Source organism: Streptomyces sp. NBC_00510 (assembly GCA_036013505.1).
Lineage (GTDB): Bacteria > Actinomycetota > Actinomycetes > Streptomycetales > Streptomycetaceae > Actinacidiphila.
Genome location: CP107851.1, coordinates 4,666,946 through 4,722,409, shown reverse-complemented (window position 1 = coordinate 4,722,409; position 55,464 = coordinate 4,666,946). Strand labels below are relative to the sequence as shown.

General features: G+C 72.7%; 56 protein-coding genes and 1 tRNA gene (1 of these 57 running past the window's edge). 35 read left to right on the top strand and 22 right to left on the bottom strand.

The window, feature by feature from the left end; all coding sequences use genetic code 11:
- The gene (locus tag OG937_21135) at positions 1-1,302 is read right to left on the bottom strand and encodes an MFS transporter (GenBank protein WUD74014.1); all 1,302 of its coding nucleotides are present in this window, start codon (positions 1,300-1,302) and stop codon (positions 1-3) included.
- A gap of 115 nt (positions 1,303-1,417) precedes the next feature.
- On the opposite strand from OG937_21135, the gene OG937_21130 reads away from it, so the two are divergent.
- The 3 genes from OG937_21130 to OG937_21120 all read left to right on the top strand — a co-directional run bounded on the left by OG937_21130 (position 1,418) and on the right by OG937_21120 (position 2,918).
- Positions 1,418-2,179: a phosphoglyceromutase gene (locus tag OG937_21130; GenBank protein WUD74013.1), complete on the top strand. Its 762-nt coding sequence runs from the start codon at positions 1,418-1,420 to the stop codon at positions 2,177-2,179.
- Between the two features lie 116 nt (positions 2,180-2,295).
- Positions 2,296-2,508 (top strand): hypothetical protein, encoded by a 213-nt coding sequence (locus OG937_21125; GenBank protein WUD74012.1) that lies wholly within the window; start codon positions 2,296-2,298, stop codon positions 2,506-2,508.
- 74 nt (positions 2,509-2,582) lie between these two features.
- Complete coding sequence (locus OG937_21120; GenBank protein WUD74011.1) at positions 2,583-2,918, top strand: DUF6087 family protein; 336 nt, start codon at positions 2,583-2,585, stop codon at positions 2,916-2,918.
- A gap of 26 nt (positions 2,919-2,944) precedes the next feature.
- On the opposite strand, the gene OG937_21115 is transcribed toward OG937_21120, so the two are convergent.
- Positions 2,945-3,148: a hypothetical protein gene (locus OG937_21115; GenBank protein ID WUD74010.1), complete on the bottom strand. Its 204-nt coding sequence runs from the start codon at positions 3,146-3,148 to the stop codon at positions 2,945-2,947.
- A 103-nt stretch (positions 3,149-3,251) separates the two neighbouring features.
- Between OG937_21115 and OG937_21110 the strand changes: the two genes are divergently transcribed.
- Positions 3,252-4,160, top strand: coding sequence for a hypothetical protein (locus OG937_21110; protein ID WUD74009.1), 909 nt, complete (start codon positions 3,252-3,254; stop codon positions 4,158-4,160).
- A gap of 19 nt (positions 4,161-4,179) precedes the next feature.
- Positions 4,180-4,890, top strand: a complete 711-nt coding sequence (locus OG937_21105) for a class I SAM-dependent methyltransferase (protein WUD74008.1) — start codon at positions 4,180-4,182, stop codon at positions 4,888-4,890.
- Here the strand turns inward: OG937_21105 and OG937_21100 are convergent.
- Positions 4,838-5,605 (bottom strand): CDP-alcohol phosphatidyltransferase family protein, encoded by a 768-nt coding sequence (locus tag OG937_21100; GenBank protein WUD74007.1) that lies wholly within the window; start codon positions 5,603-5,605, stop codon positions 4,838-4,840. The two genes, OG937_21105 and OG937_21100, sit on opposite strands and share 53 nt — an antisense overlap.
- Before the next feature lie 181 nt (positions 5,606-5,786).
- Between OG937_21100 and OG937_21095 the strand changes: the two genes are divergently transcribed.
- Positions 5,787-6,266 carry a VOC family protein gene (locus OG937_21095; protein ID WUD74006.1) on the top strand — a complete coding sequence of 160 codons (480 nt, stop codon included), beginning with the start codon at positions 5,787-5,789 and terminating at the stop codon, positions 6,264-6,266.
- Between the two features lie 89 nt (positions 6,267-6,355).
- On the opposite strand, the gene OG937_21090 is transcribed toward OG937_21095, so the two are convergent.
- On the bottom strand, positions 6,356-6,526 hold the full coding sequence (locus OG937_21090; protein WUD74005.1) for a hypothetical protein: 171 nt from the start codon (positions 6,524-6,526) through the stop codon (positions 6,356-6,358).
- A gap of 167 nt (positions 6,527-6,693) precedes the next feature.
- On the bottom strand, positions 6,694-7,374 hold the full coding sequence (gene phoU / locus OG937_21085) for a phosphate signaling complex protein PhoU (protein WUD74004.1): 681 nt from the start codon (positions 7,372-7,374) through the stop codon (positions 6,694-6,696).
- Between the two features lie 207 nt (positions 7,375-7,581).
- Between phoU and OG937_21080 the strand changes: the two genes are divergently transcribed.
- Both OG937_21080 and OG937_21075 read left to right on the top strand, forming a co-directional pair.
- A complete protein-coding gene (locus tag OG937_21080) occupies positions 7,582-8,862 on the top strand; it encodes an ATP-binding protein (protein WUD74003.1) in 1,281 nt (426 codons plus the stop codon).
- Entirely contained in the window at positions 8,859-9,539 is a 681-nt protein-coding gene (locus tag OG937_21075) for a response regulator transcription factor (GenBank protein ID WUD74002.1), read from the top strand. Before OG937_21080 ends, OG937_21075 begins: the two co-directional genes overlap by 4 nt.
- Positions 9,540-10,141: 602 nt before the next feature.
- Here the strand turns inward: OG937_21075 and OG937_21070 are convergent.
- The gene (locus OG937_21070) at positions 10,142-10,729 is read right to left on the bottom strand and encodes a DUF461 domain-containing protein (GenBank protein WUD74001.1); all 588 of its coding nucleotides are present in this window, start codon (positions 10,727-10,729) and stop codon (positions 10,142-10,144) included.
- Between the two features lie 607 nt (positions 10,730-11,336).
- Here OG937_21070 and OG937_21065 point away from each other — a divergent pair.
- The 6 genes from OG937_21065 (at position 11,337) to OG937_21040 (ending at position 17,672) form a co-directional block, all read left to right on the top strand.
- On the top strand, positions 11,337-11,819 hold the full coding sequence (locus OG937_21065; protein ID WUD74000.1) for a CarD family transcriptional regulator: 483 nt from the start codon (positions 11,337-11,339) through the stop codon (positions 11,817-11,819).
- Positions 11,820-12,047: 228 nt separating this feature from the next.
- Entirely contained in the window at positions 12,048-12,773 is a 726-nt protein-coding gene (ispD, locus tag OG937_21060; GenBank protein WUD78833.1) for a 2-C-methyl-D-erythritol 4-phosphate cytidylyltransferase, read from the top strand.
- Positions 12,763-13,287 (top strand): 2-C-methyl-D-erythritol 2,4-cyclodiphosphate synthase, encoded by a 525-nt coding sequence (gene ispF, locus OG937_21055; GenBank protein WUD73999.1) that lies wholly within the window; start codon positions 12,763-12,765, stop codon positions 13,285-13,287. Before ispD ends, ispF begins: the two co-directional genes overlap by 11 nt.
- A gap of 177 nt (positions 13,288-13,464) precedes the next feature.
- Positions 13,465-14,859: a cysteine--tRNA ligase gene (cysS, locus tag OG937_21050; GenBank protein ID WUD73998.1), complete on the top strand. Its 1,395-nt coding sequence runs from the start codon at positions 13,465-13,467 to the stop codon at positions 14,857-14,859.
- Positions 14,860-14,935: 76 nt separating this feature from the next.
- Positions 14,936-15,892 carry a 23S rRNA (guanosine(2251)-2'-O)-methyltransferase RlmB gene (gene rlmB / locus OG937_21045; protein ID WUD73997.1) on the top strand — a complete coding sequence of 319 codons (957 nt, stop codon included), beginning with the start codon at positions 14,936-14,938 and terminating at the stop codon, positions 15,890-15,892.
- 106 nt (positions 15,893-15,998) lie between these two features.
- Positions 15,999-17,672, top strand: coding sequence for a DoxX family membrane protein (locus OG937_21040; protein WUD73996.1), 1,674 nt, complete (start codon positions 15,999-16,001; stop codon positions 17,670-17,672).
- Positions 17,673-17,789: 117 nt separating this feature from the next.
- On the opposite strand, the gene OG937_21035 is transcribed toward OG937_21040, so the two are convergent.
- From OG937_21035 to ugpC, 3 genes are all read right to left on the bottom strand, one after another.
- The gene (locus tag OG937_21035; protein ID WUD73995.1) at positions 17,790-18,527 is read right to left on the bottom strand and encodes a nucleotidyltransferase family protein; all 738 of its coding nucleotides are present in this window, start codon (positions 18,525-18,527) and stop codon (positions 17,790-17,792) included.
- Between the two features lie 30 nt (positions 18,528-18,557).
- Entirely contained in the window at positions 18,558-18,971 is a 414-nt protein-coding gene (locus OG937_21030; GenBank protein ID WUD73994.1) for a hypothetical protein, read from the bottom strand.
- A gap of 254 nt (positions 18,972-19,225) precedes the next feature.
- Positions 19,226-20,344: a sn-glycerol-3-phosphate ABC transporter ATP-binding protein UgpC gene (ugpC, locus tag OG937_21025; GenBank protein ID WUD73993.1), complete on the bottom strand. Its 1,119-nt coding sequence runs from the start codon at positions 20,342-20,344 to the stop codon at positions 19,226-19,228.
- Between the two features lie 222 nt (positions 20,345-20,566).
- On the opposite strand from ugpC, the gene OG937_21020 reads away from it, so the two are divergent.
- From OG937_21020 to OG937_21010, 3 genes are all read left to right on the top strand, one after another.
- A tRNA-Thr gene (locus OG937_21020) sits at positions 20,567-20,642 on the top strand.
- 694 nt (positions 20,643-21,336) lie between these two features.
- Positions 21,337-21,903 (top strand): SigE family RNA polymerase sigma factor, encoded by a 567-nt coding sequence (locus OG937_21015; protein ID WUD73992.1) that lies wholly within the window; start codon positions 21,337-21,339, stop codon positions 21,901-21,903.
- Complete coding sequence (locus OG937_21010; protein ID WUD73991.1) at positions 21,900-23,102, top strand: WD40 repeat domain-containing protein; 1,203 nt, start codon at positions 21,900-21,902, stop codon at positions 23,100-23,102. Before OG937_21015 ends, OG937_21010 begins: the two co-directional genes overlap by 4 nt.
- Before the next feature lie 896 nt (positions 23,103-23,998).
- Here OG937_21010 and OG937_21005 read toward each other — a convergent pair.
- Positions 23,999-24,268, bottom strand: a complete 270-nt coding sequence (locus OG937_21005) for a hypothetical protein (protein WUD73990.1) — start codon at positions 24,266-24,268, stop codon at positions 23,999-24,001.
- Positions 24,269-24,322: 54 nt separating this feature from the next.
- Between OG937_21005 and OG937_21000 the strand changes: the two genes are divergently transcribed.
- Positions 24,323-25,060, top strand: a complete 738-nt coding sequence (locus OG937_21000) for a MerR family DNA-binding transcriptional regulator (protein ID WUD73989.1) — start codon at positions 24,323-24,325, stop codon at positions 25,058-25,060.
- Positions 25,061-25,160: 100 nt separating this feature from the next.
- Here OG937_21000 and OG937_20995 read toward each other — a convergent pair whose 3' ends face one another.
- The 4 genes from OG937_20995 to OG937_20980 all read right to left on the bottom strand — a co-directional run bounded on the left by OG937_20995 (position 25,161) and on the right by OG937_20980 (position 32,092).
- The gene (locus OG937_20995; GenBank protein ID WUD73988.1) at positions 25,161-28,613 is read right to left on the bottom strand and encodes a phosphodiester glycosidase family protein; all 3,453 of its coding nucleotides are present in this window, start codon (positions 28,611-28,613) and stop codon (positions 25,161-25,163) included.
- A 266-nt stretch (positions 28,614-28,879) separates the two neighbouring features.
- Complete coding sequence (locus OG937_20990; GenBank protein ID WUD73987.1) at positions 28,880-30,925, bottom strand: right-handed parallel beta-helix repeat-containing protein; 2,046 nt, start codon at positions 30,923-30,925, stop codon at positions 28,880-28,882.
- A 245-nt stretch (positions 30,926-31,170) separates the two neighbouring features.
- Positions 31,171-31,641: a hypothetical protein gene (locus tag OG937_20985; protein WUD73986.1), complete on the bottom strand. Its 471-nt coding sequence runs from the start codon at positions 31,639-31,641 to the stop codon at positions 31,171-31,173.
- Between the two features lie 82 nt (positions 31,642-31,723).
- A complete protein-coding gene (locus OG937_20980; GenBank protein ID WUD73985.1) occupies positions 31,724-32,092 on the bottom strand; it encodes a helix-turn-helix transcriptional regulator in 369 nt (122 codons plus the stop codon).
- A gap of 64 nt (positions 32,093-32,156) precedes the next feature.
- Here OG937_20980 and OG937_20975 point away from each other — a divergent pair, with 64 nt between their 5' ends.
- Both OG937_20975 and OG937_20970 read left to right on the top strand, forming a co-directional pair.
- Positions 32,157-33,044, top strand: a complete 888-nt coding sequence (locus OG937_20975) for an LLM class flavin-dependent oxidoreductase (GenBank protein ID WUD73984.1) — start codon at positions 32,157-32,159, stop codon at positions 33,042-33,044.
- The gene (locus OG937_20970) at positions 33,041-34,378 is read left to right on the top strand and encodes an FAD-binding oxidoreductase (protein WUD73983.1); all 1,338 of its coding nucleotides are present in this window, start codon (positions 33,041-33,043) and stop codon (positions 34,376-34,378) included. Before OG937_20975 ends, OG937_20970 begins: the two co-directional genes overlap by 4 nt.
- Here OG937_20970 and OG937_20965 read toward each other — a convergent pair.
- The 6 genes from OG937_20965 to OG937_20940 form a co-directional block, all read right to left on the bottom strand.
- Complete coding sequence (locus OG937_20965) at positions 34,365-35,579, bottom strand: GDSL-type esterase/lipase family protein (protein WUD73982.1); 1,215 nt, start codon at positions 35,577-35,579, stop codon at positions 34,365-34,367. The two genes, OG937_20970 and OG937_20965, sit on opposite strands and share 14 nt — an antisense overlap.
- A gap of 165 nt (positions 35,580-35,744) precedes the next feature.
- Positions 35,745-36,719 (bottom strand): zinc-binding dehydrogenase, encoded by a 975-nt coding sequence (locus tag OG937_20960; protein ID WUD73981.1) that lies wholly within the window; start codon positions 36,717-36,719, stop codon positions 35,745-35,747.
- A gap of 82 nt (positions 36,720-36,801) precedes the next feature.
- Positions 36,802-37,203, bottom strand: coding sequence for an SHOCT domain-containing protein (locus OG937_20955; protein ID WUD73980.1), 402 nt, complete (start codon positions 37,201-37,203; stop codon positions 36,802-36,804).
- 55 nt (positions 37,204-37,258) lie between these two features.
- The gene (locus OG937_20950) at positions 37,259-37,753 is read right to left on the bottom strand and encodes a hypothetical protein (GenBank protein WUD73979.1); all 495 of its coding nucleotides are present in this window, start codon (positions 37,751-37,753) and stop codon (positions 37,259-37,261) included.
- Positions 37,750-38,298, bottom strand: a complete 549-nt coding sequence (locus OG937_20945) for a GNAT family N-acetyltransferase (GenBank protein WUD73978.1) — start codon at positions 38,296-38,298, stop codon at positions 37,750-37,752. The genes OG937_20950 and OG937_20945 overlap by 4 nt, the downstream gene beginning before the upstream one ends.
- A 70-nt stretch (positions 38,299-38,368) precedes the next feature.
- Entirely contained in the window at positions 38,369-38,944 is a 576-nt protein-coding gene (locus tag OG937_20940) for a TerD family protein (GenBank protein WUD73977.1), read from the bottom strand.
- A 159-nt stretch (positions 38,945-39,103) separates the two neighbouring features.
- Between OG937_20940 and arfB the strand changes: the two genes are divergently transcribed.
- Positions 39,104-39,547 (top strand): alternative ribosome rescue aminoacyl-tRNA hydrolase ArfB, encoded by a 444-nt coding sequence (arfB, locus tag OG937_20935; GenBank protein ID WUD78832.1) that lies wholly within the window; start codon positions 39,104-39,106, stop codon positions 39,545-39,547.
- A 40-nt stretch (positions 39,548-39,587) separates the two neighbouring features.
- On the opposite strand, the gene OG937_20930 is transcribed toward arfB, so the two are convergent.
- A complete protein-coding gene (locus tag OG937_20930) occupies positions 39,588-40,061 on the bottom strand; it encodes a flavin reductase family protein (GenBank protein WUD78831.1) in 474 nt (157 codons plus the stop codon).
- A 436-nt stretch (positions 40,062-40,497) separates the two neighbouring features.
- On the opposite strand from OG937_20930, the gene cdgB reads away from it, so the two are divergent.
- The 3 genes from cdgB (at position 40,498) to OG937_20915 (ending at position 44,208) form a co-directional block, all read left to right on the top strand.
- The gene (cdgB, locus tag OG937_20925) at positions 40,498-42,144 is read left to right on the top strand and encodes a diguanylate cyclase CdgB (GenBank protein ID WUD73976.1); all 1,647 of its coding nucleotides are present in this window, start codon (positions 40,498-40,500) and stop codon (positions 42,142-42,144) included.
- A 134-nt stretch (positions 42,145-42,278) separates the two neighbouring features.
- On the top strand, positions 42,279-43,472 hold the full coding sequence (locus OG937_20920; GenBank protein WUD73975.1) for a sensor histidine kinase: 1,194 nt from the start codon (positions 42,279-42,281) through the stop codon (positions 43,470-43,472).
- A 43-nt stretch (positions 43,473-43,515) separates the two neighbouring features.
- A complete protein-coding gene (locus OG937_20915; protein WUD73974.1) occupies positions 43,516-44,208 on the top strand; it encodes a response regulator transcription factor in 693 nt (230 codons plus the stop codon).
- A gap of 475 nt (positions 44,209-44,683) precedes the next feature.
- On the opposite strand, the gene OG937_20910 is transcribed toward OG937_20915, so the two are convergent.
- A complete protein-coding gene (locus OG937_20910; protein WUD73973.1) occupies positions 44,684-45,817 on the bottom strand; it encodes a beta-eliminating lyase-related protein in 1,134 nt (377 codons plus the stop codon).
- A gap of 102 nt (positions 45,818-45,919) precedes the next feature.
- Between OG937_20910 and OG937_20905 the strand changes: the two genes are divergently transcribed.
- The 11 genes from OG937_20905 to OG937_20855 all read left to right on the top strand — a co-directional run.
- A complete protein-coding gene (locus tag OG937_20905) occupies positions 45,920-46,855 on the top strand; it encodes a DUF2520 domain-containing protein (GenBank protein ID WUD73972.1) in 936 nt (311 codons plus the stop codon).
- Complete coding sequence (panC, locus tag OG937_20900) at positions 46,852-47,706, top strand: pantoate--beta-alanine ligase (GenBank protein ID WUD73971.1); 855 nt, start codon at positions 46,852-46,854, stop codon at positions 47,704-47,706. The genes OG937_20905 and panC overlap by 4 nt, the downstream gene beginning before the upstream one ends.
- Entirely contained in the window at positions 47,703-49,433 is a 1,731-nt protein-coding gene (locus OG937_20895; GenBank protein ID WUD73970.1) for an L-aspartate oxidase, read from the top strand. Before panC ends, OG937_20895 begins: the two co-directional genes overlap by 4 nt.
- A complete protein-coding gene (gene nadC / locus OG937_20890) occupies positions 49,430-50,440 on the top strand; it encodes a carboxylating nicotinate-nucleotide diphosphorylase (protein ID WUD73969.1) in 1,011 nt (336 codons plus the stop codon). Before OG937_20895 ends, nadC begins: the two co-directional genes overlap by 4 nt.
- Positions 50,440-51,237 carry a type III pantothenate kinase gene (locus OG937_20885; GenBank protein WUD73968.1) on the top strand — a complete coding sequence of 266 codons (798 nt, stop codon included), beginning with the start codon at positions 50,440-50,442 and terminating at the stop codon, positions 51,235-51,237. The genes nadC and OG937_20885 overlap by 1 nt, the downstream gene beginning before the upstream one ends.
- 90 nt (positions 51,238-51,327) lie before the next feature.
- Positions 51,328-52,002, top strand: coding sequence for a hypothetical protein (locus OG937_20880; protein WUD73967.1), 675 nt, complete (start codon positions 51,328-51,330; stop codon positions 52,000-52,002).
- Between the two features lie 111 nt (positions 52,003-52,113).
- A complete protein-coding gene (locus OG937_20875) occupies positions 52,114-53,829 on the top strand; it encodes a hypothetical protein (protein WUD73966.1) in 1,716 nt (571 codons plus the stop codon).
- Between the two features lie 137 nt (positions 53,830-53,966).
- Positions 53,967-54,155, top strand: a complete 189-nt coding sequence (locus tag OG937_20870) for a hypothetical protein (protein WUD73965.1) — start codon at positions 53,967-53,969, stop codon at positions 54,153-54,155.
- Between the two features lie 55 nt (positions 54,156-54,210).
- Entirely contained in the window at positions 54,211-54,615 is a 405-nt protein-coding gene (locus OG937_20865) for a BlaI/MecI/CopY family transcriptional regulator (protein WUD73964.1), read from the top strand.
- Positions 54,616-54,624: 9 nt separating this feature from the next.
- The gene (locus OG937_20860) at positions 54,625-55,143 is read left to right on the top strand and encodes an amino-acid N-acetyltransferase (protein WUD73963.1); all 519 of its coding nucleotides are present in this window, start codon (positions 54,625-54,627) and stop codon (positions 55,141-55,143) included.
- A gap of 165 nt (positions 55,144-55,308) precedes the next feature.
- Positions 55,309-55,464: the start of an Lsr2 family protein gene (locus tag OG937_20855; GenBank protein ID WUD73962.1), read on the top strand. It continues 186 nt past the right edge of the window; the window shows 156 of its 342 coding nt (coding positions 1-156); the start codon lies at positions 55,309-55,311; the stop codon falls past the right edge of the window.

The window sequence follows — 55,464 nt, the reverse complement described above, 5'->3', positions numbered from 1 at the left end:
CTAGCAGTCCGCCGTCGGCTCCGGCTCCGGTATCCGTACCGGGGCCGGCGGCACCGCCTCCACCGGCTCGGCCTGCACCCCGCGCTCCCGCAGCAGCAGCCAGTAGCCGGCGCCGGCGACCGTGCCGACCACCGCGCATGCACCCCACACCACGCCGCCGCCCCACCGGTCCAGCGCCACGCCGCCCAGCAGCGGCCCGGCGAAGGACGCCGCGGGCCAGGCGAGCGAGTACATGCCCTGGTAGCGCCCCCGGGCGTGGGCCGGCGCCAGGTCGGCGACCAGCGACATCGAGGCCGGCGCGTGCAGGATCTCGCCGATCGTCCACACGGCCACCGTCAGCGCGTAGAAGGGGACCGAACCGGCGAAGGCGGTGAGCCCGAAGCCCCAGCCCATCAGCAGCGTGCCGGCGGTGAGCAGCGCCGCCACGCTCCGTTGCTCGACGAGCCGGGTGAGCGGGATCTGCAGGAGCACGATCAGCAGGCCGTTGAGCCCGATGATCAGGCCGTACTGGCTCGCGGAGAAGCCCTGGCGGCCCATGTCGACCGAGAGCGTCGTCGAACCCTGCTGGGTGACCGTGCCCAGCAGGAACGTCAGCGCGACGAACCACATGAAGCGCTGGTCGCGCAGGACGACCCCGAGGCCGACCCGCGACTTCCTGTCCCCGGCCGCTCCGGACGCCCCGGCGGACCGCCCCGGGCTCGCGGGCTCCCGGCCCGGCATGGACTCCGGCACCTTGGCGTAGATCACCAACGCGCAGAGCACCGTCATGAACGCGTCGCCGAGGAAGAGCCAGAGGTAGCCCTGCGAGGCGATGAGGCCGGCCGCCGCCGAGGAGACGGCGAAGCCGATGTTGATCGCCCAGTAGTTGAGCGAGAACGCCCGCACCCGGTCCGCGGCGGGCACCACGTCCGCCATCATCGCCTGCACCGCGGGCCGCGAGGCGCTGCTCGCCACGCCGATCACGGTGGCCACCCCCGCGATCTCCGCCTGCCCGTCCACGAAGGCCAGCGTCGCCGTGCCGGCCGCGGCCGCGACCTGCGCCAGCAGCATCGTCGAGCGCCGCCCCAGCCGGTCGGTCAGCACCCCGCCGACGACCGCGCCGACGGCGCCACCGAGGCCGTACAGGGACGCGACGAGACCGGCGTAGGTGGCGGAGTAGCCCCGGTCGAGGGTCAGGTAGAGCGCGAGGAAGGTGACGACGAAGCCGCCGAGCCGGTTGACCAGTGTGCTGGTCCACAGCCACCAGAAGGTCCGGGGGAGTCCCGAGACGGTCTCCCGTACGGCACGTCTGACATCGGGCACGGCGGCTGCTCCTCGCGGCGTCGGGGCGTCGTAGGCGTAATGGGCCAGGATGGCCCGCGCAGCTTACATCCGCCCTCCGGAGGGCACCAAAGGGTTTTCTCTTAGACTCCTTGCCATGGCTGAAGCTCCGTACAAGCTGATCCTCCTCCGCCACGGCGAGAGCGAGTGGAACGCTAAGAACCTCTTCACTGGCTGGGTTGACGTCAACCTGAACGAAAAGGGCGAGAAGGAGGCGGTCCGGGGCGGCGAGCTGCTGAAGGACGCCGGACTCCTCCCCGACGTCGTCCACACCTCCCTCCAGAAGCGCGCGATCCGCACCGCGCAGCTGGCCCTCGAGGCCGCCGACCGGCACTGGATCCCCGTCCACCGCAGCTGGCGCCTCAACGAGCGCCACTACGGCGCCCTCCAGGGCAAGGACAAGGCGCAGACCCTCGCCGAGTTCGGCGAGGAGCAGTTCATGCTCTGGCGCCGCTCCTACGACACCCCGCCGCCGCCGATCGAGGACGGCAGCGAGTTCTCCCAGAGCGACGACCCGCGCTACGCCTCCATCCCGCCGGAGCTGCGCCCGCGCACCGAGTGCCTGAAGGACGTCGTCGACCGCATGCTGCCGTACTGGTACGACGGCATCGTCCCCGACCTCCTCACCGGCCGCACCGTCCTGGTCGCCGCCCACGGCAACAGCCTGCGCGCCCTCGTCAAGCACCTCGACGGCATCTCCGACGCCGACATCGCGGGCCTGAACATCCCCACCGGCATCCCGCTCGCCTACGAGCTCGACGCCGACTTCCGCCCCGTCACCCCGGGCGGCCGCTACCTCGACCCCGAGGCGGCCGCGGCGGCGATCGAGGCCGTGAAGAACCAGGGCAAGAAGAAGTAGCCCTTACCGATCAAGCCCCCTGCCTGCGGATTCTCCGCGGGGAGGGGGCTTGTTGCTGCTCCGGGGCCGACGGGATGTGGCTACGATCCCGGTCACATCGAGGGAGGGATGTCACCATGGCGATGGGGCTTGCAGGGTTGCCCGGCAGAGAGTGGATGATCCGGGACGCGAAGGGGCGGAAGTACAGCTACGACTCCGAGGAAGAGGCGTTCCAGGAGCTTCACGAGTACGGGGACGGCGCGAGCGTGTGGACGCGCGACGTCTACCGGGTGTTCTTCGTGACCCGGTCCGTCGAGGGCTGGAAGCAGGTTCCCGCTCCGCGCGGTTAGGGGAGGCCGAACGCCGGGGGGTTCGGTTCCGCGCGGCTGTGGTGTCCCGGGGCCTGCCGGGACATGCTGTGCGCATGGACGACGAGCCCCTGGAGCAATGGGTGGAGCGCCGCGAGGAACGGCAGGCACGCAGGAAGGGCCGGCTTCGTGCCGGCACCCTTGCGTCGGGGCCGCCGCGGGGCGCTCACGTGGATCCGGACGCCCCACGTCTCATCTCGCAATGGGACGGCTACGCATGGCAACCGGTCGCCGTGGTCTCCGGCCTGGCGGAAGCCCGGGCCCTGCTGAACGCGGCCCGGCGCGGTCGGCAGGCCGGACCCCCGGACGGGGGGAAGCGCGCGGTCCCGCCCCCTCCCGCTGCGGCCGCCGACCGGCGGAAGGCACGGCTGCGGGCACTGCTGGACGAATAGCCGGGCCTCGGCACGCGCACCGCCGCTCAGGAGTAGAAGCCCCGGCCGAACTCCTCGGGCCCGAAGCCGAAGTCGTCCGGGCGCTCCCGGCGCAGTTCCTCGTGCCGGACGGCGACCACGTCGATGGCTTCGTGAATCGAGCAGCCCAGGGTTTCCCGGATCGTCCGCACCGCGAACATGATCCGGTGATCGAGGATGTCGCGGTCCACGCTCGCCGGCAGTGCGGTCACGGTCTCTCCGAAAGTCGCTGTCCCCGCAGCAGGGTAGAGCGGCCGCGCCGAGCGGTGTCGGTGGCCGCCGCTAGCATCGGCGGCAGCCTTCGGGGAGGGAGCCATGGGGTACACCGGCGATTTCGTACTGGCGCGGAGTGACGCGCCGTTGGAGCGGACGCGCGGGTTCGAGGAGTCCGCCGACGACCTGAACGTGTGCCTGCCGCGTCCCGGGGGTTGGCAGACGCTGCAATTCGACCGTTCGCTTCCGGACAACGGCGACGACCGATGGCTGGAGGGGCTGGTGGCCGCGACCGGTTCGCCCGTCCTGATCGCGAGCGTCTTCGACAGCGACGTCTGCCTCGTACGCGGCCTCACGCCCTCCGGGGCGGGCTGGTCCGCCTTCCTCGACCCGGAGATGGCCGCCGACTACGAGATCGCCGGGTCGCCGCCGGCCGTGGACGACGCGCCTCCGGGGGAGAGCGAGAAGGAGCGGAACGTCCGCTGGATGCTCGCGGAGGTGCCGGGGACCGCGGAGGAGATCGCCGGCTGGGCCGCCGAGGCCGGTTTCACCGCGGACCGTGACACGCTGCGCGAGGTGCTCGCCAAACGGGCGGACCCGTTCGTGGAGGACCTGTTCTTCGAACTGATCGACGCCTGCGGACTGCCACCCGTCCGACCGGAAGGAGAAGACCCCGTGGACACCGACCCCCTCGCGCACCCCGGTCACCGCCCCGATGACGGCAGCCCCCGCGGCGCCGAGCTGGAGAAGGCGGTGCTGAACCTCCCGCGTGACGGGCACCTGGTCATGGAGTGCGCCGCGGACCAGCAGTGCTACGCCCAGGTGTGGCACCGCCCCGACGGCACGTACCAGCTCGAGTACCGCGACCGCGCCCCCGCCGAGCACTACCGGACGCGAACGGCGTCCGCGGAGAAGGTCGTCGCCGCCCTTCAGGGCTGGACGGCGGGCGGGGTCGCCTGGCGGGACGCCTTCCAGTGGGAGTCGATCGGTGCCTGGTTTGCCGATTCCTGAGGGTCCGGGGTCGAGCCCCGTGACCGACCCCTCCTCCCATCCCGTCTCGACGGCCGGCGCGTACGACGCCGTCGCCGTCCTCTACGCGGAACTGTTCCGCGACTCGCTCGGCTCGCTCCCGCTGGACCGCGCGATGATCGCGGCCTTCGCCGACTCCGTGCGGGCGGTCGGCGGGAGGACCGTCGCCGACCTCGGCTGCGGCCCGGGGTACCTCACCGCGCACCTGCGGGACCTGGGGCTGGAGGCCTTCGGCGTCGACCTGTCGCCGGTGATGATCGGCCTCGCCCGCGAGGCGCATCCGGAACTGCGCTTCGACGTGGGCTCGATGGACGCCCTGGACGACGTCGCCGACGGCGAGCTGGACGGCATCGTGTCCTGGTACTCCGTCATCCACACGCCGCCGGGCGAACTGCCCCCGTACTTCGACGAGTTCCGCCGGACCCTGGCCCCGGGCGGCCATCTCCTGCTGGGCTTCTTCGAATCCGGCGGCGGCCCCCTCGAGGCGTTCGACCACAAGGTGACGACGGCCTACCGGTGGCCGATCGACGACCTCGCCGCCCTGGCGGCGGCCGCCGGCTTCACCGAAACCGGCCGCATGCTCCGGGAGCCCGGAACGGACGAGCGCTTCCGCAGGGGCCACCTGCTGATGACCAGGGCCCGGCCGGCCGAACCCGGCGTCAGCGCAGCCGCGAGGACGACAGGATCGATGCCAGGTGGGCCACCACCATGAGCCACGTGATCACCGCCAGCGCGGCGAGCGTCCAAGCGGTGGGGGCGGGACTGCCGGTCAGGGTGTCCGCGACGGCCGCGGCGAGGAGGACGAGGGAGGCCTCGATGCCGTTGGTGAGGCGGTGGATCTTGAGGGCGGAGGCGAGCCGGCGGACGGTGGCGACGCCCTCGGAACGGGGCCTGGCCGCCTCGTCGTCGGCGACGGACAGGCCCCGGCGGGCGCGGGCGACGTCGACGAGGTCGGTGGACGCCTTCAGCAGCACGATGCCCAGGGCCGTCGCGAGGCCGACCGAAGCCCAGTACGCGGACCCGCCGTGGGCCACCCGGAAACCGGCCCCGGTCAGCAGTGCCGCGTCGGCCAGGTAGGCGCCGAGACGGTCGACGTAGATGCCGGTCGCGCTGTTCTGCCCCTTCCAGCGGGCGACCTCGCCGTCCACGCAGTCGAAGAGCAGGAAGAGCTGGAAGAGCACGGCGGCCAGCACGGCCCCGGTGAGCCCGGGGATGAGAAGGGCGGCGCCCGCGCCGACACCGCACACGACCATCGTCCACGTCAGCGTGTCGGGGGAGATACGGGTCCGTACCAGTTGCCGGGTCATGCGGAGCGAAACGCGCCGCATGTAGAGGCGGCCCGCCCAGTGCTCGCCGTTGCGGCTCCGCAGCTTCGCCTGCGGCTGGCAGACCTCGCGCAGCTCCGCCAGTGCCGGGGCAGCAACCATGACGATCTCCTCCCAACTGATCACCGCACACCGAGGTGATCGGCACAGGTTAGGGGACGCCTCCGCCACGCCCGTCGGGGGCCCCGGGACGGCGACCCGGCACATGGCCGTACGCCGATGAGTTTCCGGCGCCGGGACCGTCTTTAGGACGTACGCGCCCATGCGCCAGGAGGAGGCAGCGATGACCACCGACGGATTCACCACGTGCCTGTGGTTCGACGGGAAGGCCGAGGAGGCGGCGAACCACTACGTCTCGATCTTCAAGAACTCCGCGATCGGCACGATCGGCCGCTACAACGAGGCCGGGCCCGGCCCCGCGGGGTCCGTGCTGGCCGTTGAGTTCACGGCCAACGGGCAGAAGTTCGTGGCGCTGAACGGCGGTCCGCACTTCACCTTCAACGAGGCGGTCTCGTTCCAGATCCGCTGCGCCGACCAGGCCGAGGTCGACTACTACTGGGAGAAGCTCACCGACGGCGGTGAGGAGGGCCCCTGCGGGTGGTTGAAGGACCGGTACGGGGTGTCCTGGCAGGTGTTCCCCGAGGTGCTGCTGGAGATGGTCGGGGACGCCGACCCGGAGAAGGCCAGGCGGGCCACGGAGGCGATGCTGTCCATGAAGAAGATGGACCTCGCCGCGCTGCGGCGCGCGTACGACGGCGGGTGACCCGGGGGGACACGGCGTCGGGGGCCCGTCCGGAGCGACCGGACGGGCCCCCGAGCGTGAGGAACGCGGGTGGCGTGGACTCGGTGGAGTCAGCAACTGCCGCCGCAGCGGCAGGGCGCTCCGGACTGGCAGCCGCATCCGCAGCCCGAACCGCAGCCGCACGCTCCGAGCAGCGGCAGCTCACGGATGCCGGGGGACTGCGGGGTCCCCTCGGGGGACGGCTGGTCGCGGGCGGTGGGCGACGTGGGGGACTCGGGCATGGTTACCCTCCTATGCCGTTGGTGACGGCTGCCTGCATGCCTGCATGCCTGCCACCAGTGAACGACATCCCCCACCGGCGCATCAACGGCGCGCGGAAGCGTTCCGCCCCGGGGGCGCACCCGCCCCGCGCGCCGCGTCGTGCCGCGCCGTACGGCTGTTGCGGCTGCTAGTCCGCCGGCATCGGGGTGGGAGGCGGGGACAGCTCGTCCGCGTGCTCGCCCGTGACGAGGTAGACGACGCGCTTGGCGACCGAGACCGCGTGGTCGGCGAAGCGCTCGTAGTAACGGCCGACGAGGGTGACGTCCACGGCCGTCTCGATGCCGTGCTTCCAGCGGTCGTCGAGCAGGTGCTGGAAGAGCGTGCGGTGCAGCTCGTCCATGCGGTCGTCGTCCGCCTCCAGCTGCAGGGCGTCGTCGACGTCCTTGCTGATGATCACCTCGGCGGCCTTGGCCATCAGCCGCTGAGCCAGCTGGCCCATCTCCAGGATCGTGGCGTGCAGGTCGCTCGGGACGGCGGTGTTGGGGAACCGCAGCCGTGCGAGCTTCGCCACATGGCGGGCGAGGTCGCCGGAGCGCTCCAGGTCCGCGCTCATGCGCAGGCTGGTGACGACGATCCGCAGGTCGGTCGCGACGGGCTGCTGGCGGGCGAGCAGGGTGATGGCCCGGTTCTCCAGCTCGCGCTGCAGGTCGTCCACCTTCTCGTCGGCGGCGATCACGCTCTCCGCGAGCTTGAGGTCCGCGTCGAGCAGCGCCGTGGTGGCCCGCCCGATCGCGGAGCCGACCAGCCGGGCCATGTCGACCAGGCCGTCACCGATCGAGTCGAGTTCCTCGTGATATGCGTCGCGCATCGCGATCCTTCCGTTGCCGCTTCAGCCGTTCGAAAAGAGGATTGTCCTCCCACGCTGACACGCTCCCCAACCTCGCGCGCACACGCGTACCGCTCGAGCATCGGGAATGAACCGGTGCTGACACCACGGTGAACTCTTGGCAACGCGCGTTCGAGAAGACGCTCCGACCGCTGTGGGTCACTCATTCCGTCCCCCTAACCTGGGGGTATGGACGTGAACGCGGCAGTCGCCGCAGCCAGTGCGATCGCCGGGCTCTGCACCGGTGTGATCGCTGTGCTCGCGTTCCGCTGGAGCGAGCGGGAACAGGCCCGCCCGACGCGCACATCCCTGCGGCCCGACGCCGCAGCCGTACTACCGCCGGGCGTGGACACGGTGCTGTCCGTGCTGCGCTCGTCGGCCGTTGTCCTCGACGAGGGCGACACGGTGGTCAAGGCAAGCTCGGCGGCGTACGCCCTCGGGCTGGTTCGTGGCGGAAGGCTCGCCGTCGACCAGATGCTGCAGATGGCCCGGGAGACCCGGCGGGACGGCGAGATACGGCAGGTGGAACTGGACCTGCCGCGCCGGGGCGCCGGCCGCGGCGAGGGCCTCGCGGTCTCCGCCCGGGTGGCACCACTGGGCTCGCGCCTGGTGCTGCTCCTGGTCGAGGACCTGACCGACGCCCGGCGCATCGAGGCGGTGCGGCGCGACTTCGTCGCCAACGTGAGCCATGAGCTCAAGACCCCGGTCGGCGCGCTGTCGCTGCTCTCCGAAGCGGTGATGGACGCCAGCGACGACCCCGAGGCCGTCGAGCGCTTCGCGGGCCGGATGCAGATCGAGGCCGCGCGGCTGACCAGCCTGGTCCAGGAGATCATCGACCTCTCCCGGGTCCAGGACGACAACCCCCTCGACGACGCCGAGCCGGTCGCCGTCGACGACCTCGTCGCCGAGGCGGTCGACCGCTGCCGCCACCCGGCGAACGCCAAGCAGATCACCATGGCCACCGGCGGCGCCCCCGAGCTGTACATCTGGGGCAACCGTGGCCAGCTCGCGGCCGCGCTCGGCAACCTCGTCGAGAACGCGGTCAACTACAGCCCGGTCCGCACCCGCGTGGGCATCGCGGGCCGCAGGGTCGCCGCACCCAGTGGCGACCTGATCGAGATCTCCGTGACCGACCAGGGGATCGGCATCTCCGAAAAGGACCGGGACCGCGTCTTCGAGCGGTTCTACCGGGTCGACCCGGCGCGCTCGCGCGCCACGGGCGGCACCGGCCTCGGTCTGTCCATCGTCAAGCACGTGGCCGCCTCCCACGGCGGGGAGGTCACGGTGTGGAGCGCCGAAGGCCAGGGCTCCACCTTCACCCTGCGGCTGCCCGAAGCCGCGGCGTCCCGGGACGGCCGGGACCGCTCCACCGCCGTGGCGGTGGAGGACGGCGGGCCCGGCTCCGGGTCCTCTTCCGCCCTCTACGAGACGTTCCCCGATCACATCCCCGCCCCGGAGGTCCTCCCGTGACCCGAGTACTCGTCGTCGAGGACGAAGAGTCCTTCAGTGATGCCCTGTCGTACATGCTCCGCAAGGAAGGCTTCGAGGTCGCCATCGCGGCGACCGGGCCCGACGGGCTGGACGAGTTCGAGCGCAACGGCGCCGACCTGGTCCTGCTCGACCTGATGCTGCCGGGTCTGCCCGGCACGGAGGTCTGCCGCCAGCTGCGGCTGAAGTCCAACGTCCCGGTGATCATGGTCACCGCGAAGGACAGCGAGATCGACAAGGTTGTCGGTCTCGAAATAGGAGCGGACGACTACGTCACCAAGCCCTTCTCCTCCCGCGAGCTGGTCGCCCGCATCCGGGCGGTGCTGCGCCGTCGCGGCGAGCCCGAGGAGATCTCGCCGTCGGCGCTGGAGGCCGGCCCGGTCCGCATGGACGTCGACCGGCACGTCGTGACGGTGGGCGGCGGCAAGGTCGACCTGCCGCTCAAGGAGTTCGACCTCCTGGAGATGCTGCTGCGCAACGCGGGCCGCGTCCTCACCCGCATGCAGCTCATCGACCGGGTCTGGGGCGCCGACTACGTCGGCGACACCAAGACCCTCGACGTCCACGTCAAGCGCCTCCGCGCCAAGATCGAGCCGGACCCGGGCGCGCCGCGCTACCTGGTGACGGTCCGCGGCCTGGGCTACAAGTTCGAGCCGTAAACCGCCGCGGCAAGGGACGCGCGGACGGGGTCCGGCGCAGCGCTGCGAAGCCCGTCAGGCCCCCTGGGGCCGGGCGGCGCGAGGAGCGCACGCGGGATCGGGCTCGAGCCGGACCCGGGCGCGCCGCGCTACCTGGTGACGGTCCGCGGCCTGGGCTACAAGTTCGAGCCGTAAACCGGCCGCGGCAAGGGACGCCGGACGGGGTCCGGCGCAGCGCTGCGAAGCCCGTCAGGCCCCCTGGGGCCGGGCGGCGCGAGGAGCGCACGCGGGATCGGGCTCGAGCCGGACCCGGGCGCGCCGCGCTACCTGGTGACGGTCCGCGGCCTGGGCTACAAGTTCGAGCCGTAAACCGGCCGCGGCAAGGGACGCCGGACGGGGTCCGGCGCAGCGCTGCGAAGCCCGTCAGGCCCCCTGGGGCCGGGCGGCGCGAGGAGCGCACGCGGGATCGGGCTCGAGCCGGACCCGGGCGCGCCGCGCTACCTGGTGACGGTCCGCGGCCTGGGCTACAAGTTCGAGCCGTAAACCGGTGACCGGACAGGAAGGGGCCCCGGGGGCGATGTGCTCCCGGGGCCCCTCCGCGTGCCGGGGTGCGCTCAGCCGGCTCAGCCGGCGGGCGACTCGGTGATTGTCTCGGTCTCGGTCGGCGAGGCCGTGGCGCCCTCGGCGGGCGACTCGCCCGGGCTCGCGGTCTTCGTGGGCGAGGGCTTCTCGCTCGGCCCGAAGGAGGCGTAGTAGCCGGCGGCGGGCAGCGCGAGGCTCTGCAGGGAGACCTCGCCGGTCTTGCTGAAGTCGAAGACGACGTCCTTGAAGTCGCCGTCGGTCTTGCTCGCGGAGCCGCCCTTGAACAGGGCGGACGGGTTGCCGTCACCGCCGAGCAGCACGGAGCTGTGGCCGGGCAGGGTGATCGGGCCGGACAGATCGGCGTCCAGGGAGCCGACCTTCACGGAGTCCAGGGACTGCGACTCGTCGCCGTTGTTGAAGATCTTGGCCGTCACCGAGGAGGAACCGTCGGAGGTGGCCTGGGTGAGCACGACGACGTTCTGGACCTCGATGTCGCCGATGCTGGTCGCGGCGTTGTCCGGCCTGACGCGCAGCGTCTCCGCGCTGTTCCCGGCAGCGCAGGCGGCGAGCGGGACGAGCGAGAGTGCAAGGGCGGCGGCGAGAGCGCCGCGTCGAAGGCTGCTGCTCACGGCGGCGGCGTCTCCTTGGGCGGGGTACGGGAGGTACGGACGTACGGGACTTACGGGTTACCTGGTGCTGGATTAGGTTACCGAGCCTGTCTCGTGCGCCCGCACCGGGCCACCCCCCGGCGGGCCCGGGCTTCACCCACCCGGGTGTCCGGGAGGCGTTCCAGGGGGCCGTCGGAGGCCTTCCGCAGGGCTCCGGGCGGAACGGCGCGGGCGCGGCGGAATCCATTACGGGATTCCGCCGAACGATTCCCGCCACACCGGCAAGATCCATTTACCGTTCATCCGCCGGACGGAAATCCGGCGTGGTGCGAAAATGGATCACATCAAGCCCGTGGCGGCCGAACGGAGTAGCGAGAGACCCCCCGCAGGAGAGCGACAAATCGGGATGTTCCTCCCCTTGTCCTGGCCCTCCGAAGGGTGTAACGGCGGCGTTTCAGGGCCCCTCGACACCCACTCCGACCTGCGAATACCGCCCTCCGCTCCCCTCCCGCAGCACGTTCCGGGCGCACTTGTCAAGCCCCGAGATATGCCCTGACCTGCGAAAACGCCATTCAGAACCAGCCGTTCCCGTGTTACCCTGGATAGCCACGGAAGGGGTACCTGTCACATGACGTTCAAGGTTGGCGACACCGTGGTCTATCCCCATCACGGGGCCGCGCTGATCGAGGCCATCGAAACTCGCCAGATCAAAGGCGTGGACAAGACCTACTTGGTGCTCAAGGTCGCCCAGGGCGACTTGACGGTACGCGTGCCCGCGGACAATGCGGAGTTCGTCGGCGTGCGCGACGTGGTCGGTCAGGAAGGGCTGGACCGGGTCTTCGAGGTGCTGCGCGCACCGTACACCGAGGAGCCCACCAACTGGTCCCGCCGGTACAAGGCGAATCTGGAGAAACTCGCCTCCGGCGATGTCATCAAGGTCGCGGAAGTCGTGCGTGACCTGTGGCGTCGCGAGCGGGAGCGCGGGCTGTCGGCCGGCGAGAAGCGCATGCTCGCCAAGGCCCGCCAGATCCTGGTCAGTGAGCTCGCGCTCGCGGAGAACACCAACGAGGACAAGGCCGAGACCCTCCTCGACGAGGTCCTCGCGTCCTGACGCGGATTTTCGCCGTGGTGCCCGGTGCGTTCCCTACGCCGGGCACTGCGGCATGCCGGGGCGCCCTCACGGTGGCCTGGCACTTCGACGACGCCGAGGATCCCCCTCGTCTTCGTTCGCGCGTCGCTTCCCCCTGCATACTGGGTGCCGGGCCCGGGCAGCTGGCCCTGTCGGTGTCACGGAAGGGTCCGACAGGGGCTTCGCGCCCGGCACGTTGAGGCGATACCCATTTCGGCCAAGGACACAAACCTGACTACCGCGGCAGTCATTCCCGCCGCCGGACGTGGAGTCCGGCTCGGCCCCGGTGCGCCCAAGGCGCTGCGCACCCTGGGCGGCGTCCCCATCCTCGTGCACGCCGTGCGTGCCATGACCCGCACCCGTGCGGTGTCACTGGTCGTCGTCGTGGCGCCCCCGGACGGGGTCGCCGAGGTCAGGGCGCTGCTCGACAGCAACGGCCTGCCCGAGACCAAGGACATAAGGGTCGTCGCCGGCGGCGAGAGCCGGCAGGACTCGGTACGGCTGGGCCTGGCCGCGCTGCCGGACGAGGTCGAGGTGGTGCTCGTCCACGACGCCGCCCGCCCGCTGGTGCCGGTCGACATGGTCGACGCCGTCGCAGCCGCCGTGCGGGACGGTGCCTCGGCCGTCGTGCCGGGGCTGCCCCTCGCCGACACGGTCAAGGAGATCGACCCGGCGACCGACGCCGTCGTCGGCACCCCGGACCGCTCGCTGCTGCGCGCCGTCCAGACCCCCCAGGGCTTCGACCGGGCGACGCTGCTCAAGGCGCACACCACGGTCACCGGGCCGGTCACGGACGACGCGAGCATGGTCGAGCGGCTCGGCGTCCCGGTGCTGGTCGTGCCGGGGCACGAGGAGGCCTTCAAGGTCACCCGCCCGCTGGACCTGGTCCTCGCCGAGGCCGTCCTCGCCCGCAGGAGGGCCACCGATGACTACTGAGCCGACGGGCGCCGCCCCGGCCCCCCACGTCCCCGTGCTGCCCCAGGTGGGCATCGGCACCGACATCCACGCCTTTGAGGCGGGCCGCGAACTGTGGGTCGCCGGTCTGCTGTGGGAGGGCGAGGGGGACGGCCTGGCCGGGCACTCCGACGCCGACGTCGTCGCACACGCCGCCTGCAACGCGTTGTTCTCCGCCGCCGGCATGGGCGACCTCGGCGCGCACTTCGGCACCGGGCGCCCGGAGTGGTCGGGCGCACCCGGTGTGACCTTGCTCACGGAGGCCGCCCGGATCGTCCGTGAGGCGGGCTACGACATCGGCAACGTGGCCGTCCAGGTCATCGGTCCCCGCCCCAAGGTCGGCAAGCGCCGCGACGAGGCCCAGAAGATCCTGTCCGCCGCGGTGGGCGCCCCCGTGGCGGTCTCCGGCGCGACGACCGACGGTCTGGGCTTCACCGGGCGCGGCGAGGGACTGGCGGCCGTGGCGACCGCGCTGGTGGTCCGCCGCGCGAAGTGACCGGCGGTACGGAGCAGTTGACCCGCGCCCGCAGGGCCGTGCCGTCCGCCGTACGGGTGAAGCGCCCGCCCGTCGGACGCTCCCGCGGCCGGTACGACGGCCCCCGCGAGCGTCACAACCCCATGAAGCTCCCGTGGAGCGGACGGCGCACGCACCCAGGACCACTACCCTTGATGCGTGACTATTCGCCTGTACGACACCGACGCGCGCCAGGTCCGTGACTTCACCCCGCTCCGGCCGGGCTGCGTCTCGATCTACCTGTGCGGCGCGACCGTGCAGGCAGCCCCGCACATCGGGCACATCCGGTCCGGACTGAACTTCGACATCATGCGCCGCTGGTTCGCCTACCGCGGCTACGACGTCACGTTCATCCGCAACGTCACCGACATCGACGACAAGATCATCACCAAGTCCGGCGAGCAGGGCCGCCCCTGGTGGGCGATCGGCTACGAGAACGAGCGGGCCTTCAACGACGGTTACGACGCGCTCGGCTGCCTGCCGCCCACGTACGAGCCGCGCGCCACCGGCCACGTGCCCGAGATGATCGAGATGATGCGCGGTCTCATCGAGCGCGGCCACGCCTACGAGTCCGAGGGCAACGTCTACTTCGACGTCCGCTCCTTCCCGGACTACCTGGAGCTGTCCAACCAGGAGCTCGACAACCTGCGCCAGCCGGAGAGCGAGGGCGAGACCGGCAAGCGGGACGCCCGCGACTTCGCGATGTGGAAGGCCGTCAAGCCCGGCGAGCCGTCCTGGGAGACCCCGTGGGGCCGTGGCCGTCCCGGCTGGCACCTGGAGTGCTCCGCGATGGCCCACAAGTACCTGGGCACCGCCTTCGACATCCACGGCGGCGGCATCGACCTGATCTTCCCGCACCACGAGAACGAGATCGCCCAGGCCAAGGCCTTCGGCGACGACTTCGCGCAGTACTGGGTGCACAACGCCTGGGTCACGATGAGCGGCGAGAAGATGAGCAAGTCGCTCGGCAACTCGGTGCTCGTGAGCGAGATGACCAAGCGCTGGCGGCCCATCGTGCTGCGCTACTACCTCGGCACCCCGCACTACCGCTCGATGATCGAGTACAGCGAGGAGTCGCTGCGCGAGGCCGAGTCGGCGTTCGCGCGGATCGAGGGCTTCGTGCAGCGGGTCGTCGAGATGGCGGGCCCGGTCGAGCCGGCCGCCGAGGTGCCGCCGGCCTTCGCCGAGGCGATGGACGACGACATGGGCGTCCCGCAGGCGCTGGCGATCGTCCACACCACCGTCCGGCAGGGCAACTCGGCGCTCACCGCGGACGACAAGGAGAGCGCCGTCGCCCGCCTCGCCGAGGTGCGCGCGATGCTCGGCGTCCTGGGCCTGGACCCACTGGACGCGCACTGGTCCGGCGACGGTCGCGGGGAGGACCTGCACGGGGTCGTGGACTCCCTCGTCCGGCTGGTGCTGGAGCAGCGGGAGTCGGCCCGCGGGCGCAAGGACTACGCGACCGCCGACGCCATCCGCGACCGGCTCCAGCAGTCCGGGCTGGAGATCGAGGACACCCCCTCCGGGCCGCGCTGGACGCTCGGCTCCCGGTAGCCGGGCGTCCGCGTCATCATTGACACGTACGTACGTTCACGCAGTAGCAGCAACAGCAGCAGGAAACAGGTGACCCATGGCCGGCAACAGCCAGCGCAGGAACCGCCGCACGTCCAACAAGAAGGGCGCCACGGTCGGTAGCGGCGGGCAGCGGCGCAGGGGCCTGGAGGGCAAGGGCCCCACCCCGCCCGCGGAGGCGCGCAAGGGGCACGCCAAGCAGCGTGCCGCGAACGCCAAGGTGAAGCGCGCGGCGTCCACACAGTCGCGCCGCCCGTCCGGCCGGGGCTCCAAGTCCACCTCGGAGCTGGTGGCCGGGCGCAACCCGGTGGTGGAGGCGCTGCGCGCCGACATCCCGGCCTCGGCGGTCTACGTGCAGCAGTTCATCGACAACGACGAGCGCGTGCGCGAGGCGATCAAGCTCGCCACCGACCGGGGCATCCCGCTGATGGAGGCCCCGCGGCCGGAGCTCGACCGCATCACCAACGGGCTCAACCACCAGGGCCTGGTGCTGCAGATCCCGCCGTACGAGTACGCCCACCCCGAGGACCTCGCCGCCGAGGCCTTCGACGCGGGCGAGGACCCGCTGATCGTCGCGCTGGACGGGGTCACCGACCCGCGCAACCTCGGCGCCGTCGTCCGCTCCGTCGCCGCCTTCGGCGGCCACGGGGTCGTCGTGCCCGAGCGCCGCGCCGCCGGGATGACCGCGGGCGCCTGGAAGACCTCGGCCGGCACCGCCGCGCGCGTCTCGGTCGCCCGCGCCACCAACCTCACCCGCACGCTCGAGGCCTACCAGAAGGCGGGCCTCACGGTCGTCGGCCTGACCGCCGACGGCGAGACCGAGCTGCAGGACCTCGAGGCGCTGGCCGGGCCGGTCGTCGTCGTCGCGGGTTCGGAGGGCAAGGGCCTGTCGCGGCTCGTCGGGGAGACCTGCGACCTGCGGGTGCGCATCCCGATGCCGGGTGGCGCCGAGTCGCTGAACGCGGGCGTCGCCGCGGGCATCGTGCTCTACGAGGCGGCGCGCCGCCGGGCCTGAACCCGGACGCGCCCCCGTGCGCGCCCCGGCGACAACCCCTGATTGACGGGCCTCGGACACAACGGGGCCCGTCACACAGTGTCCTTATCGGGTGTCACTCGGTTAGATGAGTGTGGACACCAGAACACCCCGCACTCCTCCGGGGGGACGGTCGTCGGCGGTCACCGACGAGCCTGTGCTCAACATGCATAAGGTCTCCTCCGACCCGGCCCAGGTCATCGTCAATCACGCGAGCTTCCGCGTGCAGCTCGGCACGGCGTCGGGCCGTTCCCTGACGAGGACCCAGCGCGTCCCCGTCATTCCGACCTCCGTCCGCCCCTCCGCGGCCGCACAGCGGCGCGGTGCGCCCCTGGTGTGGTCCGGGCGCAGCGAACCCGGCGACGCCGCTGCCGGCCACCTGCTCGCCGCGGTGCGCCACGGCCAGGTGGCCGGCCCCGACCTCGGCACCGCGACGCAGGTGCTGCCGCGGATCGAGGAGCCGCCGCAGCCCGTCGTCGGCCCCCCGCGCCGGCCGCCGGCGCCCGGCGAGATGCTCGGCGGCATCCGCCCCGCGCGCGGCGCCTACGACGACTACCCCGACCACGAGGACACCAGCGAGTTCGCGTACGCCGCGCCGCCCGCCGGCCCCGTCGACGAGGACCCCGACTTCGATCCGTACGGGGATCCCGACGAGGAGTACGGCCGCGCCCGCCACCGCGATCGCGCCGAACCCATCCGGCACGCCTACTACCCCGGCCGCCGGATGAACCTCGGCATCGTGCTGCTGCCGCTGCGCATCTTCCTGGGCTTCATCTCCATCTACGCCGGCATGGGCAAGCTCTGCGACCCCGTGTACTTCGACGGCGGCAAGCGCGGCTCGATGGTGACCTGGCTCGCCTCGCTCCACCCGTGGGGGCTGGCCGAGCCGCTGCGCGACCTCGCCCTCGCGCACCCCATCGGCGCCGGACTCACGGTGGCCTTCCTGCAGGTGATCGCCGGTGTGCTCACGGTCTTCGGGCTCTGGCAGCGGTTCGCGGCGTCGATCGGCGCCCTGCTGTCGGCGGCGCTGCTGGTGACGGTGAGCTGGCGGACCGTCCCGGCGTACGACACGCCCGACATCATCCTGCTCGCCGCCTGGAGCCCGCTGGTCATCGCGGGGGCGCCGGTCTACTCCGCCGACGGCCGCCTGGCGAGCGAGGCCTGGCGCAAGCTCGGCCCGCGCGCCCCGCTGGGGGAGTTGCGGAGCCGGGTGCTGCGGCGCGGCGCGGTGCTGGCCACGGTGCTGGTCGGGATCTCGCTCGTGGTCGGTGCCACCCTCGGCACCGCCGTACGGTCCACCAGCCCGCGCTCGCAGCTCCCCGCCCCGACCGACGTCCCGACCAACAACCTCGAGGGCTCCCCGCTGCCCGAGGTGCCCGGGGAGAAGTCGTCCCGGCCCTCCACGGCCCCCTCGGCGGGCCGTTCCGGTGGTCCCTCGTCCTCCCCGTCCTCCTCGCCGTCGGCGCGGGGGGCGGCGTCCTCGGCGCCGAACGCCACACAGTCGCGTCCCGGGTCGTCCTCGGCGAACACCGGCAGCGGCGGCGGCACCGGCGGAGGCCCCGCGCAGACCGCGCCGTCCGTCCCGTCCCGTCCCACGGTGCCCAGCAACCCGCCGACGCAGGGCGGCGGCAACGGCACCGGCGGCACCGGCGGCGGTTCCTCCGACAGCGGCGGCGCGCTCGGCGGGCTGCTGGGCAGCGGCGAGACCTCCGGCTGGCTGCTCGGGGCCCCGTCGCGGCACGGCTCGGGCAAGGTCGCGTAACGCCCGTACGGCACACGGGAAGAGGCGGCCGGAGGTACCACCCTCCGGCCGCCTCTTCGTCGTTCCCTGGCGCGCCTGCGGCGCTGCCTTGCCCGAGCCGTGCCGCGGTCGGTGCGCTCAGGGCTGCGAGGCGAGTTCCTTCGCGGCCTCGGCCAGGTCCTTGGCGGTGTCGATGGCCCGCCAGTACGCGCCCTGGGGCAGCGGGAAGCCCGCGAGCCGCCGTTCCCGGGCGAGTTGGGGGAAGGTGGTGCGCTCGTGGTCACCGCGCTCCGGGAGCAGCCCGGTGAACTCGGGGGAGAAGACGTAGACGCCCGCGTTGATGAGGAACGGCGAGGGCGGGGACTCGATGAAGTCCAGGACGTGGCCGAACTCGTCGGTCTCCACGGCGCCCCACGGGATGCGCGGACGGGCCAGCGCCAGCGTGGCGACCGCGGCCCGCTCGACGTGGAAGGCGGCCATCTCCCGCAGCGAGAAGCGCGTCCAGATGTCGCCGTTGGTGGCGTACCAGGGCTCCTGGGGCCGGGGCAGGGAGGCCGCGGCGTGCTTCAGGCCGCCACCGCGGCCGAGCGGTTCGCGCTCGACGACCGTGGTCACCCGCAGCGGCAGGTCGGCCGCCGAGTCGGCGAGCCACTCCTGGAGGACCTCAGCGAGATGGCCGCACGAGATCACGGCGTCGGTGACGCCCTCGGCGGCCAGCCAGGCAAGTTGATGGCCGATGATCGGGATCCCGGTTCCGGGGATCTCGATCATCGGCTTGGGGCGGGTGTCGGTATAGGGCCTCAAGCGGGAGCCCTGTCCTCCGGCGAGGAGGACGGCCTGGGTCACCGCCGGGGAGGTCGCGGGCGTGCCGGTCATGGGCGCACCCTACGCGACCCGCGCGTCGGGTCATCCGAGCGAGGCCACGCCCGTCGCGAAGGCGGTGTCGCAGACCGGCCGCGACCAGGCCTGGGCGCGGTGCACCGAGCCGTACTTGGCGACCGCGGCGCGGCCCAGGGACCGGGCGATCGAACCGCAGTACTGCGCCAGCGAAGGCCGCTCGTTCATCTCGCGCTGCAGGTGCGTCAGGGCGATGCCGGGGTTCTTCTCCTGCAGCTCGCCCAGCAGCTTGCGGCGGAGCACCTCCTGCGGGGCCGACCGCAGGGACGCCGCCTCCTTCTGGTGCGAGGCGGTGAGGACTTGGGCGTCGGACGCCGAAGTCGCCCACGGGACGCGGGTGACGGCGAGGGTGCCGGAGAGCACGAGGACGACCGGGAGGACGAGGGCGAGTGACTTGCCGATGCGGCGGGCTACCTGGTTCACGGCAGTGATGGTAGCGAAGAGTGATGATTTGGCGACATTTAGCCACTCTGATGAGTGATGAACGCCCCTTGATCGACTGCGGGCGCATTGACGAACATGGTCGAAACGCCACTGTATGACCGGAAATGTGGGGTGATTCGGCCCCTGGAACGGCCGCGGCCCGGCCCCCCTTGCGCGGGGGCCGGGCCGGGTGTGTCCGCGGGCGGTCGGGGGACCGGATGCCCGGTCACCCGCTCGCTCGGTCGTTCAGTCGCTCAGTCGCTCAGTCGCTCACCGGTGGAGGTGGAGAAGACGTGGCTCTCGCCGGCGCGCGGCACGACACGCAGCACGGAGCCCTTCTCCGGCACCTGGCGGCCGCCGACGCGGATGACCAGGTCCTTGTGCTCGCCGCCGACCTCGGCCGAGCCGTAGACGAAACCGTCCGCGCCCAGCTCCTCGACGACGTTCACCGTCACGGCCAGACCGGCCGGCTCGTCCTTCGACAGGCCCGAACCGTCGCCGTCGACGATGTCGAAGTGCTCCGGGCGGACGCCGACGGTGACCGTGCGGTCGCCCTTGTCCGCCGCGGCCTGCACCGCGTCGCGCTCGACCGGCACCACGGAGTTGCCGAACTTCACGCCGCCGTCGGTGATCGGCACCTCGACCAGGTTCATCGCCGGGGAGCCGATGAAGCCCGCGACGAAGAGGTTGGCCGGCCGGTCGTACATGTGGCGCGGGGTGTCGACCTGCTGCAGCAGACCGTCCTTGAGGACCGCCACGCGGTCGCCCATGGTCATGGCCTCGGTCTGGTCGTGGGTGACGTAGACCGTGGTGGTGCCGAGGCGGCGCTGCAGCGAGGCGATCTGCGTACGGGTCTGGACACGGAGCTTGGCGTCCAGGTTGGACAGCGGCTCGTCCATGAGGAAGACCTGCGGCTCACGGACGATCGCGCGGCCCATCGCCACACGCTGGCGCTGACCACCGGAGAGCGCCTTGGGCTTGCGGCCCAGGTACTCGGTGAGGTCCAGGATCTTGGCGGCTTCCTCGACCCGCTTGCGGATGTCGGCCTTGTTGACGCCCGCGATCTTCAGGGCGAAGCCCATGTTGTCCGCGACGGTCATGTGCGGGTAGAGCGCGTAGTTCTGGAACACCATGGCGATGTCCCGGTCCTTGGGCGGCAGGTGGGTGACGTCCCGGTCACCGATCCGGATGGCGCCGGCGTTGACGTCCTCGAGGCCGGCCAGCATGCGGAGCGAGGTCGACTTCCCGCAGCCCGAGGGGCCGACGAGGACGAGGAACTCGCCGTCCGCGATGTCGATCTGCAGCGCGTCGACGGCGGGGCGCTCGGTCCCGGGGTAGATCCGGGTCGCCTTGTCAAAAGTGACAGTAGCCATGGTGCAGTGGTCCCTTCACCGGCAGGAACGTGCCGGACGATCCGAGTAAAGGAATGAGGTCTAGTCCACAGGATGTGGACCTTCCGTGACGCTACCTGGCCCGCCCCGCTTTGTCAGCACCCTCCCGGCGGCCAATTCCCGGACCCTCCCCCCTCCCCGCCTGGGTACACTTCTCGTGGCCCCACCCGTCTCCCGGGCACCCCGGAGCGGGGACGGTGCCGTGCCGCCTTAGCTCAGCTGGTAGAGCACCGCTCTTGTAAAGCGAAGGTCGTCGGTTCGAACCCGACAGGCGGCTCCAGTTGGGAGCAGCGACGACGCCCCGGACCATGATCGGTCCGGGGCGTTTGACATCCACGGGTGAGATCGACCGGAGGCGGTCACTCACGGTCGGGGCGGCGCCCGAGCGGACGGTCCATGTGGCTGATGGCCTCACGCTGTGTGTCGGAAGTCACGTGCGTGCGGACGTCCGGCGTGATGCCGGGACGCCGACGGATACGAGGCCCCGGCGGGGCGCTGGTTCATTCCGGGGGCGGGGCGGGAGAGACCGGCCGCTAGCCTCACGGCCGATGTGCGCCGGGTCCGGCGGCAGCGCGTCTTCGTTGCTGCGTGCGACAAGGAACTTCAGCGGACCGTCCACGCGCGGATCGCGCCGCGCAGAGCGGCGCGGCGGCACGGCGCTTCCGTCCCCGCCCCGCTCCGGCCGCCGGTCGCACGCCAGACGGCGAAGGGTCGCAGGGGGATGTACCGCCCGAGTCCGGCAAGGTGGGGGAATCCGCAGGTCATGCCTACGGTCCCCCGACCTCACTCCTGAACCGGTGATTGCCCGCCCGGTCGCCGTACTCCCGTGCCGTCGACGCGCAGGCCCCGGATCCCGGTGTGGGCCGCCCGCTGGTTTTTTGCGTGCACACAGGCATAGCGGGCGCCCACCGCACACGTCATCAAGGACAGCAAGCCCGCCGAGGAAGATCCCAGAACGTCTAGAGAAGGTGACGATGGATGCCGAGGGCCAGGAAAACTTCAGGGAGTTCGTGGAGAGCAGGTCGTCCGCGCTGCTGAAGACCGCCGTCCTGCTCAGCGGGGGTGACCGGCACGCGGCCGAGGATCTGCTGCAGAACGCGCTGATCAAGGCCGCGGGACGGTGGCACCGCATCGAGGAGCCCGAGGCGTACGTACGGCAGATCCTCTACCGGCAGCAGGTGAGCCGGTGGCGGCTGAAGTGGCCGCGGCGCGAACTGAGCGTGCCCGAGCCGCTGGAGAGCCCCGTGCGCCATGGCGCCGACGACGGGCCCGGTGCGGCCGACCTGCGCATCGTCATGCGTGCCGCACTGGCCCGGCTCACCGCCCGTCAGCGCACCGTCCTGGTCCTGCGGTACTTCGAGGACCTGCCCGAGGCCGACGTCGCCCGCCTGCTGGGCTGCTCGGTCGGCACGGTGCGGTCCACCACGCACCGTTCCCTGGCCCGGCTGCGGGGCCTGGCCCCCGAACTGGCAGCACTCGGCCCCGCGGACGCCGAGCAGCAGCCGTTCCGTGACTTCTCGCCTGTGGAGGTGCGTCCGTGAACGTCGACGAGCTGGTGCGCGACTCGCTGCGCGAACAGGCCGCCGAACAGCCTGCGCTGGGGCCGGGCTTCGCCGAGCGGGTGCTTGCGGTCCGACGGCGTCGTCGGACCCGGGCGCTGGCGTCCGTCGCGGCGGCCACCGCCGTCGTGGTCGCCGTCGCGGTGGCGGTCCCGTTCCTGGACGCCGGCAAGGACGACGCGCGCCTCGCGAACGTCTCCGCCCACCCGGACCAGACGCCGCCGCGCGACATGATCGCGGCAGGGGGCGTCGCGCTGGCCGCCTACTACACCTGGGAGACCGACGCCCGTGGTGTCGCCGTCCGCGCCTACCGGCTCCTCGACCCGAAGACCGGGACGTACGTGAAGACGACCAAGTGGTCCCGTGTCGCCGTCGCTCCCGGTATGCGGACCGCCGCCGTCCTGGAAAGGAACCTGCCCGCCAAGCGGATCGGCCTGCTCGACCTGCGCACCGGCGAGGTCGAGCGCTGGATCCCGGCCGACCGCGGCGTCGCGGGCGTGGAGTTCTCGCCCGACGGCAGCAAGCTCGTCGCGACGACGTACAGCGAGAACCCCGACCTGAGGTACAAGAAGGCGAAGTACGACAACGACGGCGACGGCGAAAAGGACTGGACGTCGGAGCCCGACGCCCCCGGCCAGTCGAGCCGGACCGGCTTCTACATCCTGGACGTGGCCTCCGGGAAGGGATCCTGGAGCGAGGCCGCCGTCGTCGACCAACTCGGCATCCGCCAGGACTTCGCCTTCAGCCGTGACGGCAAGCTGCTCCAATCCGGGCTCTTCTGGCCTCCCTACAGGCAGTACTACGACTTCGCGGGCAACCAGGTCGCCGCGCCCGCGAACGAGGCGTACGCGTCCTGGCGCAATGAGTCGGGGCTGTCCCCGGACGGCAAGTTCGTCGGGGGCGGTTACCTGCGGGGCACCCGCCCCATCGAGCAGTCCCGTTCCAAGCTCCTCGACCCCTACACCGGCAAGCAGGTCACCACGGTGCGCGGGGAGGAGTTGCTCACCTGGGTCGACAACAAGCACCTGATCGCCTGGGACTTCACACCGGACTTGAAGTCGCCCTCCCTCCGGCTCGTGCTCGTCACGATCGGCAGCGACAAGGTCGTACCGCTGAGCGGTTTCAGCAAGGGACTCGACGGTGCGGCCGGGCACTGGACGCCGATCTTCGCCGAACGCTGATCAGGCGGGCCCGCCGGCCGCTCGTTTCCGCCATGCCGCCTCGGGCCGCCGCTGGGGCCGCGCCCCCCGGGACGTCGCGTCGTGCTGCCAAGATGACGCGCACGCGTCGAATCAGGGGTGGGCATGGAGAACTGGGACTTCCGCGAGTGGCAAGCAGCCCTGGGCGCCCTCGACCCAAGGGCGGCCGCCTTGGTCGGCCTTGCGGCGGCCGAGCGCATAGCGGGGTGCCTGGGCGACGAGCGCTTCCGTCGCCACGGTGCCTCGGCGGCCGAAGCGGTGCGGGACCTGCTGCAGGAGTGCTGGTCCTGCGCCCAGTGCGGGGATGGATCTGCGGCGGCCCGGATACGGGACCTGGCCGACCGGTTGACCGGCCACTGCGCGGACTACCAGACGCTCTCGATGACCGAGCTGTTCCACTCGTACGGGCCGTTCGCCGCCGACGACGAGGATCCCGACGATGAGGCCCCCGACCTGGACGAATTCCTGGAGGAGGCGGAACCCGAGGGTGCGGTGATGATGCATCTGGACGCGCTCACGGCCATAGGGGAGGCGGCTGCGGCCTGTGCCGGAGGCCCCTGGGACGGAGCCCTCCGGTGCCTCCAGGTCACCGCCATGGCCGCGGACCAGCACGATCCCGGGCGCCGAGACACGGCACCAGGCGGAGGACCTCGCGCTGGTCCGGGCGACGGACGGCGCCGGGGCCGGGCCGGGACACCTGGTGACGGAGCTCCGGACCCGCGCCCAGGCGGAGGCGGCGGGATGGCAACGGGCCACCGAGCGACTCGGCCTTCTGCACGACTGATCCCGGAGCCTCGCATGGGGCCGTCGTACGGAACCGGGGGAATCCGGGGTCCCGCGGCGGCTGCGCGATGGGGCGCAGGGCGGATCACACCTGACTAGGCGCCGCCCAGCAGTCGCGAGAGCTCCGTCTCGGCCTCCTCGTACCCCGCGTCGGCGATCCGCTGCAGTTCGCGCAGGTCGCCCGCGGCGGCGGCGCGGCGGGTCAGCAGGAACCCCGCGTGAGTGGAGCCCTCGTCCAGCAGTTCGCTCAGCTCCTCGATGTCCCCGGCGGCGTCGGCGAGGTCGGCCAGCCGGTCCAGGGCGCTCTCGTTCCCGGCGTCCGCCAGCTCGCGCAGGGTCTCGCGGTCGAAGTTCGTGTTCACCATGGCGCCAGGGTGCAACCCTGCCCCTGGGACAGGGTCAAGTGCCACGATTGCCGGGTGATCACCATCGGTCAGCTCGCGGCGTACGTCGGAGTGTCGATCAAGACCATCCGCGTCTACCACGCCAAGGGGCTGCTTCCCGAGCCCGGCCGCGACGCCTCCGGCTACCGGCGCTACGGCGCGGACGACGTCGTCGCCCTCATCAAGATCCGGACGCTCGCCGAAGCGGGTGTCCCCCTGGCCCGCATCCAGGAACTGAGGGCGGCCGGCGAAGAGGAGTTCCGCCGGGCGCTCCACGACATCGACGGCCGACTGGCCGAGCGGATCCGCGGACTGCAGGCCACGCGGGCGCGCCTGCGCGAGCTCGCCTCCGGGGAGCCGACGCTGCTGCCCGCCCGGGTCCGGGCGCATCTGGAGGACCTGCGGCGCTGGGGATTCACCCCCCGGTGGGTGGACCTCCAGCGGGACCTGTGGATCCTCGTCTTCGCCACCCACCCGGACCAGGCGGGGGCCCTCTTCCAGGACCAGGGCGAGATGCTGTCCGAGCCCGCGCTGCGCCGGCTCTTCCTGCGGTACGACCACGCGTACGGCCTCGATCCCGGCGACCCCCGCATCGACGACCTGGCGCAGCGGATCGTCGAGGCGACCCGGAGCCGCTACGGATCGGGCGCGCCCCCCGAGGTGGACGTGGCCTCGGACATCCCCGCCCTCATCCAGAGCACGGTCAACGCCGCCTCCCCGGCCTGGCGGCGGCTGGACTCGCTGATCCGGGCGGGGCTGGGCGCGGCGCCGTGAGCCGCTCGAAGGGCCCGGGGTCCCTGCACGTTCGAATGGGGGCAGTGGCTGTAGGACCGCGGAGGGGTGCCCGCCCGCGCGGGGCGGGCACCCCTACGGGTCAGCGGACGGTGACCTGGGTCGTGCCCGTGACGCCGCCGCTGGTCACCGTGATGGTCGCGGTGCCGGAGCGGTGGGCGGTCAGGGCGCCGGTGGACGGGTCCACCGAGGCGACCTTGGGGTTGCCCGACGTCCAGACGTGGGACGCGGGGTCCGCGATCGGGATCGCGAGCGGTGCGATGTTGTCACCGGCGATCTGGTCGCCGGTCGCGGTCAGGGTGAGGCGGTCGCCGCGGGCGATCGGGTCCTTGGGGCCCGTGACCTCGATCGAGGCCAGCGCGGGCTCGACGGTGTACTGCAGGTTGCCGTCGTCACCGATCCGGACGAGACCGAAGTGGTAGATGCCACCCTGGTCGGCCGGGGCGTAGGCGGGCATGCCGAGGTCCGCGAAGGTGAACTGCGGGATGCCGCCCTCGTCCGTGGTCACGCTCCGGCCCTCGGGGTCGAGGATCTGCTCCGCGAAACCGCGCGCGTGACCGTACATCATGATCACGTGCTGCTTGGGGTGCGTTTCCTGGTAGCGCTGCACCAGCCGCAGGTACATCCGCGCCTCCCAGCGGTCCGTGAACTGGCTGTTCGCGGCCGGATGCGGGTCGTACGCGGGCATGTGGGTGATGACCAGCACGTCCTTGGCGGTGGTGTCCGTCAGCTGCTGGACGAGCCACGGGTACTGCACGCCCTCGGGGTTCTGGAACGGGTCCGAGGACTGCAGGCTGCCGTGCGAATTGTCGGTGACGATCATCCGCGCCGCGCCCTGGCCGTACGCGTAGTGGGTCTCACCGAAGGTGTCGCTGAAGTTGCCGTTCTCGGAGTCGGCGCCCTGCGTGATCTCGTGGTTGCCGACGATGTCGCGCTCGGGGATGCCGAGGGCGTCCATCTTGGACTTCGCGTACTGCAGGTCCACCAGCTTGCCGTCGTCGGGCATGTCGCCGAGGAACTGGGCGGAGTCCGGACGTGCCTGCGGGGTCAGGGTGGGCAGCCGCTTGGCGATGGAGTCCATCACGTTGCTGCTGACCGAACCCGGGTCGCTCGCGAGCATGTGCGCGTCGTCACCGGTGAGGATCGTGGTGCCGCGCTTGGCGAAGTCGGCGGAGTCCTCCTCGAAGGACAGCCACTTCGGGTTCTGCGGGATCGCGCGGTACTCGGGCACCGTGACCGGACGCGGCGAGTACAGGGCCTGCAGGCCCGCGACGTTGAGCGAACCGCTGTAGGCGGTGCTGGGGCTGATCGCCAGGAAGTCGATGAAACTGATGGTCAGCGGGAACTGCATGCCCGCCGGCAGCTGTGCGACCGCCAGGTGCCAGTCCTTCCACGTCACGAACGTCGGGTACAGCGTGGTCGACGAGCCGTTGACGCCGATGTACTTCTCGGCGAGCTCGATGCCGTTGCCGTCACCCTTGATCCACACGCCGATGGCGGTGGGGACCTGGCCGTTGTCGGTGTCGGTCTTCAGGGTGACCTTCGGCGAGAGCACCAACTGCTTGACACCGGAGGCGGCCGGCATCGAGTAGTCGAGCCGCAGGGATCCCGACTCGGTGGAGCCCGGCGGGACGACCCCGGGGTCCGTGGTCAGGGTGGCGGGCTTGCCGGTGGTGTTGTTGCTGAGCCGCCACACGTCCAGGCTGGTGACCGGGTCGATGACCTTGCTGACCCGGCCCACGGCGACCGACGTGGTCGCGGTGGTGCCCGCGACCTGTGCGCTGACCTCGGCCAGACCGCCGTCGTCGGTGCTCGCGGTGAACAGGCCGTGCGCGTCGACGGTGCCCAGGTTCTCCGGGGTGACCTTCCAGGTGGCCGCCTCGGCGGGGATCTGCACCGCGCCGCCGTCCTTGACGGTGCCGGCCAGGGTGAGCCGCTGGGTGGCGCCGTTGTCCAGGTCGGCCTTGTCGGGCGAGACCGTGAGGGTCGTGAGCCTGCTGACGACCTCGAGCTTCTCCGAGGTGGAGGCGCGGCCGTTCGAGGCGATGATCCGGCCCGAGCCCGTGCGGTGCGGGGTGAGCTTGCCGTCCTCGTACGAGGCCAGCGACGCGGGCACGACGCGGACGTGGACCTGGCCGGCCGCCGGGTTCGCGAGCCGGTCGACGGAGTGCACCGGGAGCGGGATGGTGCCGCCGGCGACGGTGGTGACCTGCTCGCCGCCGTTCACCACGACCTTGACGGCCGGGCCGGCCTCCTCGGCGGTGGAGTAGAAGAAGATGCCGTTGGCGACCGGACGTTCCGTGTTGCCGGGCTGGTCGGAGGGCTTGTTGACGATCTCGGCCCGGTCGGCGCCGGGGGCGCGGCTGACCATGCCGGTGGAGCCGCCGCCGTCGAAGAGCATGGCGTCGTGGGCGCCGTGGGCGACCATGTAGCCGGCGGCCTGGTCACGGGTCACGCCGAAGGCGGTGGTGGCGCCGCCCTGGCCGTCGACGGCGATGACGATGGCGTGCTTGCCGTCCTTGGTGACGCCGACCGCGGTCTCCGGGTTGGCGCCGCTCGGCGGGGTGCCGGTCGGGTCCTTGTAGACCTGGCCGTCCTTCACCAGCGTGTCGACGCCGCTGATCAGCTGGGTGACATCGTTGTCGGGCGAGAGCCGGGTGGCGATGCCCACCGTGTCGCCGCCGTGCAGGGTGTCGGTCAGCCACTGCCCGCCGTCGCCGGCGCCGAGCAGACCGAGTCGGCCGTCGGCGAGGCGCGGCACCGCGGTGACGCCGGTCCGCACGTCGTCGACGACGAAGCCGCCGTCGGTGACGTGGCCGAGCACCAGGACGGAGGCCTTGGGCAGGCCGGGGGTCTCGCCGAGGTCGGGGGTGACCTCGGTGATGCCGCCGGACGTCACGTCGTTCACGGTGTTCACCGAGGTGAGCGCACGGGTCGCGGAGCCGGCGGTGATCGTCCCGGAGAAGGTCTCCGGGCCCATCACGATGGTTCCGTCCGGCTTGACGCCCAGCTGGGAGGCGAAGCCCGGCTTGGGGCTCTTCAGCAGGCGCCCGTCGGTCATGATGCCGCCGAGCGGACGGCCGCTGGCGTGGATCTCGAAGTAGTCGCCGTTGACGCCCGCCACCGCGCGGGTGCGGTGCGCCATCGACGACGGCGTCTCGTCGGCCGGGTTGGTGATGGTGTCACCGGCCTGGACCATGCCGACCCGGAGGTTCGGGTCGTCGAGGTCGGCGGAGAGCACCTGGATGTGCTGGCGGCCGCCGACGGTGTCGTAGGTCTCGCTGTAGTGCTGCAGACCGCGCGTGACCGTCTCTGCGGGGGTTCGGGTGTAGTCCACCACGAGCGGCCAGTTCTGCGGAGTCTCCGGCAACCAGTCACGGTCGGGCGTGTGGCCCTGGAGGGCCTCCTCGCCCGCCGGTGCCGAGGCGGTGGCCACGGCCCCGCCCACGGCGCCGGTCAGCGCCAGTGCCAGCGCGGTGACCACGGCGGTGCGGCGTGCGCCGGTCCCCGTGGTCCTCTTCCCGCGAAGTGTCATGGAGTGTTCCTTATGGGTGACGTGCCGGCTGGTCGCCGGCCCCGGTCCACCCGACACCCGTTCGGCGACGCCCAGGTTTCCGGTTGCGGATCGGCGGGTGACCCGCAGGGGGTGCGGGGTTATGGATTCGGTCAAGTCGTCGCCGCTGAAGGGGGGTCCGCCGGGCGCACCGTTCCGCTGCCGTACCCGCGCGGACGTGCGGAACGCCCCGGCCGAGCATCGGCCGGGGCGTTCCGTGGGTCCCTCGGGTCAGGTACGGGCGCCCGTCACCAGGGGGCGGGGCCCGAGGGCGCGACGACCGGGGGACGGTCGTCGCAGGTGATGGTGTTGGGCAGCTCCCACGCGCCCAGCCAGGGGCCCGTGGTGCCGCCGCCGTCGTTGCCGCCGAGGTCGGTCAGGGAGAACTCGGAGCCGGTGGCGGGGAAGTTGAAGGAGCCGCAGTTGTTGACGCCGACCGCGCCGACGTTGCGGGCGTCGACGTTCTCGAAGGACGCCGAGCCGGCGACCCTGGCGCTGACGACCGAGGTGCCGGTGCCGTCCACCCGGATGTCCTTGAAGTGCACGTTCGTGATCGAGTAGGTGTCCTTCACCGGCCAGTCGGCGACCAGCATGATCGCGTTGTAGGTGCTGTCGAGGAAGTGGTCGCCGGTCACGCGGATGTCGGCGTCGATGTTCCGCTCCAGGGCGTAGAACCAGATCGCGCCGAGGCCGATGTTCCAGTTCAGCTCGTACGTGCCCGCCCGCACCGTGGTGTTGTCGGTGATCCACAGGTGCCCGGTGAACGGCTGGGCGCCGAAGCGGGAGCCCACCTGGAGGGCGCTGCCCTCGCGGATGGGGTCGGCGATCAGGTTGCCGGAGACCGTGGTGTCGGTGCCGCCGTAGATCGCGATGCCGTTGGCGAGCACGGGCGTCTGCACGGTGTTGTGGTCGAAGGTGTTGCGGGCGTTGCCCGTCTTCTCCGACCACATCGCCAGCCCGTCGTCGCCGGAGTTGCGGACGAAGTTGTTGCGGACGACCGAATCCGTCACGCCGGTGTGGAAGTTGAGGCCGTCGGCGATCTGGTCGGTGATGACGTTGCCGGTGATCCGCAGGTTCGACATCGGGCCGTCGAACCACATGCCCACCTTGGTGTGGTGGATGTAGAGGCCCTCGATGGTGGAGTCGCTCATCGCCCCGCCGACACCGTTCACCTGGTCGGTGTCGATGCGTTCGCGGACGTCGCCCTCGATCGCGAAGCCGGACAGGTGGACGTCGCGGCTGCCGCCGTCCGCCGCGTCCTTGCCGTAGAAGCCGACGCCGGTGTGCACGGAGCCGTCCGGCGCCGGGGAGTCGAGCGCGACCTCCCTGCCCTTGATGATCGTGTACCAGCTGCCGGCGCCCTCGATCGTCACGTCGTCCACGACGATGTGCCGGTTGACCTGGTAGGTGCCCGGCGGGATGTAGACCTTCAGGTGCGCGTGGCGGGCGAAGGCGATCGCCTTGTCCAGTGCCTTGGCGGAGTCCCGGCGGCCTGTCGGGTCGGCGCCGAAGGCGAGGACGTTCGCCGCGAGGAGCGAGACGCGGGGCGGGGCGACCACGTGGGAGTCGAGGAGGTCGACGGTCGTCGGGACGGCCCCGGAGCGCGCCGGGACGGTGAGCCGGATCCTGTCGCCCGCCTTGTACGTCCGGCCCAGCAGGAGGCGCTGCTCGTCGTAGAAGTGGTTCGGCCGGAAGGGCTTGGAGATCACCGGCGCCGGGGTGGTCGCGTTGGGCACGCAGCCGCACTCGGTGATCCACCAGTCGTCGTGGAGCAGCCCGGCCTGCGGGTCGTTGGAGAACGGGTACTGGTTGTAGAGCCAGGCGTACTGCGAGGTCAGGGTCATCGTCGTGCGGGCGCGGCCGTTGACCGTCACGTCGAGCGGCGCGGTGATGCCGCCCCCGCCGGGCGCGTCCGGGACGCTGTACCGCACGGTGATCGCGTTGGCGGCGCTCGGCAGCGTGAACTCCACGTACTGGCCGCGCCGCAGGGTCACCGCCTTGCGCCCGGACGCCTCCGCGGGGAGCGTGTAGGCGCTCCGGTCGGGGCCGATGACCTCGCCGTCCGTGACGGCGTTCTCGGCCTCCTGCTCCACGAACCCGAGGTCCGCGCCACGGCCCTTGACCAGCGCCGGGTCCAGTGCCGCCCGCGTCACGACCGGCCGGGCCGCGCCCTTCGCCGTCGCGGTACCGGCCTGCGCCGTGGCGCCGACCGGGCCGATGCCGACGCCGAGGCCGGCCGCCACCGCGACCACCGCCACGGCTCTTCGCCAGGCACTCCTGCTGCTCCGTGTCATCCCCAGCTCTTCTCTCGTAAGGCGCGACCGCCCGGGACGTTCGAGGCGGAGCGGACGTCGTGAGGTGAGGCGACAGTAAGGACCCGTCAGGCCGCTCCACAAGGCTCATGCGTGATGTTTTCGGCCTGATGATGGTCAAGTGCGTTTGTCTGTTTGTTTTTTGCTCTGCTTGCGTCACTCGTTGCGGAAGCGGACAACGTGAAGCGCGCCCCGGGCCGAGCGGGCCAGAGGTTGGCGGGGGCGGCTTACCGGCCCGGCCAGGGCCGGGGCAGCGGGACCCACTCCGGTCCGCGGTGGTGCAGCCACCACTCGCCGATGGTCCGGAACTTCTCCTCGAAGGCGGCGTCCTGGCTCATGAAGCCGGTGATGGGCGCCCGGAGGCGGGTGAGGCGGCCGTCCGCCTCGCAGATCACCACCCGTCGCACGCCCATGTTCGACTCGACCCAGATGCCCTGGACGTCCGCCCAGCGGACCGTCCTGCGCCGCAGGTTGTGCACCACCGCGGCCGACGGGGTGAGCGTGACACCGAACCGCGCGGAACCGAGCAGACCCGCCGGCAGCGCGAGCCACACACCCGCCGGGAACGCGAACCCGGCGCTGGACGAGTCGGGGAAGAGCAGCGGTTCGGCGATCGCCAGGGCCATGACGAGGACGGCGGCGGGCACCAGCGGCATCACCCTCTGGTACCAGGTCAGCCGGAAACGGACGTGCTCCATCGAACTCCCCACCCCTTGTCGGCACATGATCGCCGACGCAGCTTGGCCGAGCGCGACGCCGCTGTCCATCCCGGCGGGAGTGTCAGCCGGCCGGGGCGGCCGCGGGGGGCGGTCCGGGCGCGTGGCGCAGCCCGTAGGCGATGAGGGGTTCGAGGGCGGCGAGGAGTTCGGTGCCCCGGGCGGAGGGGTGGTAGAGGATCTGCACGGGGGTGCTCGGGATGACCTCGCGGCCGATGAGGCCGAGGTGCTCCATCTCCTTGAGGCGTTGTGAGAGCAGCCGGTCGGAGATGCCCGGCACCATGCGGCGGTAGTCGGTGAAGCGCCGGGCGCCGCGGGCGGCGGCCAGCAGGACGGCGCCGGTCCAGCGGCGGCCGACCTGTTCGAGGACGGCCTGGAAGGCGGTGCAGGCCTCGGCGTCGATGTCGGGCTCGGTGGTCTCGCGGGAAGTCACTTACCCAAGATTAGCGGCTAACCTTCGCCTTTGCCGAAGGTCCCGGCCCCCCGACGCTGAAGCCATGGACACCACCGACCGTGCACAGCGGCTCCGCTTCGGGCTGAGCCTCGACCCGGACGCCGGCCGTCTGCCGGAGACGCTGGAGCTGGCCGCCGCCGCGGACGCCGCGGGGCTGGACCTGCTCGCCCTGCAGGACCACCCGTACCAGCCCGGCCACCTCGACGCGCTCACGCTGTCCGCCCTGGTCGCGGCCCGCACCTCGCGCATCTCCGTCTTCACCGACGTCGCCGACCTGCGGCTGCGGCCCCCGGTCATGCTGGCCAAGACCGCCGCGAGCCTGTCGGCGGCGTCCGGCGGCCGCTTCCAGCTCGGCGTGGGCGGCGGCGGCATACCGGAGGCGATCGGCTCGATGGGGGCGGCGCCGATGCCGCCCCGCGAGGTCGTGGCGTACACGGAGGAGTCGCTGCGGATCATGCGGACCGCGCTGGACGGCGGGCCCGTGCGGCACCGTGGCGACGTGCTCACGGTGCCCGGCTACCAGGCCGGCCCGGTGCCGCCGCGCCGGGTCGAGCTGTGGCTCGGCGGGCAGCGGCCGCGGATGCTGGCGGTCGCGGGCCGGGCGGCGGACGGCTGGATCTCGCCGCTGAACATCTACGTGCCGCCGCAGGAGGTGCCGGAGCGTCAGCGCGTCGTCGACGAGGCGGCCCGCGCCGCCGGGCGCGATCCCGCGCGCGTCCGCCGCATCTACAACGTGATCGGTGTCATCGGCGGCTCCGGCGCCCCCGGCCTCAACGGCGACGTCGGCCGGTGGGCCGACACCCTCGCCGAGTGGGCGACCGTGCTGCGCTTCGACACCTTCGTCTTCTGGCCCGTCACCGCGCACCGGCAGCAACTGGAGGTCTTCGCCGGCGAGGTCGTGCCGGCCGTCCGCGAGCGGGTGGCCCGATGACGCCCGGCCCCGGCACCGCCCCGGCCGCCGCCTTCGCGGTGCCCGCCGCCCTGGCGGAGCGGACCGTGCTCCCCGGCGACCCCCGCTACCCGCTGCTGCGCTCCACCTACACCACCGTCGCCCGCCCCGCCGCCGTGGTCCTCGTCCGCGGGCCCGGCGACATCGCCGCCGCCCTCGCCGCGGCCCGTGCGCAGGGACTGCCCGTCGCCGTGCGCTCCGGCGGCCACGGGCTGTCCGGCCGGTCGTCCAACGATGGCGGGGTCGTCATCGACCTCTCCGGGCTCGACGAGGTCCGGGTCCTGGGCCGGGCGGCCCGTCTGGTGCGGGTGGGGGCGGGCGCCCGCTGGGGCCGGGTGGCGTCCACGCTCGCGGTGTACGGGCTGGCCGTCAGCTCGGGCGACCACGGCAACGTGGCGGCCGGTGGCCTGGCCACCGCGGGCGGCATCGGCTGGCTCGCCCGTACGTACGGGCTGACCGTCGACCGGGTCCGCGCCGTCGAGCTCGTCCTGGCCGACGGGACCGCGCTGCGGGCCGACGCCACGCACCACCCGGACCTGTTCTGGGCGGTGCGGGGGGCGGGCGCGGGCGTGGGGATCGTGACCGCCTTCGAGATCGAGGCGATGGACCTGGGGGACATCGGCGTGGCCCAACTGGTCTTCGAGGCCGACCGCGCGGGCGGCGCCCTCACGCAGTGGGCGGCCGCGATGGCCGCCGCGCCGCGCACGCTCACCTCCGCCGCCCACCTCCTGTCCAACGGTCCGGCCCTGGCGCTCTCCGTCACCGTCGCCGTGGCCGACGACGACCCCGACCGCGTCCGCGAGGCACTCGGCCCCCTGCTGGCCGGGCGGCACCGCCCGCTCCAGGCGACGGCACAGATGGCCCCGTACACCGCGCTGGTCTCCACCGCCCACCAGCACGCCAACACCGGTCAGCAGCCCGTGGTGAGCACCAACTCGCTGCTGCCCGCGATGACCCGGGACGCCGCACGCGCCGTCATGGCGACCGCGGGCGACCGGCGCCGGCCGGCCTTCGTCCAGCTGCGCTCGCTCGGGGGCGCGATCAACGACGTCCCGGCCGACGCCACCGCCTACGCCCACCGCACCCAGCAGGTCCTGGCGCAGGGCAACCTCTTCCCGCCGCACGGGCCGGACGACCTGCACCGCCTGTGGACACCGGTCCGTGAGCTCGGCGACGGCAGTTACGTGAACTTCGAGAGCGGCACCGGCCCCGGCGTGTTCGACCGTGCCTACCCGGGCGCCACCGGTGCGCGGGTGCGCGCGCTGTGGCGGCGCCACGACCCGGACGGCGTCCTGCGCCCGCTCACCCCCGGCTGACCGGGCCCGGGCCGGACCGGCGGCGCTCCGCGAACGGGCCGCCCGGTCCGAAGGCCAGCGCCGCGAAGCGCCGGCCCATCCGCCGGTAGCCCGCGGCGTTGGGGTGCAGGTCGTCGGGCAGGTCGGCGACGTCGCCGGGCCCGAAGAGCCGGCGGCCGTCCAGGTAGTGCAGGTTGCGGTCGCCGGAGGCGGCCCGGGCGGCCACGATCCGGGCCAGCTCGGCCCGGATGACGGTGAGCGTGAGCGCGCCGCCGGGGACGTCCGCGGCAGAGCCCATGGCCACCACCCGCGGGACGGGGGCCGACAGGTCGGGCGCGGTCGGGCCGGGGGTGGTCTCCACGACCGGGCAGCTGATGGGCGACACGACCAGCAGCGGGGTGTCCGGGTGCCCGTCGCGGACGGTGTCGAGGAAGCCGTGCACGGCCGGGCCGAAGGAGCGCAGCCGGAAGGCGTCCCGGTTCACGATGTTGATGCCCAGCTTGAGGCTGATCAGGTCGGCCGGCAGGTCCCGGATGGTCCGGGCGACGTACGGGTCGAGCATCGCGTTGCCGCCGAGCCCCAGGTTGAGCAGCTCGGCCCCGGCCAGGGCCGCGGCGAGCGCCGGCCAGGTGGCGGTCGGGGACTCGGCCGCGGCGCAGTGGCTGATGGAGCTGCCGTGGTGGATCCAGCGCCGCCGGCCGGTCGGGCGCGGCGGCAGCACCTCGGCGTCCGCCCACAGCCCGACCAGCTCGGTGCGGGTCTGCTGCGGCAGCCACAGCTCGACGTCCTTCTCGCCCCGGGGCAGGTCGTGGAACCGGACCCGTCCCGGCGCCCCCGGCTCGCGCCGGGAGGGCTCGGCGAACAGGTCCGGCTTGTGGAGGACGTCCCCTGGCGGCGCGGGGGCGCTGCCGGCGCGCCTGCCGTCGACGACCAGGTCGACGACCCCGGCGGGGAGCGGCTCCGAGGTCCCCGCCAGCTGCCAGACCGAGGTCAGCAGTTCCAGCTCGACCACCCGGGCGGCGGTCCGGAACGCCAGCCGTACGCCGGAGGGCAGGGCGGTCATCTCGTCCATCAGGACGTCCGGATACTGCGCCCGCGTCCACGCCGGGAGACGCCGCGGCAGCAGCCCGGCCCTCGTCCGTTCCAGGTCGAGCGCGCCGCGGATCTCCACCGGGCCCCCGGTCAGCGGGACCGCGTGCAGGGCGTGCGTCGCTGTTGTCACGTTTTCTCCCTGCCCGGGACCGGCCGTCGGCACACGGCCGCGCCATCGGATCCGGCGTCCGGTGCCGTGCCCGCGCCGATGGGCGCCGGTGTCCGCGCGCCGCCGGAGACGCCCGCGGGCGCGGGACGGCCAGGGGCGTGAGGGGATCCCCGTCGCCGGCGGCCCCTACGGAACCAGGACGACCTTGCCCATCGTGCCGCGGCCTTCCAGGGCCGTGTGCGCCGCGGCGGCCTCGGCGAGCGGGAAGCGCTGCACGGCGGGGGTGAGCCGCCCGGCCGCCCACGCGGCGAGGGCCTCCTCCTCCAGCGTCCGCAGGCCGGACCGCAGCATCGCCGGACCGAGGACGACCTGGGAGGTGATGCCGCGCGCGGCCAGTTCGCCGGGTGTGAACTCCAGCGGGCCGCCGGACGCCCAGCCGTAGACCACGTGCCGCCCGCCGGGGCCCAGCAGGTCCACCGCCCCGCGGCCGAGGTCGCCGCCGACCGCGTCGAGCACGACCGTACCGGGCCGTCCGCCGAGGGCCGCCCGGGCCGCGTCCGTCCAGTCCTCGGCGGAGTAGTCGACGGCGGCGTCCGCGCCCAGCTCCAGGACGCGCGCGGTCTTGGCCGGCCCGCCCGCGAGCCCGAGGACGACGGCGCCCGCGGTGCGCGCGGCCTGTACCAGCAGGCTGCCCAGTCCGCCCGCCGCCGCGGTGACCACGACCGTGTCGGCGGGACCGAGCGGTGTCCGGCGCAGGATGCCCAGGGCCGTGCGGCCGGTGCCGATCATGGCGACGGCCTCGGCGGCGTCCTTGCCGTCCGGCAGCACGTGGAGCTTCTCGACGGCGGTGACGGCGAGTTCGGCGTAGCCGCCCGGCGCCACGCCCAGATGGGCCACGACGCGCCGGCCGAGCCACTCGGGGCCGACGCCCTCCCCGGCGGCCTCCACGGTGCCGGCCACCTCGCGGCCCGGGACCGTGGGCAGCTCGGGCAGCGGGTAGGGGCCCTTGGGGTCGCCGGAGCGGATGGCGGTGTCGATCACGTGGACGCCGGCGGCGGCGACGGCGATGCGCACCTCGCCGGGGCCGGGCTCCGGGTCCGCGGTCCTCTCGTAGCTCAGGTTCCCGGCCGGGCCGAACGCGTGGAGACGGATGGCGTGCACGGTGCTTTCCCCCTGGACACGACGACAGTGGGCGGTCGGATGATCCGCACCGCCCACTGTCCGACCTCAACCGCGGTTGAGGTCAAGCGAGGAGCTTCGCCTTCGCCTTGGTGTACTCCTCGTCGGTGATGTGGCCCTGGCTCTTGAGTTCGGCGAGCTTGGACAGCTGGTCGACGTTGCCGCCCGCCGTTCCGCCCTCGCCCGCGGCGGCCTGCCGCACGTACTGCTTGAAGGCCGCGTCCATTTCCTTCGCCTGCTTCTGGTCCCGCTCGGCCATGCCCTTGCCCCGGGCGATGACGTAGATCAGCACGCCGATGAAGGGCAGGAAGATCAGCAGGATGATCCAGCCGGCCTTGGCCCAGCCGCCGACCGTGTGGTCGCGGAAGAGGTCACCGATGATCCTGAAGAGCAGGAAGAACCACAGCACCCAGCAGAAGATCAGGAGCATCGTCCAGAAGAGGTTCAGCAGCGGGTAGTCGTCCATGCCCCAAGTGGACGGCGGCCGAACGGGTCCCGCACCTGGGATTGCGCCGTTCGGGCTACAGGCGGGGGAACCGCGCCGTCAGGTCCCAGATCGCGGGGTTGGCGTCCAGGCCGTCGTGCATGTCCGTCAGGTCGGCGACCAGGTCGTGCAGGAAGTCGCGGGCCTCGCGGCGCAGCTCGGCGTGGGGGAAGGAGAGCGGCCGGTCGTCCGGCGCCCAGTCGGCGCCGACGTCGACGAAACCGAAGCGGCGCTGGAAGCGGAGCCGGTCGGTGGACTCGGTGAAGTCCAGCTCGGCGTACTGGGGGCGGGCCGCACGGCTGCCGAGCGGGTCGCGGTCCAGCTGCTCGACGATGTCGCACAGCGCCCACGCGAAGTCGAGGACCGGCACCCATCCCCAGGCTGTGGACAGTTCGCGGTCGGCCGTCACGTCCGCCAGGTAGACGTCCCCGCAGAACAGGTCGTGGCGCAGCGCCCGTACGTCGGCGGTGCGGTAGTCGGTCTGCGGGGGGTCGGGGAAGCGGCGGGAGAGCGAGTAGCCGAGGTCGATCACCCGCCGATGGTACGCGGCGGCCCCGGCGGCAGGTCCTTGTGGAGCACGGAGCAGGGACGGCCCATCTGCCGGTCCTCGCGGTGGTCGATCACCCGGTAGCCGAGCGTCCGCCAGAACGCCAGCGCGCCGGGGTTGCTGTCGAGCACCGCCAGGCGCACGCCGTCCCGTCCCCGCGCGCGCAGCCGTTCCTCGACCAGCCCGGCGAGTTCGCGTCCCAGCCCCGAGCGGTGCCGGCCGCCGTGCACCATCAGCAGGCCGATCCAGGGGTAGGGGTCGAGGGGATCCGGGTGCTCGGCAAGGGTGACGGCGAGGCCTGCCAGGCTCCCGTCGGCGCCGTCGCGGGCGAGCAGCACTTCGGTGGCGGGGTGGGCCAGTTCGGCGTTGACGCTGCTCGCGACCTGGTCCGCCGTGACGGACGCGGGGTCGGGGAAGTCACCGGTGGCGCGGTGGAAGGCGGGGTTGGAGGCGTACAGCTCCGTCAGCCCGGCGAGGACGCCGGGCGGGAGGGAGCCGTCCACCGGTACGAGGGGTTCGAGCACCAGCATGCCCCGCACGCTAGTCGCGTGCGGGGCACGGGGCGCCGCATTAAGTGAGGCTCGTGGGACCCGACGGGTGTCAGAGGCCGACGCCGAAGTCGGTGGCGATGCCGGCGAGGCCGGAGGCGTAGCCCTGGCCGACCGCGCGGAACTTCCACTCGGCACCGTTGCGGTAGAGCTCGCCGAAGACCATGGCGGTCTCGGTGGCGGCGTCCTCGCTGAGGTCGTAGCGGGCGATCTCGGCGCCGCCGGCCTGGTTGACGATGCGGATGTAGGCGTTGCGGACCTGGCCGAAGTTCTGGCTGCGGGTCTCGGCGTCGTAGATCGAGACGGGGAAGACGATGCGCTCGATGTCGGCGGGCAGCCCCGCCAGGTTGACGTTGATCGCCTCGTCGTCGCCCGCGCCCTCGCCGGTGCGGTTGTCGCCGGTGTGGACGATGCTCTGGTCCGGCGTCTGCTTGTTGTTGAAGAAGACGAAGTAGGCGTCCGCGTAGACCTTGCCGCTCGGGTTGAGCGCGATGGCGCTCGCGTCGAGGTCGAAGTCGGTGCCGGTGGTGGTGCGCACGTCCCAGCCAAGACCCACCGTGATGGCCGCCAGGCCCGGTGCTTCCTTGGTGAGCGAGACGTTGCCGCCCTTCGACAGGCTTACAGCCATGGGAGTCCCCTCCGTGATGTCGGTCATTCGTGCCGACGACGACGCTACCTTCACAGGGGGGAACGTCGTGAGAGGCCGGCATGGTTCCTTTACGGCGAAAAACGCCTCCCGGGCCATGTCCCGGAAAATCCTGTGACTCCGGCGGCCGTCGGCGGGATCATGGGGGACATGTCCGGGCCGCCCCCTCTCGTCGTCCGTGGCTCGGTCTCCCTTCCGGAGGCCGAGCTGATGTGGCGTTTCTCCCGGTCGTCCGGACCGGGCGGCCAGCACGTGAACACCTCCGACAGCCAGGTCGAGCTGCGATTCGATCTCGTCAATTCCGAGTCGCTGCCCCCGGTGTGGAAGAAGCGTGCCCTGGAGCGGCTCGCCTCCCGTCTGGTGGGCGGCGTCCTGGTCGTACGGGCCTCCGAGCACCGCTCGCAGTGGCGCAACCGGGAGGCGGCGATGACGCGCCTGGCGGCGCTGCTCGCCGAGGCGACGGCGCCGCCGCCGAAGGTGCGCAGGCCCACGAAGATCCCGCGCGGCATCAATGAGCGGCGGCTGCGGGAGAAGAAGCGCCGCGGCGACACCAAGCGCGGCCGGGACCCGCGGGGCTGGTCCTGAGCCCTGGCGGCGTCCTCCGCGCGCGGCCCTGCCGGACTCCTCAGCCGAGGTGCCGGTAGCGGCCCCGGAAGTACATCAGGGGCGCGCCGTCGGCGCTGGGGGTGCGCGCGGTCAGCACGCGGGCGATCACCAGGGTGTGGTCACCCGCCGGGACGCGCTGCTCTGTCTCGCACTCCAGCACGGCCAGGCCGCCGCCGAGTATCGGAGCCCCCGAGACCTCGCCGCGGTAGTAGGCGACGTCCTCGAAGAGCAGCCGGTCGCTGATGCGGCCGCGCATGGCGAAGCGCCCGGCGATGTGCCGCTGGCTCTCGCTCAGCACGGACACCGCCCAGCGCCGCCGGCGCTCCAGCAGTTCGTCCATGCGGGACCCCTCGCGCAGGCTCACGAGCACCATGGGCGGCTCCAGGGAGACCGAGACGAAGGCGGTCGCGGTCATGCCGACGTCCTCGCCCCGCGGGCCGTCCTCGGGGTCGTGGGCGGTCACCAGGACCACCCCCGCGGCGAGGCGGCTCATGGCGGCGCGGAAGGCATCGCTGTCCACGCCCGTCAGGGGTGGCTCGGAACCGTCGGGCACGGTCCCAGGATGCGGGATGCGGGGCGCGGAGGTGATTGACTGTGACACGCCCCGACGCTAGCCGGACTGCCGCACCACCCGCATCGGACTTCGGATCGAGCCAGGTCCTAGGACCTCCCGGCCACGCCCGCTTCCGGTCGTACGACCCCCGCTCACCTGCTCGATTGTGTTCAATGGGTGAAGGCGGAACACCGGCCTGCTCTACGCTGCGTGATCGGAACACGACAATCGGATGTGACTTGAGTCACAAGGGGCATGAATTGTTGACCCTGTGTACCGGTCGAACTGCTCGCTGTGATTCAGTTGCGGTGGGAATTGGACCACAACGGACCACAAGCAGTCTCAGGAGTTGTCGTCGAGGGCCCGGGGAGAGCGCATGGACACCGAGTCGGAGCCGTATGTCCGCCTCGCGACCCTGCGCCAGGTGCACCAGGTCGTGGCCGACCTCAACTGCGCGCGCAGCCTCGCCGACACCCTGCAGGCCGTGGCCGACGGCGTCGTCAAGGGCCTCGGCTTCGAACTGGCCGTGGTCAACCTCGTCCGCCCGGACGGTGACCTGGTCGTCGCCGCCGTCGCCGGGAGTGCCGCCGCGGAGGCCCTGATGGCCGGCCGGGTCGGCTCGCGCGCCTCCTGGGAGCGCCGGCTCACCATGGGGGAGCGCTGGGGCACCCTGCGCTTCATACCCCACCACGAGGGCTGGGTCCTGGACGGCGACGACGTCCCCAGCTGGCCCGGCGACGGCCCGCCGCCCCGCTTCCCCGACGAGTGGCACCCCGAGGACCGCCTCCTCGCTCCCATGCACGCCAACCCGGCCGGCGGGGGCGAGCTGATCGGCGTCATCTCCGTCGACCGTCCCGTGGGCGGCCGCCGGCCCGGCCCCTGGGGCCGCGAGGCGTTGCAGATGTACGCCTTCCAGTCCGCCATCGCCATCAGCAACGCGCGTCTACGTGCAAATATGCAACGCGCCCTGGTCCGTCTGGAGCGCGAGCAGCAGGCGCTGCGGGCCAGCGAGGAGAGCTTCCGGCAGGCCTTCGAGTACGCCCCCAGCGGCATGGCCATCGCCGAGATGGGCGGAGACCAGCACGGCAAGCTGGTCCGCACCAACGACGCGCTGTGCCGGCTGCTCGGCCGCCCGGCCGCGGTGCTGCGCCGCCACTCCTTCTCCGACCTCGTCCACCCCGAGGACGTCGGCGTCCTGCTGCGCACCAGCGCCGAGGGCGGCCGCGCCGAACTGCGGCTGCAGCGCCGCGACGGCAGTTACGTGTGGGTCAACCTGCGCAACTCCGTCGTCGCCGACACCGCAGACGGGCCGCGCTTCCTGCTCACCCACGTCGAGGACATCGAGGAGCGCAAGGGCCGCGAGATCGCCCTCGCCCACCGCGCCAGCCACGACTCGCTCACCGGCCTGCCCAACAGCGCCGAACTGCGCGCCCGGCTGTCCGGCAAGATCTGCGCCCGTCCGCAGGCCCCGGACGCCGACGGCCACACCGCCGCCCACGCGGGCACCGACGAGTTCGCCTACACCTACGACTACGACCCGATCGAAAGCGCCGCCCGGCTGTCCGGCTTCGACCACCACACCCACACCGTCGCGCCCTCCGACGACGCGGACGGCGGCAAGGGCCTGGCCGTGCTCTTCTGCGACCTGGACGGCTTCAAGTCGATCAACGACCGCTTCGGCCACCACACCGGCGACGCCGTGCTCATCGAGGTCGCCCGCCGGCTCACCAGCGCGGTGCGGGACGGCGACACCGTGGCCCGGCTGGGCGGCGACGAGTTCGTCGTCCTCGCCGACGGCCTCGGCCGGGAGGACGCCGAGGACCTCGCCGTCCGCCTGCGCAACGCGATCATCCCGCCGATCCGCTTCGAGGGACGCGCGGTCCGGGTCGGGGCGAGCTTCGGCATCGGCTGGGCCGGCTGCGGCATGACCGCGGACGAGGTGCTGCAATCCGCGGACCAGCGCATGTACATCGAGAAGCGCTCCCGCAACGGCACCCGCAGCCACCGCCGCGCCGCGGGCTGACCGCACGGAGGACGCACCCCCGGCGGCCCGGTGGCCTCATCCTCGGCGGAGGGCGCGCGTCCACCCTGGGGAGTACCCCGGATCGCTCCTCCGGTTGACTCCCGCACGCATCCGGGATGCCTACGCTGGGTTACGTGCAGCGTCTCTACGATTTCCTCCGCAGGCACCCGACCTGGGTCGACGGCTTCTGGGCCCTCGTCCTGCTCGGGATCTCCTCCCTGTGGATCGTCGCCGACGACCTGCACGCGCACTCCCGGGTCGCCGCCGTGCCGCTGGCCCTCGCGCTGTCCGCCGTGGTCGCGCTGCGCCGCCGCATGCCGGAGAAGATGCTGCTGCTCGCCGTCCTCGTCGGGGCGCTCCAGCTGCTGCTGGACGTCCAGGTCAACCCCGGCGACTTCGCCATGCTGGTGATCATCTACACCGTCGCGGCCAACGGCGCCCGCTGGGCGTCCCGGCTCGCCCTCGCCGGCGGCCTGGTCGCCTCCACCATCTCCACGCTGCGCTGGCCCAACGAGACCGAAGGCCAATGGGCCGACGCCGTCTCCGCCGTCTTCCTCGCCGTCCCCTTCCTGCTCGCCTGGGTGATCGGCGACAGCCTCCGCACCCGCCGCGCCTACTACGCCGAGCTGGAGGAACGCGCCGCCCGCCTGCAGCGCGAACGCGAGGCCCAGTCCAAGGCCGCGGTCGCCGCCGAACGCGCCCGGATCGCGCGCGAACTGCACGACGTCGTCGCCCACAACGTCTCCGTCATGGTCGTCCAGGCCGACGGCGCGGCCTATGTGCTGGACGCCTCCCCGGAGCAGGCCAAGCAGGCCCTGGAGACCATCTCCACCACCGGCCGCCAGGCGCTCACCGAGATGCGCCGCCTGCTCGGGGTGCTGCGCGCCGGCGACGACGGGGGCGGCGAGTACGTGCCGCAGCCCGGCGTCGACCAGCTGACCGACCTCATAGAGCAGGTCCGGGGCGCCGGCCTGCCGGTCGCCTTCGAGGTCGAGGGGGAGTCCCGGCCGCTCGCCAGCGGCGTCGAGCTCACCGCGTACCGCATCGTGCAGGAGGCGCTCACCAACACCCGCAAGCACGGCGGGCCCGAGGCGCGCGCCAAGGTCCGGCTCACCTTCGGCGACGGCGACCTCAGCCTCCTCATCGAGGACGACGGCCGCGGCGCCCAGCAGGAGCTCTACGAAGGCGGCGGCGAGGACGGCCAGGGCCAGGGCCTCATCGGCATGCGCGAACGCGTCGGCATGGTCAGCGGCACCCTGGACGCCGGCCCGCGCCCCGGTGGAGGCTTCCGGATCAGCGCGGTGCTCCCGGTGAAGGCTTCCCGCTAGCGGGAACGGAATGACGACAGAAGAGGGAAAGAGGACCGGACCCATGGCGATCCGCGTGATGCTCGTCGACGACCAGGTGCTGCTGCGCACCGGCTTCCGCATGGTGCTGCAGGCCCAGCCCGACATGGAGGTCGTCGCCGAGGCCGGGGACGGCGCGGAAGCCGTCGCGACCCTGCGCACCACCCCGGTGGACGTGGTCCTCATGGACGTCCGCATGCCCCGCCTGGACGGCGTCGAGGCCACCCGCCAGATCTGCGGCGCCCCCGACCGCACCCCCGACGACGGCGGGCCCCGCGTGCTCATCCTGACCACCTTCGACCTCGACGAGTACGCCTTCTCCGCGCTCAAGGCCGGCGCGAGCGGCTTCATGCTCAAGGACGTCCCCCCGGACGAGCTGCTCACGGCGATCCGCGCCGTCCACAGCGGCGACGCGGTCGTCGCCCCCAGCACCACGCGGCGCCTGCTGGACCGCTTCACCCCGCTGCTGCCGAGCACGAGCCAGCCGACGCACAAGCAGGTGGACCGGCTGACGGACCGCGAGCGGGAGGTGCTTTTGCTGGTCGCCCAGGGGCTGTCGAACGGGGAGATCGCGGCGAAGCTGGTGCTCAGCGAGGCGACGGTGAAGACGCACGTCGGGCGCATCCTCACGAAGCTGGATCTGCGGGACCGGGTGCAGGCGGTCGTCCTCGCGTACGAGACGGGGCTTGTCCGCGCCGGCAGCGGTGGCGGCGCGTAGCCGCACAGCGGGGGCCCGGTGATTGTGTGCGGGTTGTTTGCGCCTGCGGCGGGTATCCCCCGCCCGCCCTCCCGATTGCCCGGCGCGGTCGGTGACCGCCTCGCGCGGTCGTTGTTGGGTCGGTGCCGCGCCGGGGTACGCCCCCAGCCTTCGGCCGGGGGGACCCCCACCTCGGCGCTCGCGGCGCTGCCCTACGTCATCCGGCATCGCGCGCACCGCTCGTCGCCTGCGGGGTGCGCCCGGAAGCGACGAGCGGGGGACCCGGCGCCGAATACTGCAGGGGTAAACCGCGAGCGCTGAGGACGTGCGCCGGCGCGGCCCCGACCCAGGCACACGATGCGCAGGCCCGCACTGACCGCGCCGGGCAATCGGGCGGGCGGCGGGGAACCGCCCGCCGCAGGCGCAAACAACCCGCACACAAATACCGAGCCGCACACAACCACCGGGCGGCCCGGCGCAGCCGCTCGCGCGTGGGTCAGGCGGTACCGCGGGCGACGTCCACGAGATGGAGGAAGTCCGCGACGGCGTCCCCCACGGCGGCGGCGTCCCACTCGAGGGCGGACGCCCCCACCGTGACCTCCGTCATGGCGACTCCCGGCACTTCCGCCTCCGCCCAGCGGCCGAAGAGCGCCGTCTTGGTCTCCTCGGCCTGCCGCACCGCGGCCTCGTTGAGGAGGTCCGGGGACTGTGCGAGCCACACCTGGAACTGGTGCGTGTGCGGTACGTCCGGGTGGACCCGGACCCAGCCCGCCCCCGCCGCGAGTGCGTCCCGCAGGGCCGCCGCGACGACCTTCGCGTGGGCCACGTACTCCGGCAGGCGCGGCAGCTCGCGGTCGAGCCCGTCGAGCGCCGCCAGCACCGCCGGCCACTGCTGGAAGACCAGCCCGCCGTAGCGGTGCCGCCAGGTGCGCGCCTCGGCGGCGAGGTCGGCGGGGCAGGCCAAGGCGGCGCCGGAGACGCCGCCGAGGGACTTGTAGAAGGAGACGTACACGCTGTCGGCGAGCCCCGCGATCTCGTCCAGGGGCTGCCCGAAGTGCGGCGGGCACTCCCACAGGCGGGCGCCGTCGAAGTGGACGACGGCGTCGCGCTCGCGTGCCGCGGCCACGGTGGCGGTGAGTTCGTCCCAGGTGGGGAGGACGAAGCCGGCGTCCCGGAGCGGCAGCTCCAGCATGAGCGTGCCGAAGGGCTCGTCCATGCCGCGCACCTCGTCCGCGTCCGGTATGCGGCGGGCCGTGGTGGGGTGGACGGTCCGCAGCCCGCTCAGCGCGGACAGCGCGCCGCGCTCGTGCACCTCGGGGTGGGCCAGCGGGTGCAGCGCGACGACCGGGTTGCCGGTGCGTCCCGCCCAGCAGCGCAGGGCGACCTGCTGGGCCATCGTCCCGGTGGGGAACCAGACGGCCTCCTCCGTGCCGAGCAACCCGGCCACCCGGTGCTCCAGTTCGGCGACGATCCCGTCGCCGTACATGTCCACGGGGCCGTCCAGGCCGTCCCGTCCGGCCAGTCTCGCCAGCCGTTCCCGCATCGTGGCGGGTTTCCCGTGGGACAGCACGCGGTCGCAGGCGCGTACGGCGGCGATGCGCCGCGCCTTCTCGTCATCGGCAGAGGTCATGGACCGATCCTGCCGCCCCGGAGGGCGCGGGGAAACATTCGCGTAGCATTGACGAGAACGTCCGGTACCCCCGTGAGGACTGGAACGGAAGGCCAGCGCAGCGTGAACGCATCGCACACCCCGGGGCCCCTGCCCCCCGACGTGGAGGCCCGCCCCGCGCGGCTCACGGTCGGCGTCGTCGGCGCGGGGCGGGTCGGTACCGCGCTCGCGGCCGCGCTGAAGCTCGCCGGGCACCACCCGGTCGCGGCGTCGGGTGTGTCCGACGCCTCACGCCGCCGTGCCGCCGCCCTGCTGCCCGACGTGCCGCTCGTGGAGCCGGCCGAGGTGCTGGCCCGCTCCGAGCTCGTCCTGCTGACGGTGCCGGACGACGCGCTGCCGGAGCTCGTGACCGGCCTCGCCGAGACCGGAGCCGTACGGCCGGGCCAGTTGCTGGTGCACACCTCGGGCCGGTACGGCACCGGCGTGCTGCAGCCGGCCCTGCGCGCGGGCGCGCTGCCGCTGGCCCTGCACCCCGCGATGACCTTCACCGGCACCTCCGTCGACGTGCAGCGGCTGGCCGGCTGCTCGTTCGGCGTCACGGCACCGGCGGAGCTGCGGATGGCGGCCGAGGCCCTGGTGATCGAGATGGGCGGTGAGCCCGAGTGGATCGAGGAGTCGGCGCGCCCGCTCTACCACGCGGGCCTGGCGATCGGCGCGAACCACCTGGTCACCCTGGTCGCCCAGTCCATGGAGCTGCTGCGCGCCTCCGGCGTCGCCGAACCCGGCCGCATGCTGGGCCCGCTGCTCGGCGCGGCCCTGGACAACGCCCTGCGCTCCGGTGACGCGGCCCTCACCGGCCCGGTCGCCCGCGGCGACGCGGGCACGGTCGCGGCGCACCTGGCGGAGCTGCGCCGACACGCGCCGGAGATGGTGGCCCCGTACGTCGCGATGGCCCGCGCCACGGCGGACCGCGCCCTGGCGGGCGGGATGCTGAAGCCGGAGTTCGCGGAGGCGCTGCTGGGCGTCCTGGCGGACGGCGCCGAGGGGGGAAAGCGATGACCAGGCTGGTGCACACCGCGCGTGAGCTGCGGGCGGCCGTCGAGGGCCGGCCCGGCGAGGTCGGGGTCGTCATGACCATGGGCGCGCTGCACGAGGGGCACGCGACCCTCGTGCGGACCGCCCGCGAGCGGGTGGGGGACGGCACCGTCGTCGTCACCGTCTTCGTCAACCCGCTGCAGTTCGGGCCGGACGAGGACTTCGACCGCTACCCGCGCACCCTCGACGCCGACGTCGAGACCGCCGGGCGGGCCGGCGCCGACCTCGTCTTCGCGCCCGCCGCCGACGAGGTCTACCCCGGCGGGCAGCCGCAGGTGCGGATCAGCGCCGGGCCGATGGGCGAGGGCTACGAGGGCGCCGTGCGCCCCGGCCACTTCGACGGCATGCTGACCGTCGTCGCCAAGCTGCTCCACCTGACCCGGCCGGACGTCGCCTTCTACGGCCAGAAGGACGCCCAGCAACTGGCCCTCATCCGCCGCATGGTGACGGACCTGAACTTCCCGGCCGAGATCGTCGGCGTGCCCACGGTCCGCGAGCCGGACGGCCTGGCCCTGTCCAGCCGCAACCGGTACCTCTCCGACGGCGACCGCGGGACCGCCCTCACCCTCTCCCGCGCCCTGTTCGCCGGGCGCGACGCGCTGGACGACGGGCCGGAGGCTGTACGGGCCGCGGCGCGGACGGTGTTGGAGAAGGGCGACGGCCTCGCCGTGGACTACCTCGCCCTGATCGACCCGCGAGACTTCACCGAGGCCGCCCCCGGCCACACCGGGCCGGCGGTGCTCGCGGTCGCCGCCAGGGTCGGCACGACCCGGCTGATCGACAACATCCCCCTGGAGTTCGGAGCCCGCCGATGAGCGGCACAGGTACAGGCATACGGCTGCACTCCCCCGCGCCCGGCTGGGCGCACGAGGCGGACGTGGTGGTGGTCGGCTCCGGCGTCGCCGGGCTGACGGTGGCGCTGCGCTGCGCCGCGCAGGGCGCCAAGGTCACCGTCGTCACCAAGGCGCGGCTCGACGACGGCTCCACGCGGTGGGCGCAGGGCGGCATCGCCGCCGCCCTCGGCGAGGGCGACACCCCGGAGCAGCACCTGGACGACACCCTTGTGGCGGGCGCCGGCCTCTGTGACGAGGAGGCGGTGCGCACCCTGGTCACCGAGGGCCCCGACGCCGTCCGCCGGCTGATCGCGACGGGCGCGCACTTCGACACCAGTGAGGCCACCGGCGAGATCCTGCTGACCCGGGAGGGCGGCCACCACCGCCGCCGGATCGCCCACGCGGGCGGCGACGCGACGGGCCTGGAGATCTCCCGGGCGCTGATCGAGGCCGTGCGCGAGGCCAGGATCGAGTTCATCGAGAACGCGCTCGTGCTCGACCTGCTGACCGACGCCGAGGGCCGTACCGCGGGCGTCACCCTGCACGTCATGGGCGAGGGGCAGCGTGACGGCGTCGGCGCCGTGCGGGCCCGCGCCGTGGTGCTGGCCACCGGCGGCATGGGGCAGGTCTTCTCGGCCACGACCAACCCGGCGGTGTCCACGGGCGACGGGGTGGCGCTCGCGCTGCGCGCCGGCGCGGAGGTCTCGGACCTGGAGTTCGTGCAGTTCCACCCGACGGTGCTCTTCCTCGGCGCGGACGCGGAGGGCCAGCAGCCGCTGGTCTCCGAGGCCGTGCGCGGGGAGGGCGCGTACCTCGTGGACGCCGACGGGGTGCGCTTCATGCAGGGGCAGCACGAGCTGGCCGAGCTGGCGCCGCGCGACATCGTCGCCAAGGGCATCATGCGCCGCATGCAGGAGACCGGCGCCCAGCACATGTACCTCGACGGCCGGCACTTCGGCGCGCGGATGTGGGAGCAGCGCTTCCCGACGATCCTGGCCGCCTGCCGCGCCAACGGCATCGACCCGGTCACCACGCCGATCCCGGTGGCGCCCGCGGCGCACTACGCCTCCGGCGGCGTCCGCACCGACCTGCACGGCCGCACCACGGTGCCCGGCCTGTACGCGTGCGGCGAGGTCGCCTGCACGGGCGTGCACGGCGCCAACCGGCTGGCGTCCAACTCCCTCCTGGAGGGGCTGGTCTTCGCCGAGCGCATCGCCGCCGACATCGCCGAGCACCCCGCGGCCCCCGGCGCCCCGGTGGTCCCGGAACCGGGCCGTTCCCCGCTGCTGCCCTCCGAGGCCCGCTTCGCGATCCAGCGGATCATGACGCGCGGCGCGGGAGTGCTGCGCAGCGCGGACAGCCTGGAGGGCGCGGCGGCGGCGCTGAGCCGGATGTACGCCGACGCCGAGGAACTGCTGGAGCGCGACGGCAAGACGGCCGAGCCCTGCGTGGAGACCTGGGAGGCGACCAACCTCTGCCTGGTCGCCCGGGTCCTGGTCGAGGCGGCCCGCCGCCGTGAGGAGACCCGCGGCTGCCACTGGCGCGAGGACCGGCCCGGGCGCGACGACGAGAACTGGCGCCGGCACATCGTCGTCCGGCTCCCCGCCGGTGGTGCGGGGCTGCCCGCGGCACCCACTAGTCTCACCATCCGCACCACCCCCACAGCGGACCTTCCCGCTACCCGTCCTGGAACGGAGCACCTGCGATGAGCACGCCCGACCTCCCCCTCCTGCAGATCGGCGGCGCCGGCGGCGGTGGCTGCGGCGACGGCTGCGGCTGCGGTTCCGGCGACGACTACGCGCACGACCCGAGCGAGTGCGGTCTCGACCCCGACCTCGCGCGGCTGCTCGTCGACGCCGGGCTGGACCCGGTGCTGGTCGAGGACGTCGCGCACATGGCCATCGAGGAGGACCTGGACGGCGGGGTGGACGTCACCACCGTGGCCACCATCCCCGAGGACGCCCTGGCCACCGGTGACTTCACCGCGCGCGAGGCCGGCGTGGTCGCCGGGCTGCGGGTCGCCGAGGCGGTCCTGTCCATCGTGTGCACCGACGAGTTCGAGGTCGAGCGGCACGTCGAGGACGGCGACCGGGTCGAGGCGGGTCAAGTGCTGCTCTCCGTGCGCACCCGTACGAGGGACTTGCTGACCGCCGAGCGCAGCGCGCTCAACCTGATGTGCCGGCTGTCCGGGATCGCCACCACCACGCGCCGCTGGGCCGACGCGCTGGAGGGCACCAAGGCGCAGGTCCGCGACACCCGGAAGACGACCCCGGGCCTGCGCGCGCTGGAGAAGTACGCGGTCCGCTGCGGCGGCGGCGTCAACCACCGCATGTCGCTGTCGGACGCGGCCCTGGTCAAGGACAACCACGTGGTCGCCGCGGGCGGCGTGGCGGCCGCCTTCAAGGCCGTCCGCGAGGAGTTCCCCGAGCTGGCGATCGAGGTCGAGGTCGACACCCTGCACCAGGTCCGCGAGGTCCTGGAGGCGGGCGCGGACCTGATCCTGCTGGACAACTTCACCCCCTCCGAGACGGAGGAGGCGGTCGCCATCGTCGCGGGCCGCGCCCTGCTGGAGTCCTCCGGCCGGCTCTCCCTGGACAACGCCCGCGCCTACGCCGCGACCGGCGTCGACTACCTCGCCGTGGGCGCCCTGACGCACTCCTCGCCGATCCTCGACATCGGGCTGGACCTGCGGTCCGAGGGGTCGGAGCGGGACTGATGCTTCTCACCATCGACGTCGGCAACACCCACACCGTCCTGGGGCTGTTCGACGGGGACGAGATCGTCGAGCACTGGCGGGTCTCCACCGACGCGCGCCGCACGGCGGACGAGATGGCCGTCCTCATGCAGGGCCTGATGGGCATGCACCCGCTGCTCGGCGAGGAGCTGGGCGACAACATCCACGGGATCGCCATCTGCTCCACCGTCCCCTCGGTGCTGCACGAGCTGCGGGAGGTGACGCGCCGTTACTACGGCGACGTGCCGGCGGTCCTCGTCGAGCCCGGCGTCAAGACCGGCGTCCCGGTGCTCACCGACAACCCCAAGGAAGTCGGCTCCGACCGGATCATCAACTCCCTCGCCGCCGTCCACCTCTACGGCGGGCCGTGCATCGTGGTGGACTTCGGCACGGCCACCACCTTCGACGCGGTCACGACGCGCGGCGAGTACGCCGGCGGCGCCATCGCCCCCGGCATCGAGATCTCCGTGGACGCCCTGGGCGCCCGCGGCGCCCAGTTGCGCAAGGTGGAGCTGACCCGCCCGCGCAGCGTCATCGGCAAGAACACCATCGAGGCCATGCAGTCCGGCATCCTGTACGGCTTCGCCGGCCAGGTGGACGGCGTGGCCGAGCGGATGGCGCGGGAGCTCGCCGACGACCCGGACGACGTCACGGTCATCGCCACCGGCGGGCTGGCGCCGCTGGTGCTGGGCGAGTCGGCGGTCATCGATGTCCACGAGCCCTGGCTGACCCTGATAGGCCTCCGGCTGGTCTACGAGCGGAACGTGTCGACGACCTGACGGCCCGGCAGGCGCACGGGGGAGGCACGCGGCACGCCCGGCCATATCTGGTTACGCGTATTTTGTTCGCTTAGTACGTAAAGTCAGACCATGCCCACGCCACACGGGTCCCGAGGCGGAATGGCGTTCAGCGCGGATGAACTGCGCGTGCTCCGGCGCGCCCTCTCAGCGGCCCTCCAGTCCAGCACCATGATCCCCACCCCCGACGAGGTCAGGGACTATCTGCGCCTCGCCGAGGACATCGACGAGGCGGCCCGCGAGGGCGGGCGGCTGCGGACCTTCCAGCTCGCGGAACTCGCCCGGTACCGGGCGGCGCTGCCGGGCAGCGCCGCCGGCTACCTCGAGCGGCTGACGGGCGCGCTCGACACCGGTTACGTGCCCCTGCCGGACGACCTCGCCGCGCTGCGCCGACTGCACGACGCGCCGTGCACGGACGCCGAGGCGCACCGCAGGCGGGCCGTGCTGCGCCGCTGCGAGCACCTGGCGGAGCTCGACGTGCGTGCCCGCCTGGAGGCGCGCATCCCCGCTCCCTCACAGCCCTGCGGCACGCCCTCCACCGGCAGGGCCCGGCTGCGCGCGCTGCCCGGCGGACGGGCCGCCGCCGACGATCCCAAGCCGGGCCCCAAGCCCGAGCCGAAGACGCCCCCCGCCGAGCCGGCCGCGCCGGACCCCGGTGAGGAGAAGCGCAAGGTGCCCACGCCGGCCGAGATCTTCCCGCCGCGCCGCCGCACGCCGCCGCCCCCCGAGGAGCGGGCCACGGGCTGACGCCGGGTCACCGCACAACCTTCCGGAGACGTCACGGGTCCATCCCGTGACGTCTCCCGTGCGTTCACGGGTGCGCCACCTGACCGTCGACTTCCTCAGGGGGAACCCGGCATGAGACTCACCCGGCTCGCGGTCTGCACCGCGGCCGCCGTCATGACCGCGACGGCGGGATCCGCCGTCATGGCGGGCGCGGCCTCGGCCGAGCCCCTCAGAGCCGAACTGCACCTGACCGCACCCGGCGACGTCGGGGTGGCGGCGACGAGCACCGCGTACAAGACGTTCGAGATCACCGCCCTGGTCCAGCGCTTCGACGACGGGCAGGTGCCGGAGCCCGCCCACGAGGTCGTCGTCACCATGGACCTCGCCGCCCTGGCCGGCGTCGTGGACGTGGCGCTCCCCGCGGACCTGTGTGCCGCCTCGGGCACCACGGCCACCTGCTCGCTGGGCGCGGTCGACCACGCCGGCACCGCGATACCCGTGAGGATGCGGGCCGCCGCCGGCTCCAGGACCGACGACGCCGCGACGCTGCGCTACTCGGTGAGCGCCAAGGACGCCAGGCCGGATCCCGACAGCATGACCGCCACCCGGATCACGGTCGGCAGCGGCCCGGACCTCGTCGTCCCGAAGTCGTCCACCGCCTCCGACGTGCGGCCCGGCGACACCCTCGACCTGCCGGTCGTCATCGCCAACGTCGGTGACCGGCCCACCCGCGGCGGCGTCTCCGTCCTGGTGCGGACCAACCTCACCCGCTCCTTCGGCACGGGCCTGGTGATGGCGGACGACTTCGGCAACTGCCGCCACGCCCCGCTGGGCCAGCCGGAGGACGCCTTCGTCTGTCACTTCGCCACCGACATCGCCCCGGGCGAGGTGTGGGAACTCGCGCAGCCGCTGAAGATCGAGGTCGAGTCCGGCGCCACCGACGGCAGGGTGGGCTACCAGGCCGACCTGATCGGCGGAAACCTCGACGACGACGCACAGCTCGGCACCCCCGGTACCGGGGCCCCGCTCACCCTGGTCCGCAAGACGTCCGCCCCGGCGGCGAAGGACACGCGCGGCCCCGGGACGGCGGCCCGGAAGCTCGCCGCGCAGGAGGGCCGGGACGTCGACTACACCGACAACCTCGGCGGCCTGGACATCACGATGTACGACCCCGAGGGCCCGGCCCCCGGCCACCGCGGGGCGGACCTGGTCGCGATCGGGGACACGGTCCGGGCGACGGTCGGCGAGCGGACGAAGGCCGTCGTGGGCCTGCGCAACGAGGGCGACGAGGCCGCGCGGGCACGCGGCACCAGCGGGACCGGGCCGGCCACCTGGGTCGCGGTGGAGATCCCCCGCGGGGTGCGGGTCACGGCGCGCGACGGCGCCTGCAGGCTGACCACGAGCGCGGACTGGGACGACTACCCGGGCGGCGTCACCTTCGGCGACGACCCGCAGGACGTCGCGCCCGTGCCGACCGGGACGATCTACTACTGCCACACCCGGCACTCGATCGAGCCCGGCACCTCCCAGACCTTCTCCTTCACCCTCGTCGCGGACCGGGCACTGGACGGGGCCACCGGTCTGGTCTTCGCGGCCTCGGACTACGGCGTCGACCGCAAGGGCCAGAAGAACAACGCGGGCGTCCTCACGGTCACGGCCAAGGCGTCGTCCGGCTCCGGCGGGAGCACCTCGGGCGGTTCCGGGGTGGTTCCTGCCGGAGGGACGGGCTCCCTCGCCGCCACCGGCGCGGGGCCTGTACGTCCCCTGGCGGCCGGCTCGGCGGCCTGCGCCGTCCTGGGCGCCCTCCTGGTGGCGGCCGTCCGCCGCAGGGCGCGTACGGGCGCGTAGCCGCCCCTCAGCGGCGAAGCCGTGGCCCCGGCCCGCGACGACGCGGACCGGGGCCACGGCTTCGCCCGACCGGGGGACGCGCCCCCCGGTGGTGGTCCGCCGCGGGGCGCGGCGGGGGGCGTGGCTACCCTGGTGCCATGGACTACGTCTCCGCGCTCGTGCCCCCCACCGTGATGGCCATCGCGTTCACCTTCCTCATCCGGACGCTGATCAGGAGCCAGGGCGGGGTCAACAAGGCCAAGGAGGACGCGGTGGTCGACGCCGCGCTGTCCGGCGCGCAGCCCCCGGCCCAGCGGTCGGGCGGCATCGAGAAGCCCCGGGTGTGACCTCGGGATTTCCGGCATTCCGGGCATTGTGCCCGTAAGCAACTAGTATTCGGGTGTGCCCCGTCCATTGGGAGACCTCGAAGACGCCGTGATGAGCCGGGTGTGGCGCTGGAACCGCCCGGTGACGGTGCGCGAGGTGCTGGAGGATCTCCGCCGGGAGCGCTCGATCGCGTACACGACGGTCATGACCGTAATGGACAACCTTCATCAGAAGGGCTGGCTCCGGCGGGAAGCCGAAGGACGCGCCTATCGCTATGAGGCGGTTTCCACTCGGGCCGCTTACTCGGCGGCACTCATGCACGAGGCGTGGGCCGCCAGCGACAACCCCGCGGCGGCCCTTGTCGCCTTCTTCGGCATGATGTCGGCGGAACAGCGAGAAGCCCTCCGTGACGCAATGCGGGTGGTGCAATCCGCTGATCCGGGTGACCCCGGGGAGACGGGCGGATCGGACGGGCGATAGCGTCCGCACATGCGCGCCGCATCAAATGACGTCACCATCCGCCGGGCCCGGACGGCCGACGTGCCGGCTGTCCGGCGACTGCTCGACGCCTATGTCCGCGACCGCATCCTGCTCGACAAGCCGACGGTGACGCTTTACGAGGACATCCAGGAGTTCTGGGTGGCCGAACACGACCAGGACGCCGAAGTGGTGGCCTGCGGCGCATTGCACGTGATGTGGGAGGACCTCGCCGAGGTGCGCACCCTCGCGGTCGATCCGGCGCAGCACGGCAAGGGCGTCGGGCATCTCGTGCTGGAGAAGCTGCTGCAGACCGCGCGGTGGCTGGGAGTGCGGCGAATTTTCTGCCTCACCTTCGAAGTGGACTTCTTCGCGAAGCACGGCTTCGTGGAGATCGGCGAGACGCCGGTCGACGGTGATGTCTTCGGTGAGCTGCTGCGCTCAAAGGACGAGGGCGTGGCCGAGTTCCTCGACCTCGAACGAGTGAAACCGAACACCTTGGGCAACAGCCGGATGCTGTTGCATCTGTGAGGCTGCCCACGGCGTCCGTCCGGCACAACAGTATGTCCGAAACGTTCCCGCGGAAGACCGCGGGGATGGTGGCCGGCCGGGAGCAGTTCGGGCAAGGGGTTTGAGTTTTCCGGGAAAAGGCGGTTTGCTTTTACCGGTTATCCGTATTCGATGAAAGGGAAGCCGGTGGCACAGAAGGTTCAGGTCCTTCTTGTTGACGACCTCGACGGCGGCGAGGCGGATGAGACCGTGACGTTCGCACTCGACGGAGTGACGTACGAGATCGACCTCACCACCGACAACGCCGACAAGCTGCGTGGTCTCCTCGGTCCGTACGTGGAC

What these genes read in the sequence shown, in the direction of transcription:
- OG937_21130 (WUD74013.1), top strand. Translation starts at nt 1,418, where the DNA reads ATGGCTGAAGCTCCGTACAAGCTGATCCTCCTCCGCCACGGCGAGAGC.
- OG937_21125 (WUD74012.1), top strand. Translation starts at nt 2,296, where the DNA reads ATGGCGATGGGGCTTGCAGGGTTGCCCGGCAGAGAGTGGATGATCCGG.
- OG937_21120 (WUD74011.1), top strand. Translation starts at nt 2,583, where the DNA reads ATGGACGACGAGCCCCTGGAGCAATGGGTGGAGCGCCGCGAGGAACGG.
- OG937_21110 (WUD74009.1), top strand. Translation starts at nt 3,252, where the DNA reads ATGGGGTACACCGGCGATTTCGTACTGGCGCGGAGTGACGCGCCGTTG.
- OG937_21100 (WUD74007.1), bottom strand. Translation starts at nt 5,605, where the DNA reads ATGGTTGCTGCCCCGGCACTGGCGGAGCTGCGCGAGGTCTGCCAGCCG.
- OG937_21095 (WUD74006.1), top strand. Translation starts at nt 5,787, where the DNA reads ATGACCACCGACGGATTCACCACGTGCCTGTGGTTCGACGGGAAGGCC.
- OG937_21090 (WUD74005.1), bottom strand. Translation starts at nt 6,526, where the DNA reads ATGCCCGAGTCCCCCACGTCGCCCACCGCCCGCGACCAGCCGTCCCCC.
- phoU (WUD74004.1), bottom strand. Translation starts at nt 7,374, where the DNA reads ATGCGCGACGCATATCACGAGGAACTCGACTCGATCGGTGACGGCCTG.
- OG937_21080 (WUD74003.1), top strand. Translation starts at nt 7,582, where the DNA reads ATGGACGTGAACGCGGCAGTCGCCGCAGCCAGTGCGATCGCCGGGCTC.
- OG937_21065 (WUD74000.1), top strand. Translation starts at nt 11,337, where the DNA reads ATGACGTTCAAGGTTGGCGACACCGTGGTCTATCCCCATCACGGGGCC.
- ispF (WUD73999.1), top strand. Translation starts at nt 12,763, where the DNA reads ATGACTACTGAGCCGACGGGCGCCGCCCCGGCCCCCCACGTCCCCGTG.
- rlmB (WUD73997.1), top strand. Translation starts at nt 14,936, where the DNA reads ATGGCCGGCAACAGCCAGCGCAGGAACCGCCGCACGTCCAACAAGAAG.
- OG937_21040 (WUD73996.1), top strand. Translation starts at nt 15,999, where the DNA reads ATGAGTGTGGACACCAGAACACCCCGCACTCCTCCGGGGGGACGGTCG.
- OG937_21035 (WUD73995.1), bottom strand. Translation starts at nt 18,527, where the DNA reads ATGACCGGCACGCCCGCGACCTCCCCGGCGGTGACCCAGGCCGTCCTC.
- ugpC (WUD73993.1), bottom strand. Translation starts at nt 20,344, where the DNA reads ATGGCTACTGTCACTTTTGACAAGGCGACCCGGATCTACCCCGGGACC.
- OG937_21015 (WUD73992.1), top strand. Translation starts at nt 21,337, where the DNA reads ATGGATGCCGAGGGCCAGGAAAACTTCAGGGAGTTCGTGGAGAGCAGG.
- OG937_21005 (WUD73990.1), bottom strand. Translation starts at nt 24,268, where the DNA reads ATGGTGAACACGAACTTCGACCGCGAGACCCTGCGCGAGCTGGCGGAC.
- OG937_20995 (WUD73988.1), bottom strand. Translation starts at nt 28,613, where the DNA reads ATGACACTTCGCGGGAAGAGGACCACGGGGACCGGCGCACGCCGCACC.
- OG937_20990 (WUD73987.1), bottom strand. Translation starts at nt 30,925, where the DNA reads ATGACACGGAGCAGCAGGAGTGCCTGGCGAAGAGCCGTGGCGGTGGTC.
- OG937_20985 (WUD73986.1), bottom strand. Translation starts at nt 31,641, where the DNA reads ATGGAGCACGTCCGTTTCCGGCTGACCTGGTACCAGAGGGTGATGCCG.
- OG937_20975 (WUD73984.1), top strand. Translation starts at nt 32,157, where the DNA reads ATGGACACCACCGACCGTGCACAGCGGCTCCGCTTCGGGCTGAGCCTC.
- OG937_20970 (WUD73983.1), top strand. Translation starts at nt 33,041, where the DNA reads ATGACGCCCGGCCCCGGCACCGCCCCGGCCGCCGCCTTCGCGGTGCCC.
- OG937_20955 (WUD73980.1), bottom strand. Translation starts at nt 37,203, where the DNA reads ATGGACGACTACCCGCTGCTGAACCTCTTCTGGACGATGCTCCTGATC.
- OG937_20945 (WUD73978.1), bottom strand. Translation starts at nt 38,298, where the DNA reads ATGCTGGTGCTCGAACCCCTCGTACCGGTGGACGGCTCCCTCCCGCCC.
- OG937_20940 (WUD73977.1), bottom strand. Translation starts at nt 38,944, where the DNA reads ATGGCTGTAAGCCTGTCGAAGGGCGGCAACGTCTCGCTCACCAAGGAA.
- arfB (WUD78832.1), top strand. Translation starts at nt 39,104, where the DNA reads ATGGGGGACATGTCCGGGCCGCCCCCTCTCGTCGTCCGTGGCTCGGTC.
- OG937_20930 (WUD78831.1), bottom strand. Translation starts at nt 40,061, where the DNA reads ATGAGCCGCCTCGCCGCGGGGGTGGTCCTGGTGACCGCCCACGACCCC.
- cdgB (WUD73976.1), top strand. Translation starts at nt 40,498, where the DNA reads ATGGACACCGAGTCGGAGCCGTATGTCCGCCTCGCGACCCTGCGCCAG.
- OG937_20915 (WUD73974.1), top strand. Translation starts at nt 43,516, where the DNA reads ATGGCGATCCGCGTGATGCTCGTCGACGACCAGGTGCTGCTGCGCACC.
- OG937_20910 (WUD73973.1), bottom strand. Translation starts at nt 45,817, where the DNA reads ATGACCTCTGCCGATGACGAGAAGGCGCGGCGCATCGCCGCCGTACGC.
- panC (WUD73971.1), top strand. Translation starts at nt 46,852, where the DNA reads ATGACCAGGCTGGTGCACACCGCGCGTGAGCTGCGGGCGGCCGTCGAG.
- OG937_20895 (WUD73970.1), top strand. Translation starts at nt 47,703, where the DNA reads ATGAGCGGCACAGGTACAGGCATACGGCTGCACTCCCCCGCGCCCGGC.
- nadC (WUD73969.1), top strand. Translation starts at nt 49,430, where the DNA reads ATGAGCACGCCCGACCTCCCCCTCCTGCAGATCGGCGGCGCCGGCGGC.
- OG937_20885 (WUD73968.1), top strand. Translation starts at nt 50,440, where the DNA reads ATGCTTCTCACCATCGACGTCGGCAACACCCACACCGTCCTGGGGCTG.
- OG937_20880 (WUD73967.1), top strand. Translation starts at nt 51,328, where the DNA reads ATGCCCACGCCACACGGGTCCCGAGGCGGAATGGCGTTCAGCGCGGAT.
- OG937_20875 (WUD73966.1), top strand. Translation starts at nt 52,114, where the DNA reads ATGAGACTCACCCGGCTCGCGGTCTGCACCGCGGCCGCCGTCATGACC.
- OG937_20870 (WUD73965.1), top strand. Translation starts at nt 53,967, where the DNA reads ATGGACTACGTCTCCGCGCTCGTGCCCCCCACCGTGATGGCCATCGCG.
- OG937_20860 (WUD73963.1), top strand. Translation starts at nt 54,625, where the DNA reads ATGCGCGCCGCATCAAATGACGTCACCATCCGCCGGGCCCGGACGGCC.